The sequence below is a fragment of the Acetobacterium sp. UBA5834 genome, from assembly GCF_002435675.1.
In the GTDB taxonomy this organism is placed as follows: Bacteria; Bacillota; Clostridia; order Eubacteriales; family Eubacteriaceae; genus Acetobacterium; species Acetobacterium wieringae.
The window spans coordinates 1-55690 of record NZ_DJGY01000036.1 but is presented as its reverse complement, the minus strand read 5'-3'; the positions used below and the strand labels follow the sequence as shown (position 1 = coordinate 55690).

Genomic DNA, 55690 nt, shown 5'->3' with positions numbered 1-55690 from the left:
ACAACATGATGTAACAATTGTCGGTACTGGGTTAGTTCTTTTAGCAATTCGGTAAAATTTTCTTGAGATACTGGCCGGTGTAGGATTGGGGCACCCGGGCGATTTCTTCGGGAGTCCCAATGGCAATGATGGTGCCGCCGCCCTCGCCCCCTTCGGGGCCAAGATCAATGATGTGATCTGCCACCTTGATCATATCCAACTGATGCTCAATGACAACTACCGTACTGCCGCTGTCAGCCAGACGCTGAATGACATTGATCAGCTGGTGGACATCGGCAATATGCAAACCGGTGGTGGGCTCGTCGAGAACGTAGAGGGTTTTGCCGGTATTGCGTTTACTTAATTCAGTGGCCAATTTAACCCGCTGAGCTTCCCCACCGGATAATTGGGTCGATGGCTGTCCCAGTTTTACATAACTGAGACCGACATCGTAGAGGGTTTGGAGCTTTTCTTTGATTTTGGGAATATTGCCAAAAAATTCTAGGGCTTCCTCCACTGTCATATCCAGTACATCGGCGATGTTTTTGCCCTTGTATTTGACTTCCAGGGTTTCCCGGTTGTAGCGCTTGCCGCCGCAGACCTCACAGGGTACATAAACATCGGGTAAAAAATGCATTTCAATTTTGATAATTCCATCACCGCTGCATTTTTCACAACGGCCACCCTTGACATTGAAGCTGAATCGGCCTTTCTGATAGCCTCTGGCCTTGGCTTCCGGGGTTTTGGCAAACAGATCCCGAACCAGGTCAAAAACCCCGGTATAGGTGGCCGGATTGGAGCGGGGGGTTCTGCCGATGGGCGACTGATCAATATCGATTACCTTATCGATGAATTCAACCCCATCGATACGGGTGTATTTCCCCGGCTTTTTCAGGCTGCGATACAGCTTCTGGGAAATCCCCTTGTATAAAATCTCATTAATCAGCGTGCTTTTCCCGGATCCGGAAACCCCGGTTACACAGATAAATTTCCCCAGCGGAAAATCGACATCCAGATTCTTTAAGTTGTTCTCCCGGGCACCGACAATCTTAATTACCTCGCCGCTGCCTTCCCGACGCTTTTGCGGAATCGGAATAAAGCGCTGGCCACTGAAATACTGGCCAGTGATCGACTCCGGCACCGCCATTATCTCTTCAAGACTTCCCTGTGCGACAATCTGGCCACCATGAACCCCGGGCCCCGGGCCAATATCAACAATGTGGTCAGCAGCTTGCATGGTTTCCTCGTCGTGCTCCACCACAATCAGTGAATTACCCAAGTCGGTTAAGCGCCGCAGGGTTTCCAGCAGTTTCTGATTATCCCGTTGATGGAGGCCAATACTGGGCTCATCCAGAACATATAATACCCCCACCAGACCCGAGCCAATCTGGGTGGCCAACCGAATCCGCTGGGATTCTCCCCCCGAAAGGGTTCCGGCATTCCGGGACAGGGTCAGGTATTCCAGTCCGACATTTTTCAAGAAATTAAGCCGGGCTTCAATTTCTTTAAAGATCGATTCGCCAATCATCATTTCCCGGTCGGTCATAGTCTGAGCTTTGAAAAATTCAAGCAAGTTCCCAATGGCCATATCGGTAATTTCGATGATATTTCGATCATGAATTGTCACTGCCAGACTGGTGGGATTGAGCCGTTTACCGTGACAGGTGGGACAGGGGGTTTCGGACATATACCGTTCAATTAAGGACCGCATCCGCTCCGAGGTCGTTTCCAGATAACGCCGCTCCATGTTTTTAATCAGCCCTTCAAAGGTGGAGCTGTAGGTTCCTGAAAACTTGCCTTCGTAGGCGATTTCCAGAACCTCGTCACTGCCATATAGAAGGGCCTGTAAAAATGCCTCGCTGGCATCTTCCAGGGGTAACTCAATATCAAACTGGTGTTTTTTTGCCAGCGCCTTGATCAGGTTGTAATAATACTTGGAATCACTTTTTAAACCAAAAAATTTGATGGCGCCGTTGGCAATCGATAAACTTTTATCGGGGATCAGTAAATCCGGATCCACTTCCTGATGAAAGCCCAAGCCATGACAATCCGGGCACATTCCAAAGGGATTATTAAACGAAAACGTCCGGGGCTCCAATTTATCCATGGCAATGCCGCAGTCGGCACAGGCCAGTTTTTCACTAAAAAGTTGGGACTCGCCGCCAATCACGTCACAGATCACCAGGCCACCGGATAGTTTCAGGGCAATTTCCAGTGAATCGGACAACCGTTTACCAAGGTTATCCTTGGCTACCAGACGATCCACTACCACTTCAATGGTATGTTTTTTATTTTTATCGAGATTGATTTCATCGGTGACTTCCATCGCCTCCCCATCGACAATGATCCGGACAAAGCCTTCTTTTTTGATGTGATCGATGATCTTTTTATGTTGTCCCTTTTCCTTCCGGATTACCGGGGCCAGAATCTGAAATTTTGTTTTTTCCGGCAGCGCCATGATGCTGTCGACAATCTGATCCACCGATTGGGATTGTACCACCTTGCCGCACTTGGGGCAATGGGGAATCCCAATCCGGGCGTAAAGCAACCGCAGATAATCATAAATCTCGGTGACTGTCCCCACTGTCGAGCGGGGGTTGCGATTGGTGGTTTTCTGGTCAATGGAAATTGCCGGGGATAGGCCGTCAATACTTTCCACATTGGGCTTCTGGGACTGGCCCAGAAACTGCCGGGCGTAGGAAGAAAGCGACTCCATATAGCGGCGCTGTCCTTCAGCATAAATGGTGTCAAAAGCCAATGATGACTTCCCCGAGCCACTCAGCCCGGTAAAAACCACCAGCTGATCCCGGGGTATTTTTAAGTTAATGTTTTTTAAATTGTGCTCCTTGGCACCTTTTATTTCGATATATTTCATATTTATGTTTATTCTCTCCTTAATTATGCCGCATGAATTATTAAATGAAAAAACACCATTAAGTCATGGTCTGGTACATTCGTTGGCGGGTACTAGCCGATTCTGTAAATTAAAAAACAACTAAAATTTAGTTTCAGCCATCCCGCTATAACATCAGCTTAAGCTATCTTCGGTAATTTTTGAGATGATGAATTTCGTCCCGCAAATTGGCAGCCCGTTCAAATTCCAGGGCCTCGGCCGCCGTCAGCATTTCGACTTCGAGTTCTTTAATCTTCACATCAATATCCAGCGCTTCATCACCAATTGCATAGGTTGCCGGTTCCTCGGCCACCTTGGTCGCCTCGATAACAGCATGGATATCTTTTTTGACCGAACTGGGGGTAATACCATGGGCCTCATTGTAGGCGCTTTGGATACCCCGGCGGCGATTAGTTTCGCTGATAGCCCGATCCATCGAGGGTGTCATCTTGTCCGCATACATAATGACATGACCTTCCAGATTACGGGCCGCCCGGCCAACCGTTTGGATCAGCGACGTTTCTGAACGGAGGAATCCTTCTTTGTCAGCATCCAGAATCGCCACCAGACCAACTTCCGGCAAATCAAGACCCTCCCGCAGCAGGTTGATGCCCACCAGCACCTCAAAGGTACCCAGCCGTAAATCCCTTAGAATCTTCATCCGCTCGATGGTATCCACATCCGAATGCAGATAGTTCACCAGGACACCATTTTCTTTTAGGTAGTCGGTTAGATCTTCAGCCATTTTCTTTGTTAACGTGGTGACCAATACCCGATTGCCCCGACCGGTGGTTAGTTTGATTTCACCGAGCAGGTCATCGATCTGACCAGCAACCGGGCGAACCGTAATTTCCGGATCGATCAGACCGGTCGGTCGAATAATCAGCTCAACGGTATTCTGGCTGTGTTCTTTTTCGTATTTGCTGGGGGTTGCCGTAGTAAAGACAATCTGATTGATCTTGCTTTCGAATTCGGAAAAATTCAGCGGCCGGTTATCATAGGCTGAGGGTAGCCGGAAGCCATAGTCCACCAGGTTACTCTTACGGGCTTTATCCCCGGCATACATCCCGCCAATCTGGGGAATCGAGACATGGGACTCATCGGCAATCATCAGAAAATCTTTGGGAAAATAATCAATCAGGGTATAGGGTGGTGATCCTGGGGGCAGCCCGTTGATGTAGCGGGTATAATTCTCAATGCCGTTACAATAGCCCATTTCCCGGAGCATTTCAATGTCATAGTTGGTCCGTTGCAGAATCCGCTGGGCTTCCACCAGACGGTTGTTTTGGGTATATTCGTCATAGCGTTGGCGCAGTTCCTGTTGAATTCCAGCAATCGCCCGTTCCAGATTTTCCGGGGTGGTGGTGTGGTGAGACGCCGGGAAAATCGAGACATGGTTCAGCTCCCCATAAATCTCCCCGGTCAGGGTATCAATCTCAGTAATCCGTTCAATTTCATCCCCGAAAAATTCCAGCCGGATCGCCTTGTTTGACGAAGCCGAGGGAAATATTTCCAGAATATCGCCGCGCACCCGGAAATTGTTCCGCTCAAAAGCAATGTCGTTTCGGGTGAACTGAATATCCACCAGCTTACGGATAATCGTATCCCGATCTTTTTCCATCCCCGGACGGAGTGACAGCATCAAATTTTCATAATCAAAAGGACTTCCCAGTCCATAAATGCAGGACACACTGGCCACCACAATTACATCCCGACGTTCAAATAAAGCTGCCGTAGCAGAGTGACGTAATTTATCAATCTCGTCGTTGATGGACGAGTCTTTTTCGATAAACAGATCCGAATGCGGTACATAAGCTTCCGGTTGATAATAATCATAATAGCTGACAAAATACTCCACCGCATTATCCGGAAAAAAACTCCGAAACTCATTGGTCAGCTGGGCCGCCAGGGTTTTATTATGAGCAATCACCAGGGTTGGCTTCTGAACCGCTTCAATTACCTTAGCCATAGTATAGGTTTTTCCGGAGCCAGTCACGCCCAGTAAGGTTTGATACTTTAACCCCGCCTTAATTCCGTTGGCAATTTTTTCGATGGCCGGTCCCTGATCACCCTTAGGTTCGTATTCCGAGACAACCTTAAATGCGTGCTTCATATCTTTCATCAGCACCCTCCAATCAGTTTGATGAACATTCGTTCCATTATTCTATCACAGCTTTTTTTTAATGGCAAACAATAATCCTTATCATTTAATAAAATCTTAATTATTCCTCACCAATAGAAAAAGCATGCCGTTATGGCATGCTCATAGATTCTAATTGGTTCCACTAAGAACTTGTAAGGCTTTTTGTAGTTGAACATCTTCTTCGTCGGTGAAAAAGTTATTCTTCATAAAGTCAGTCGCTTCAATCACGATATTTGGCTCGAGACCTTTTTCGTGAATGTTGTTGCCGTTAGGGGTGAAATATTCGGAATTGGTCACCTTAAAGCCACCGCCATCAGTGAGACTGATGATTTCCTGAACAATCCCTTTTCCAAAGGTCTTGGTGCCGACCAGCTGGGCAGCGCCTGTATCCTGAAGAGCCCCAGCCAATATTTCAGCGGAACTGGCCGAGCCGCCATCAACCAGGGCAACCATTGGCAGACTAAGCTGTTCTTCGCCATCTGAGGTATATTCGGTTTTATTGCCGTTTTTATCAACCGTATAAACGACCATGGTTTCGCCCAGAATCCGATCAGCGATTTCCACCGCTTCCTTTACGCCGCCGCCGGGGTTACTACGCAAATCAATCACCAAACCGGTAATATTTTGAGCCAACAGTTCACTTAGCTGGGCTTCAAAATCATCAGCGGTTTTATCCGTAAATTCACTGATCTGGATATAGCCTTTATCGCCGATCACCCGGGATTCCACTGTTTTTGCTTCAATGGTTTTGCGTACCAATTGCATATCAATGACTTCTTCACCACGTAAGAGGGTGATATTAACGGTGGTATCAGCTGGCCCCTTTACCTTAGCCACTACCGCATCCGAACCGATCGTACTGACATCTTCACCATCCACCTTGATAATTTTATCGCCCGTTTTGATCCCGGCCTGATCAGCCGGTGTGCCTTTTTGCGGGGCAATTACATAGGTCACGCCCTGATCATCCTCTGTCACGACGACCCCAATGCCTTCATAGACGCCAGTGGCTGACTCCATATATTTCTTAAATTCTTCGGAGGTAAAATAACTGCTATAGGGATCACCCAGACTGTCAAACATGCCCTTGATGGCCCCATCAATTAAAGTGGTGTTATCAACATCCTTATAATACTCCAGACCAATCTGTTCTTTTAGCGCTAATAGTTTTTTTATCCCGGCGGCTGTTTCACTGCTGTCAACCGTCACAATCAACTTGTTGCCGATCAGATAATTGCCAGTTGTGGCCACTGTGAAGGTGATGATATTTGTGATGATCAGCACCACAATTACCACGATGAGTTTGGTTTTTTTTGACTTATTTTCCATTTTTTCACCTTATCCTAAATTTTATTATTATACAAATAAAACAGGAGAAAAGAATCATGATTCTTTTCTCCTGTTCTTTCGTTATAGTCTACAATGTTTCGCTTAAAAATATCCTAAAGGATCAACAAATGATCCGCCGGAAAGTACGCCGAAATGGAGATGGGCCCCGGTGGAATCCCCGGTGGAGCCGACGTAACCAACCACATCGCCTTTGTTGACAGTTTGGCCTGCTGATACTGCAAAACCACTCATATGCGCATACATGGCCTGGAGGCCGTTACCTAAATCAACAATAACACAATTTCCATAACCACCGTTCCAGCCGGCTGATAACACCGCACCGTTGCCCATAGCAAGGATCGGTGTTCCGGATGGGGCACCCATATCGACGCCATAGTGGGTCCGGTAATCACCCCAGATCGGGTGCAACCGGGTACCAAAGAAATCATCATCCGCGGATGGATAATAGCCCGGACACGGCCATTGATAGGTTCCGTTTGATGGGACAAAGGTCGTGCTGCCACCAGTGGTTGACCCGCCAGAAGCGGCTGCCTGGGCTGCCATCATTTCCCGAACCTGAGCTTCAATGCTCGCTGCGTTGGCTGCTTCAGCCGCCACAATTGCCTGATACTCAGCGACGATCGCCTGGTTTTGGGCCAAGAGACTGTCTTTCTGAGCTTTAATTTCCTGCTGCTGGGCTAAGGCCGTTTCCTGCTCAGTTTTTTTAGAAACTGTCTGCAGCCGGTCGGCCTCAATTTTAGCTTTCTTTTCATCGATTATTTTCTTTGTTTCAGCTAAAGCGTCCAATGATGCCTTATCCGATTCAATGATATAGCGGGACATGTCAACCTTGGTAACAAAGTCGGCAAAATCGGATGAAGTAAATAAAAACTCCAACATACTACCATTTCCGTACATGTACATAGTACGGACACGTTCGTTCATGGCTTCTTCCTGTTCTTTCCGTTTGGCTTCGGCAATATTGAGTTCTTCCTGAGTTTTGGCAATGTTCGCTTCCAATACGGCTATCTCAGAATTAATTTTATCAATGACGCCCGTGATTCGGCTCATTTCTTCGTTGGCCTTGCCGATTTCGGCCTCGATACCAGCAATCGTATTCTGGGTCATGTCAATCTGGTATTGTGCAGCCGCCTGTTTTTGATTACTTTCTGCCAGCTGTTCGGTCAGGGATGCAGCATTAACCGGAGATATCAGTATCCCCAATGTCACCATCATACCCACTATGCCTGAAATAATATGTTTTTTTGTCATCCAACAATCCTCCTGTGTTTGACTAAGTCTAATCATTTATACATCCAAGAATTTGCGAATCGCAAATACGCTACCAACGGCACCGATAAACCCTCCGTAAATCAGGAAGAAGAAAATCAATTGTCCCATCACTGCATCGGGAGAAGCCAAACTGGCATCCACTGGCAAAAATAAATTTCCGCCAACTAATCCCAAAATATAATAATAGGTGATCCGAATAATCAGGAAAGCAACAATGGCTCCCATCAACCCCAACAGCGTCCCTTCCAGAATGAACGGCGCCCGGATATAGGCGTTGGTTGCACCCACATATTTCATAATGCCAATTTCCCGTCGTCTTGCAAAAACGGTTAATTTAATCGTATTGTAAATAATAAAGATGGAAATCATTGATAACACCACCAATACCACTATACTTAAAGTATTGGTAAATTTATTGAAACTCACCAGTGCTTCCACATATTCCTGACCATATCGGACGTACTCAACCCCTTGGCCTTCAAACGACATGGCCAGGGTTTGAACTTCATCCATATCATCCGGATCAGTCACCCGGACAACAAAGGATGCTGGCATTGGGTTGTTTTCTGAATTATAACCACTGAGCAGCGGCGCATAATCTTCCAGACTGACGGTGAACTTTTCCAAAGCTTCTTCGGCACTTTCAAAGGTAACTTCTTCAATCAGGTCACTTTTCTCCAAAGCCTGTTCTATGGTTGCTTTTTGAGTGTCGGTAAAATCGGACTGGAGAAAGATTTTCAGTTCCAGTTTCGATTCCACATCTTTGGTCACTTCCTGAACATTGATGGTTAAGATCAGAAAAATCCCCAGGATAATCAACGCAGCAATTACCGACAGCACCGAAGCCGCACTCATCAGGTTATTTCGTTCAATGCTTTTTAAGGTATCCCGGACAACATTTTTGGGCATTGTTTTAATGGAACTAAACTTCATATCCGTACCTACCTGTCGCGTCATCTACTTTGAGAACACCGTCTTCCAATGTCAAAACCCGTTTTTTCATGGTATCAACGATTTCCCGGTCATGGGTAACCACCACCACAGTTGTTCCTCTACGGTTGATTTCTTCCAGAATACTGATAATCTCATAGGATGTTTCGGGATCAAGGTTTCCGGTCGGCTCATCACAAATCAAAATAGAGGGGTTGTTAATAATCGCCCGGGCAATAACCACCCGCTGTTGCTCACCACCAGATAACTCATGGGGATAGTGGTTCATCCGATGGGATAAGCCAACCATATCCAGAGCCAACGGCACCCGTTTCTGGATCTGCTTTTCAGATTTTCCGATTATTTCCATGGCATAGGCCACATTTTCATAGACGCTTTTGTTTTCCAGCAGCCGAAAATCCTGAAAGACAATCCCCATTTTTCGTCTTAAGAAAGGGATTTCTTTTTTTGACAATTTTGAGACATTAAAATTATTAATGTATACTGAACCTTCTGTCGCTTCAATCTCTCTTAAAAGAAGCTTAATAAATGTTGATTTTCCGGCCCCGCTTCGGCCCACCAGAAAAACAAACTCACCCTTATCAATAAAGAGACTGACGTTTTTAAGCGCATCGCTCTTGTTTTTATCGTAACCCTTGGTTACATTTTTAAATTCGATCATATCTTAGCCACTCCTAATTTACTTATCATTCGCTTGCTTTGACAGGGCATTTTAACACGCGCTATCCTATTTTCTGCTTAAATGTTTTTTGACAAGTTAAGATTATTTTAATCAAAAGAATGTTAATTGAAAAAGACTTCCGGGTATTGGTCCGTTTTTTGGCCTTCAAATCATTCCTCATTTGAAACTGTATTCATTTTAGCATACTTTTTGAATAATTTCATTAAAAAAATAAATATTTTGTAACAAATGTATCGAAATTCGTCCGAATTCCTGTTTTTCTATTGATTTAAGAAATTCAATTGGCAAAATAAAAAGAGAAAAGACGTTGTTCATCTTTTCTCATCATATATACCGTGTAACGGTTGGAAAAATTAATTCTAAATATAGGGACTAATTGGCGATCCATACAAACGCACTTCATAATGAAGATGAGCACCTGTTGAGTCGCCAGTGCTGCCAACCGCTCCAACGGTCTGACCGGCCGCAACAGTTTCACCTGATGATACATTAATTGCACTTAAATGGGCATATACTGCCGACAAACCATTGCCGATATCAACAATGACACAGTTTCCATAACCGCCATTCCAACCGGCTGAAATCACAGTTCCGTTTCCGGCACAGGCCACCGGTGTCCCGGTTGATGCGCCAATATCGACGCCAGCATGGAAGCGGGAATCACCCCAGATGGGATGGATTCGCCAGCCAAATTCACTGGTAATATTGCCATCGCACGGCCAGACATACGAACTGGAATATACCGGAGGAGCCGTTGATCCGCCACCGGAGCTGTCGCCACCGCCAGTATTGGTCGTATCCCCGCCTGTCGAGCCATCCGTCGTACCGGTGCTGCCGTTATTTTGAGCTGCCTGCTCGGCGGCGGCCCGCTGTTGTTCGTAATAGGCCTGTAACTGGCCTTCAATATCTGCCGATGTGGCTGCTTCAGCTTCTTCAATGGCCTTGTATTCTTCTAAGGCTGCCTGGTTTTGGGCCAATAGCTGATCCTTTTGAGCCAAAACTTCTTCCTGTTGAGTTAGTACAACTTCCTGTTCGGTTTTTTTCGCTACTGTTTTTAATCGATCTGCCTCAATGCTCAGCTTCTTTTCATCGATCACTTTTTTCGTTTCTTCCAGAGCATTCAGGGAGTCCTTGTCTGCCGTCATAATGTAACGAGACATATCTAATTTTGTAATAAAATCCGAGAAATCTGAAGCTGAGAAAATAAATTCCATGATACTGCCGTTGCCGTACATATACATCGCCCGAACCCGATCGCTCATGGCTGCTTCCTGTTCTTGCTTCTTGGCCTCAGCAATTTTCAGCTCTTCCTGTTTTTTTGCAATATTTGCTTCGATGGAAGATATATCGGCATTGATTGCACCGATTATTCCATTGATCCGGTTTACTTCTTCATTGACTTTGCCGATTTCGTCCTCAATCCCATTGATGGTATTCTGAGTCATGTCGACTTGATACTTTGCTGCAGCCTGTCGAGCATTACTTTGAGCTAACTGCTCGGTTAACGAAGCTGCATTGACGGGTGCTGTTAAAAATGCCAAAACCAGGGAACCAGTAACGATACCTGATACAACTCGATGTTTTTTCATTTTTCCCCTTTCCCACAATTAATAATTGTGACCCTGTCTATTTGTTACTTTTACAGTAATTTTATTATTTTTGTAACGGTTGTATTATACCATAAACCTGTCGTAATTAAAACAAAAACAATAAAATAACTTGAAAATATTTTGTATAAAATGTTTAATAATACGATGTTTTTTAATTTTTTCATAATAAAAAAGACACTCTAGTAATTCAGAATGTCTTTTTATATTTGTAAAAAAATGCTTAACTTAAAAAGCTGCTTTGTAGATCGCAATCACGTCTTCTTTAGTTGGACATTTGGGGTTACCACCGGTACAAATATCGGCCAGTGCCAGATCAGCCAATTCACTGAAATCTTCTTCTTTGACTCCGATTTCTTTTAGTCCGGCCGGAATCCCCACATCTTTGGAGAGTTTTTTTATGGCATCAATGGCCATAATATTGATTTCTTTCGGTTCACGGCGACTGGTGTCCACGCCCATCGCCTGAGCAACGTCTTTTAGTCGATCACCAACAACGTCAGCATTAAACGCCGTAACATAAGGCAATAGAATGGCATTGCAAACCCCATGCGGCAAATCATAGAATCCGCCTAACTGGTGCGCCATAGAATGGACGATTCCCAATCCGCCATTCGAGAATCCCATCCCGGTGACAAACTGACCATAAGCCATGGCATCCCGGGCATCCAAATCATCACCATCTTCAACGGCCTGTCTTAGGCTACCAGAAATGGCTTTGATGGCTTCGAGATTAAAAAGATCGGTGAATCGTGAAGCACCGGCGGTGGTATAACCTTCAATGGCATGCGTTAACGCATCCATACCGGTGGCAGCCGTTAATGATTTTGGCATTTTGAGCATTAAAACCGGATCATTGACCGCTACGGTTGCCAGACAGTTGGGATCAACAATAACCATTTTGAGTTTACGCTCTTCATCAGTGATAACATAATTGATGGTCGCTTCACTGGCGGTTCCGGCGGTGGTATTAATCGCCACAATTGGCAGGGATTTATTGGCAGTTTTGCCAACGCCTTCGTAATCCCGTAAATCACCGGGATTGGTAGCCAGAATGGCAATTCCTTTGGCGGTATCCTGGGGCGATCCCCCGCCGATACTGACGACAAAATCGCATTCATTTTCCTGTAAAGCCTGAAGACCAGTATTTACATTGGTAACAGTAGGGTTGGGTTTAACATCTGAAAATAAGGCATACGGAACTTTTGCTCCATCTAATACATTGAGTACATCTTGAACAATACCTGCTTCAACAAGTACCTTATCGGTTACAACTAAGGCTTTTTTCACGTTCATACGTTTGATCTCTGGCGCAATCAGTTCAATTGCTCCCGGTTCCATAATGACTACTGGTGGAAAATAATAGGTTCTTGCCATAAGAACACCTCCAAAATTATTCGTTTACATGATTATATGCCATCGAAATGGCTGAATAAATGGAAATTTTTTCTTGTTTGAGATACATTATTGAAATGATTGATCAATAACATGGAATAAACCGAACACAATAAATAATAAACGGCTTTTCTTATGATTTATCTCTTATTTTTAAGAATACTATTATATGATTTTAAAAAAATTGATAGAATTACGTTTTTAAAGAGGAAAGTCTGAAACATCCTAAGTATCAGGTAAGTCTGATTTAGTGCATAGCAAACAAACCATCAAGAGATGGTGTAAAAAAGTATAGTGATGGAAAGATCAGGCGTCGGAGAGGATCTGATAACCTTGAGATTTTGCTAAGGCAATCGCCTGGTCAACCGTGATTTCACGGCTTACTGGAAGAACATCCGAATTTTTATATAACTCAGCATTGTAAGGTTCTTTCTTTTTTAGAATCATATAAACAGCGGTCAAAAGCATGCGGGCAATGGCGATAATCGCCCTTTTATGGCCACGACGTTTTTTAATCTTTAAGTAGCGGTTACGGATTTCAGGATGTTTTTCGCTTTTAACAACAGCGATTGCGCATTGAACCAGAAGCGGTTTTAAATAGCAACCGGCTCTTGAAATCCGGACAGACTTTTTCTTTCCGGCACTTTCGTTATTCGTGGGTGTCAACCCTGCCCAGGAGCATAAATGTTTGGCTGTCGGAAACACGTCCATATCAGCACCTATTTCAGAGATAATGGTAATGGCTGAAAAGATGTTTTTAAAGGACGGAACAGTCAGGATCAGATTTATTTCTTCTGTGTAGGGCAGGGAAAGACAAAGGATCAGATCTTCAAGATCGGACTTTCGATTGTTGAGATCCTCAAAGTGTTGTCTGATAATCTGGAGTTTAGCGGCTTGTTCGTGGGTGATAAAGCCATCAACAGCCATCTCCAGTTCCGGAATTTTTTTCTTCATGGTGCCGTGAATCAGGGATGGAATATCCAGAGGTTGATCGGAAGCAGGATTGAGCAGTTGCTCAATGATGGCCATGGAACTTTTGCCGAAGGTATCGGAAACAACATTGCCAAGCTGTATATTTGATACCGTCAATGAATTCTGGAATCGGTTTTTCTCGCTGGATTTGAAGTTAGTGAGCTTAAACCGATACCGCATCAGATCGCGAAGCTGACGAATCGCTTGCGGAGGCATAAAGCTGCCGACTACCAGATCATGTTTAAAGAGATCTGCAATCCATTTTGCGTCCTTTTTATCAGTTTTTTTACCCCGGATGGCCTTTACATATTTGGGGTGGGCCAGGGTGATTTTGCAGGTTGTTTCAAGGATATTGAAAACCGGAATCCAGTATTTTCCGGTTGATTCCATGCAAACGTCTCTGCATTTGTTTTCACAAAGCCATTGTGACAGCTCTTTGAGACCTTTGGTATAGGTTGAAAAGCGATGGCGTTTGTAAGTGGTGACATTGTTGTTGGTTGAAGCAATGCAGGCGACAACAAAAGTTTTATGAACATCAATGCCACAACAGATTTGATAAACGATTTTTAAAGCCATAGAAAAACTCCCTTCAATGATTTTAAAGGGAAGTACAGCATTGACTGATTGCCCAGCGATAAAACAGGTTATGTTAATACAAAGATAAGTCTGCGTGATCTAAGTCACACTTATTTGTGCTTGGAAAGGCAATCTACACATATAAATATGCAGTCACTCCAGAATGGAGCGGTCTACTCCTCCTCACGTGATTTGTAGTTTACTGTTATCCCTATGGCTATAGAATAAAAACAATAACGCTCGAACGCAAGATGTTTCAGGACGTTTTGTGCCTTGAGTGAAACGAAAGGAATGGTTATAAATATGAAAAACATCAGTATTCTCGGGTCAACTGGTTCGATTGGAACCCAGGCCCTGGAAGTGGTTTCAGAAAACAGCAACGTTTTAAATATTGTCGGCTTAACCACCAATACCAGCATTGATCTGCTGGAAAAACAGATTGACACCTATTCACCCCGGATTGTCTGTGTGATGGATGGCGATACTGCACTGGTACTGGAAAAGCGCCTCAAAAAAAGGGGTTTAGCGGTGGACGTGGTAACTGGTTTAGAGGGCCTGATTGCCGTTGCCACGGCATCGGAAAATGATTTGCTGCTCACGGCGGTATCCGGAATGATTGGTCTGCAACCGACTCTTGCCGCCATTAATGCAGGGATTGACATTGCTCTGGCCAACAAGGAAACACTGGTAGCCGGTGGCCAGCTTGTAATGGATGCAGCAGCCGCCAGCGGGGTTTCGTTGCTTCCGGTTGACAGTGAACACTGTGCCATTTTTCAATGTCTGATGGGCAATAAACATGAAGAAATTGATCGGATCATTATTACCGCTTCCGGCGGGCCTTTCCGGGGATACAGCCACAAACAGCTGGAGTCGGTTACACTGGCCCAGGCCTTGAAGCATCCCAACTGGTCGATGGGAAAAAAAATCACGATTGATTCAGCCACCCTGATGAACAAGGGGCTTGAAGTCATCGAAGCTAAATGGCTTTTTAATCTGCGCAATAATCAGATTGACGTGGTGGTTCATCCTCAAAGCATTGTCCACTCAATGGTGGAATTTATCGACCATTCCACCATCGCTCAATTGGGGCTGCCGGATATGGCCCTACCGATTCAAATCGCTTTTTTTTATCCCGAACGGGTCGCCAACAATCGACCCGCTCTGGATTTTAGCCAGATTCGTGAGCTGACCTTTTCCGAACCTGATCGGATCGCCTTTCCCTGCTTACAGTTAGCCTATGATGCCCTGGAAATTGGTGGCACCATGGCTGGTGTCCTTAATGCCGCCAACGAGATTGCTGTGTCTCGATTTTTAAATCAGGAAATCAGTTTTCTCGACATTCCCCGAATCAACCGGCAGGTGATGGAACAACATCAGGTGATTGTCCATCCCAATCTTGATGATGTACTGGCGGCAGATGCTTGGGCCCGGGAAATTTCAAACGCTTATAACTAAGCACTTACGATCCAGAAATGGTACTTCTTTTAAGCGACATCTCCTGCAACTAAAAAGACAGCAGTAACTATTTACTACTGTCTCTTTTTTATTCGTCTTTATTTGCCACTAATCCCGCATTAAACCGTTTGCTTGATCTCAACGCTATTTTTAATTTTTATTGCTACCAATACCATTGAAATAATGCTACCAAGTATTAGTGTAAGTGCTGCAATTTGCCAGTCTGCCCGTGCCGATGTTAAATTAAATGTCTCACGTAAAAATTTCAGAGCATAAGGTGACAAAAACTGTCCAATCCCGGTTCCACTGACATAAATTGAAATGGCCACCGCCGCATATTTCGAGCTTGTTGCACTGGCAGCTACAGCCATCACAATCGCAGGGTTAAAAATTCCAAATCCAATTCCAAAAATAATGGCGCCCAGAATGAGCAATGTCAGGCTGTTCGCTGAGAGCAAAATCACAAAGGACAACCCCACACACAAAATACCAAATGAAGCACTATACTGTTTTAATCGTTTAGCAATGTTTCCATAGAGTAACCCCACCACAAATGCTGAAGCCGTAAAAATACTCAGAACTGTGGCGGATTGCGTAGCATTACCAATTCCATCCGCTTTCATAACCATGGCCACATTTGTCATAAAACTGAATTGGACCATATTAACCAACCCACAAGCAACTGCTAGAATGTAGGTCATCGTTGTTACTTTCTTTTCTTTTATCGCCGAATCGTCGACTTTTTCCGGTTTTTTAACCCCGGTATCCGGGAGTTTAAACCAGATAATCAGCGCAATTGGAATCACCAGTAAAAAACCAAGAAATGAAAAACGCCAATTATATGCGGCCAACATGCCACCCATCATCTGGAAAACCATTCCTGCCGCTGCACCAACCGCACTCTTGAAGCCCATCAGCTTGTTCGCCTGTTGGCCAGAGTAGAGGTCTGTAATGACCGCCGATGCCATTGGGAAAACCAAGCCGTATCCAGCACCGAAGACAAACCTCATAAATATCATAAATTGAAGATTTCCAATGAATGCTGATGGAATACCACCGATAAAAATTAAAACCATCGCAATGGAAATAATTTTCTTAATACTTATGTATTGGGTCAACTTACCGGAAATCAGGGCAAAGAACACCATCATCAGCGAAGGAATGGTTGACAATAATTTAATTGTCTCCGGCGCCGCATCAGGAAATGCTTTTGCAATTTCGGCTAATGCCGGTGTCGTCATGCTGGTTGTATACATCAGTAATGCAACCGACAATGCAGCGATCTGAACCCATAGACTACTGTTATTACTTTTTTCCATTTTGTTTTCCTTTCGAGTGTAAAATATAAACGTGGTTAATTTATTAAACAATAACATCTTTTGCTGTTTTTGTCACCTCTTTTTTTGTTAATTATTGATTTTATACTGTTATATGCTTGTAGTAATCGTTTTTACATCGCTTCTTTTTCGTAATTTTTATTATTTCAATCGTATCATCACCATATCATTTTTTTAATATTTACCTTTATTTGTAATATTAGTTTGTATATTTCACACGTTTAATCTTTTGGAGTCGTTCCTGCTTCGTAAATTTGCGCAAAAAAAATACCATCGCTCGCTGATCTCAAACCAGCAACAATGGTATTTTTTTGCATCGTTAAGCAGTTGCTAAATGCTTAACCCGCTATGACCATAAAATTTTTCTCAACTTTAAGTTGGATGGCATCAATCATCCCCCGAGACTCTTCGATGCACTGGTCAATAAAGCTATTTTCAAATCGCAGGCTCTGAAAGAGCAAACGAATTTCGAGTTCGGCCAGATACTCGCTGCTGCAGTCCAGATAACCATCATCCCGGGAGACATGGAGTCCATGAACAACAGCCAGATTTGCCAATGCCAACGCCTTTACTTCCAATCGGTCAAGTCCAAGCTTGTAAGACCGGTTGATGTTTTCGACAAACCCTACCGACGCACTTTCCGTTTTCATCAATGTATTGGTGTCACACAACTCATGATAAAACTGGTTCAAATGACGATTCAACCGACAATTACGATTTTGTATCCGAAACTCGATTGCGGTTCTTAACATCACATTGCATCCAGGGAATTTTTCGTCGATGGCCTTCTGGGTTTTTACTTTATTCGCAACCATATACTCATTATACACTTCCAGTGCCAGGTTGTTCTTATTTTTGAAATAATATGCAACCATCGCTTTGTTTGTTCCCGAGTCTTCAGCGATTTGTGCCAGTGTTGTTTTTGTAAATCCATATTCATAGAATAACTGTTTTGCAGTTACATAAATCTTTTGCTTTGTTTCCAGACCGGTTTTATAATTAGCCAACGTTTCTTCCTCGCTCTCTGATATTGATCTTATTCTAGCATAAAACGATTTTTTTGCAAGGATCGATCATTTTACACCGCTAAAAAAAGGTAATCTGATTGGAAGCTGGTAGCTGGTTGAGACAACCCTGTTTTTCAAGCGTTTCAATCACCGACTTACTGATCTTAGTACGATTCTGCAAATCCTCCCGGGACATATAAGGGCGCAGCTGTGCTTCTTCAAAGATCCGCTGAGCCGCTTTATCACCGATTCCTTCCAGGGCATTCAGAGGCGGCAGCAGGGCATCCCCAATGATTCGGAACTGACTGAAATGAGACTGATAGACATCCACATTTTTAAAACTGTAGCCCCGACACATCATTTCATGGGCAATCTCCAGCACTGTCAACAGTGACTTTTCTTTGTTGGAAGCCTTGGTGCCCAGTTCTTTAATCTGGTTCATCCGCTGCACCACCACCCCCTTGCCCTGACTGATCAGCTGGGCATCAAACTCGCTGGCCCGAACCGAGAAATAGGTAGCATAATAGGCCAGCGGATAATAAACTTTGTACCAGGCAATCCGGAAGGCCATGGTCACGTAGGCGGCCGCATGAGCCTTGGGGAACATATACTTGATTTTTTTACAGGAATCAATATACCATTCTGGTACCTTATTCTTGCGCATATCTTCTTCCCATTCCGGCTTCAGTCCCTTGCCTTTTCGCACCGCTTCCATAATCGTAAAAGCCGTTTTTGCCTCGAGACCGGCATAGATCAGATAGATCATGATATCATCCCGGGTACAGATGGCTTCTTTGATGGTGGCTTTCTTATCGCGAATCAGATCCTGGGCATTATTGAGCCATACATCGGTGCCATGGGACAAGCCGGATATCCGGATCAGGTCCGAAAAGGCTGTCGGCTTGGTGTCCAGCAACATTTCCCGGACAAAGCTGGTGCCAAATTCAGGAATTCCGCATACCCCCAAAGGCGACTCAAAATCATTATCCTTAAAGTTCAGCGCTTTCGTGGAGGTGAACAAACTCATGGTTTTTTCATCATCCAGCGGGATCCCCACGGGATCGACGCCGGTAAAATCCTTGAGCATTTTAAGCATCGTCGGATCATCATGTCCCAGAATATCGAGTTTCAGCAGTCGCCCACTGATGGATTCATAGGCAAAATGGGTGGTGACGGTATCGCTTTCGGTGTCATCGGCCGGACGCTGAACCGGACAAAAATCATAAATATCCTTGTAGGTTGGCACCACCATAATCCCACCGGGATGCTGTCCGGTGGTTTTTTTAACCCCGGCACAGCAGGAGATCACCCGCTCCAACTCGGCCCGGGTTACTTTAAGATTTTTTTCATCATAATAATTTTTAACAAAGCCAAAGGCTGTTTTTTCAGCAATGGTGGAAATGGTACCAGCCCGGAAGACTTTGCCCTTACCAAACAACACCTCCGTATAGCGATGGGCTTCGGCCTGGTTCTCACCGGAAAAATTAAGGTCGATATCGGGTTCCTTGTCGCCTTCGAATCCTAAAAAGGTCTCAAAGGGAATGTCAAAGCCATCTTTATCAAGCTTGGCGCCGCAGTGGGGACAATCGGCGTCTTTTAAATCCGGCCCCACCCCAACCTCCGTGCTGTTGAAAAACTCGGAATGTTTACAGCTGGGACAACGATAATGTGGCGCCAGCGGATTTACCTCCGTGATCCCACAAAGTGTGGCTACAAAGGAGGATCCCACCGAACCCCGGGATCCCACCAGATAACCATCTTCCATGGAATGGTAAACCAGTTTCTGGGCAATCAGATAGAGGACCGAGTAGCCGTTGCCAATAATCGAATCGAGTTCTTTCTTAATCCGTTTTTCAACGATCTCCGGCAGCGGTTGACCGAAGAGCTCCCGGGCCCGGCCTTCGACCATTTCTCGAATCTCTTCATCCGATCCTTCAATAACTGGCGGATAGGTGCCATCAGGAATCGGCAGGATCTCGTCAATCATCGCTGCGATTTTGCGGGGATTATCAATCACCACTTCCCGGGCGGTTTCGTCATCAAGGTAGTCAAACTCATCCAGCATTTCCTGGGTGGTTCGATAATACAGCGGCGGTTGTTTGCCAGCATCCTTATAACCTTGGCCGGTAAATAAGATTTCCCGGTAAAGGGCATCATCCTGATTGACAAAATGGACATCCCCAGTGGCCACCACCGGCTTATTCAGACTTTTTCCCAATGCAATGATCCGCCGGTTCAAAGTCTTCAGGGCCTCCTGATCCGCCACACTGTTATTATCAATCAGATATTGATTATTACCCAGTGGCTGAATTTCGAGATAGTCATAAAAGCTAGCGATCTGCTGGATCTCATCCTGAGACTTATTGTGAACCATGGCAGAAAACAATTCGCCAGCTTCACAGGCCGAACCAAGCAAGAGGTTTTCCCGATTTTTTGCCAGCAGTGACTTGGGAATTCGCGGCTTTTTATAAAAATAATTGAGATGCGACTCCGAAACGATCCGATATAAATCCTTGATGCCCGCCTGATTTCTGGCATAAATAATAATATGGTTGGTGGCATTAAGACGAATACTCCGTTCCCGGCTGGACAGGGTATTGAGGGCCTGGATTGACGTACAGCCTTTTTTCTCAGCCAGATCTAAAAGTTTGACAAATACCTTGGCCGATGCCGCCGCATCATCCAGGGCCCGGTGATGATTCTGAATATCAATTTTAAAATGTGAGCAAAGCTTTTTCAGATTATGGCGGGTAATCTGGGTCAGCAGACAGCGGGACAGAGCCAGGGTATCCACTGCAGTATTTTCCCGAACAATGCCATGATCAACTAAGGCCTTATTTAAAAAACTCATATCAAAAGGGGCATTGTGGGCAACCAGGATGGTCTCACCGGCAAAATCCAGGAATTTTTCCAGTGCCGCCCGTTCTTCCATCCCATCGGCCACCATCTGATTTGTGATATTGGTCAGATTTGTGATGAATGCCGGTATTTCACAATGGGGATTGACTAGGGTTGAAAAGCTGTCGATGATTTGTTTATTTTTAATGCGAACCGCCGCAATTTCAATGATCTTATGATTACCCGGTACCAGACCGGTGGTTTCCAGGTCAAAAAAAGTAAATTCGCCACAGAAATCCTGATCCTGATTGCCATAAACCATGTTCAGTTGATCTTCAACCAGATACCCCTCCACCCCATAGAGCACCTTAATTTTTTTCTTGCGGCCCAGTTCCATCATTTCCGGATAAGCCTGCAGTACACCATGGTCGGTGATACCGATGATATCATGACCAAAATTGGCGGCCTGCTTCATGATCTGATCGACCTTGCTGACCGCATCCATGGCACTGAACTGGCTGTGCATATGAAGCTCCACCCGTTTTACTGGAGCATCATCGGTTTTGATGGTTTCTTTGGAAAGATTGATGTTGCGGGGATATAACATCATTTCCTGGGAATATTCATCATAATTGATTTTGCCTTCTACCAGATACCAGCAGCCTTCGTTGATTCCAGCGATGACCTCTTCTTTGTCGGTAAATAGTTTGCCGGTAATACTGTTGGTATTATCGGTGATATTAAAGGTCAGCAAGGTCTTATTATTTTTCAGTGGCCGGGTATTGACTCCAAACACCCAGCCCCGGATGACCACACTTTTTCCTTCCGATTCGCCGTTGATATTAAAATCGATATTCTTCAACCAATCCCAGGAATTGGTTATTTTTTTTCCAATGACCACATCGCCGGGCTTTTCAGCCTTGGGAAGTTTGGCCGGGCTTTGGGTAGCGCCTGAATTGGATGCACTGCTGCTTGAAGCAATCGGCTTAATGGCCGCCAATCGCTTTTCCAGATCCTGCTGACTTTTTTCTGCCACCGAGCCTTCATCGGTGAAACGCACCACCAATTCCCCTTCCAGACCATAATGCTCGGCAATCAGTCGTTTAAAACGACCCGTAAAAATCGCCAGCGCTTCACCATCCAGTTCTCCGGTGGATCGCCCCCGGACATAAAAGGTATTGCCTTCGGCAATCAGGGTATTAATCAGCAGAATATTGGCAATCTTCTGATTGATGCCAATCAACAACTGACTGACCCCCTGGCCATCGGTAGCCAGAAGATGCTCACCATCCTGATAGTTTAGTGGTGCCACCTCGATTTCCAGGGCCTTGGCATAATCAAATATTTCCTGCATTTCTTTTTTGATAAATTCGGTGTCCGTTTGTTTTTTCGGACTGGAAAATTTAAAAATCAATTCCTCGTTTCTGGAATTGATTTTTATACTATCGGTAATCAGATGATAATCCGCTATTATTTTTTGATATCGTTCCTGTCGTCGGGTTAAAATACTCAAAGATCTCGCCTCACATTTTTTCTATTTCATCCATTAACACCGAGATAATTTCATCCTCGGCAATGCTTTTTATTATTTCACCCTTTTTAAATAATACTGCTTTATTTTTTCCGCCAGCAATGCCAATATCCGCGGCCTTGCCTTCCCCGGGGCCATTGACAATACAACCCATCACCGCAACCTTGATGTTTTTTTCAACGGTTCGCAGCTGCTTATTAATTTCTTCGGCGATACCGATCAGATCAATTTCAGTGCGGCCACAGGTGGGGCAGGAGATCACTTCAACCCGGGGTCGACGGCCAGTGTATAAGCCAATGTCGCTGAGAATATCCCGGGCAACCTCGATTTCTTCCCGGGGATCACCAGTGATTGACACCCGCAGGGTATCCCCCAATCCATTGAGAAGCAGATAGCCGATGCCCAGAGCGGATTTAACCGCCGAACTACGCAGGATTCCGGCCTCAGTGATCCCCAGATGGAGTGGATAATCATAACTTTTAGAAAATTGTTCATAGGATTCGATGGTGAAGCGCACATCCGAAGCCTTCATCGAAACCACCATATTATCAAAGCCAGCATCTTCCAGAATCTGGATGTGGCGTTGGGCTGACGCGACCATCCCGGCCGGGGTGGCCTGACCCCCGTTTTTTATCAGGATTTCTTTTTCCAGGGAACCGGCATTGACGCCAATCCGGATCGGGATGTCCCGTTCAGTGGCCATGGCAACAATTTCCCGGATGCCCTGTTCCGAACCGATATTCCCTGGATTGATGCGCAACTTATCAACCCCATTTTCCATGGCACTTAAAGCCAGTCGATAATCAAAGTGAATATCCGCCACCAGGGGAATACCGATGCCCTTTTTAATCCCGGTAATCGCTCTGGCCGCCGCTTCATCAGGTACAGCCACCCGGACAATCTCACAGCCAACAGCTTCCAGACTATTAATCTGGGCAATCGTCGCTTCGATATTTCTGGTATCGGTATTGGTCATTGACTGGATGGCGATAGGGTTTTCACCACCAATGGCTACCCCGCCGATGTTGACCACCCGGGTCTTTTTTCGTATTTTCATATCCCTCTCCTATGCCGCCAAACGCATGACATCATTCACAGCAATCAGAATTGCCAGGGCAATCAAGGCGATAAAACCAAAATAATTGATCTTCATTTCCAGTTCGGGACTGAGTTTCCGGCGCACCACCATTTCAATCAAAATAATAAAGATCCGTCCGCCATCCAGCGCTGGCAATGGAAACAGGTTGATGATCCCCAGATTGACACTGAGCATGGCAGTAAAGGCCAGTAAAATAATCAGTCCGCTCTGTAAAAAGGTATCCACCATCGATACCATGCCAATCGGACCAGCCAGTTGATCCAGACCCACCTGGCCGGTAAACAACATCCCAAAGCTCTGAAAAATCAGACCGGAAAACCGCCAGGTGTTTAAAAAGGCCGTGCCGATGGCATCAAAGACATTGGTATGACCGGTAAACAGGGCCACCACAACCAGGCAAACCACTGCAAAAATGATGTTCATCGCCGAACCGGCCACCAGTACCAGCAGCTTTTGGCCCCGGCTTTTGGCTTCATAACTGCGGGGATCAATAGGGATATTGGGATCTCTGGGAATCAGGTTGCCGTCTGTATCAAATTCCGGTTCTTCGCCCCGCATTTTACAAAAGCCACCCACCGGAAAGGCCCGAATTGTGAACAGGGTTTCTTTGCCCTGTCGGCCAAACAGTTTTGGCCCCATGCCAATGGCAAACTCTTCGACAAAGATGCCGGTTTTTTTGGCCACCATAAAATGTCCCAGTTCATGTACAATCACCAGGACACATAAAATCAGTAGTGTAATCAGGATGGTATAGAGATTCAAATTTTCACCTACGCAATGCCAATGGTTAGTTTGGCAAAAATATAAATTAGCGGAATGATAAATAGGATACTGTCAAAGCGATCCAAAATTCCGCCATGACCGGGCAGGATGGTGCCAAAATCTTTAATTTTGGCTTTTCGCTTGATCATTGAGGCGGTTAAATCGCCACACTGTCCGGCGATGCTACCAAAAACCCCAACGACCAGATATAAATACCAGGGCAACACAAAACTGAAATAGGAACTCAGAATGGTGCCGTAAAGAATGGTACACAAGGCCGCAACGACAACACCACCGACTGAACCGGCGATGGTTTTTTTTGGGCTGATCAAAGGAGCGATCTTGCGGTTGCCGATTGATTTACCAATAAAATATGCCGCTGTATCAGTTGTGAACGCAATCACGAAAATCAGCCACATATAGTAAGGCCCTTTGTTAACCGTTTCAAACAAAAACAGGTGACCAAACATAATCGGCACATAAATAAGTCCCATCAGGGTAGCGCTACCACGCTCAATTCCCGCATTTCCTGATAAGATTTCATAACAGAAAATAATGATAAAGGCCACCAGCAGAACCGGCATCAGAAAGTAATAATCCAGTTTGATGGTCACCATTAGCATAACCATCAGGATAATCATTAAAACCACATTCATTTTAGGCCGAATCATTTTATTGATGGCTCGGGTATACTCCATTGTTCCGACAAATGCCAGGATTGACACGCCGACAACCAGGATAAATCCCCCGGTGTAGAGTATAAAAATAAGCAACGGCAGACCAATGACCCCAGTCCAGATTCGGGTTTTCATAGAGCTCTTTTCAGCCCGTCGATTTTCAGCCAGTGCCCGTTCTGCCCGACGACTCTCAAGACTGCTACTCGGCCGATCCATAGCGCCGATTCCTTTTCTGATAATTTTTAATCATTTCATAATAGACGTCGACTTCAAAATCAGGCCAATAAACGTCTGTAAACATAAATTCGGAGTAGGCCATCTGCCACAGCATAAAATTGCTAAGCCGGCTTTCCCCACCGGTCCGAATCAACAGATCTGGATCTGGTTGACCTTTGGTGTAAAGTTGATCACTGATGTGCTGTTCTGTCACGGCTTCCGGATCAATCCCCTGAGCGATCAGTGCTTTGACGGCATGAAGAATTTCATCTCTGCCACCATAATTCAGGGCAATATTTAACACCAGCCCAGTATTTTCTGCGGTGGTGCTCATAGCCTTTACAGCGGCTTCTCTGACTTTTTTTGCCAGTCCATTTACGTTGCCGATGACATTAATTTTAACATTGTTTTGATGGAGTTCGCCAACTTCTTTATGAAAATACTCAACCGCAATATTCATCAGTCCATCAACTTCTTCGGGACTCCTTTTCCAATTCTCAGTTGAAAAAGCATACATAGTAATTATTTTTATTCCAGCATCAGAGGATGCCCGGACAATTTTCTTTAATGTCTTCATGCCAGCATTGTGGCCAAATAACCGGGGCCGATTTTTCGCCTTCGCCCAACGGCCATTACCGTCCATGATTATGGCTATATGTTCCGGCAGATTATCGCTATTTAACTGACTCGTCATATTGCACCTCTATTTCTCTTATATTTAGGCAATTGTTTTCTTGTTTGTAATATCAATATTATATGCTATTTTAAAAGATTTGTAAATTCTCTCACCTGGAGCTCAATTGAAACAAGATTTCCTTAAGACTCAATTCTCCATCTTCATAACAGCTTTTTCTCCGTCAAAAAAGGAAAAACCTCAGGCTAAGCCTGAGGTCTTCCTGGAAATTATTGTGAAAATGAGAATTATTGATATCAATATAACATCTTTCAGGCAAAAAGTAAACGATTAAATAAAAATAATTTTATTTTTATTCTGATTAAGAATAACCTTAACCATTTTAACGTTGCGTTTATCATTTTAACCGTTACCCATATAATTAAAATCGTCGCTGCTTACTACAATCATTTTTTTGTTGCTGAAAGATAACGATACAGAGTCGGCACCGATACCCCCATACACTTGGCCAAATACCAGACCGTGCCCTTAACCGAAAAAGTACCCATCTCATTGAGTTTTCCGACCAGTTCAATTTTTTCATCCTTGGATAAAGACTTCAGTTTTTTCAACAGATCCCGGGAGATGTGATTTAAATTATTGTCGACCAATTCTTTGACATCAATGTTTATTTTATCCGGGCCTTTTTCTTGTTCAGCGGTCTCTACGAGCGGTGGCCGGATCATCTTATCCAAGAGTTCTCTGGCGGCAATTAAGTCCTGGCAATCCGAGTTGATACAGATCATCCCGATTAAAACGTCATTTTCATCCTTAATAAACCATGATGCCGATTTAATTGATTCTTTCTTCTTGAATTTTTTGGGATCATTGTTCATATAGGGTACTTTTTTGTGCACTTCACTTCTGAGAATTCTCAGATTCGTTTCAGTAATCGGATCACCAACCTTCCGACCGCTGATATGGCCATTGCGAATCGCAATCACGGAATGATGCCAGTCCGTCAGATCATGAAGTACCACTTCCGTATTATCGCCCATAAAATCGGCTAAAAAATCTACCAGTGACACATAGTTCTGCAATTTTTTGTTCAAACTTCCCCTCGCTTTTTTCATCGTCACATTCAGTCAATAAGATACCCATGATCATTTGCCGAAACGGCATGACCATGGGCGTTTAAATTATTCGATCTGTTTTTTTGCATTAGTAATCTTATTTTACAGCAATGGCTTCAATTTCGAAAAGTGCTGCCTTGGGCAAAGCCGCTACCTGCATACAGGAACGGGCAGGATACTCTGCCTGGCCTTCAAAGAATTCGGCATAAATGTCATTGACCACCCCAAAATCAGCCATATTTGCCAGAAACACCGTGGTTTTAACAATATCGCTCCGACTGAATCCAGCCTCTTCCAAAACAGCATTCAAATTGTCCAAACCTCGTTTAGCCTGCTCCGCTACGCCTTCTGCCAATTCACCGGTTTCCGGAATCAGACCCAACTGACCCGACGTGTATAAGGTATCCCCCACTAAATAAGCGTGTGAATATGGCCCTACTGCCGCCGGGGCTTTCTTCGCAATTATTGCTTTTTTATTCATATTGACTTCTCCTTAAATTAGTTTTTTGCCTATCGATTCAGTTTAACATACGACTTAACAATTTTCACCAGGTAACTCCATTCAATTTAAATATTTTGATTACAATCAAACCCGGATTTCTCTGCTGAGCAGCTGAACCGGTTTGTCAGAAAAGGTCAACACTTCCTGAGCCAAGCGACTGATTTCATCTTCATTGTGACTGACAAAAATCACCGTCCGTTTGTCCTGGGCCCAGATCTTTGAAAAATCGTCGATCAGACGATTTTTAAGCGCACAATCCAGACTGCTAAAGGGTTCATCCATCAACAACAATTCAGAAGGGTATAGAAATGCCCGGGCAATCGAAACCCGCTGGCGCATCCCCCCACTGAGTTCCGAAGGATAATGGTCTCCCACCGTTGCCAGACCTACCAATTCCAGCATCGCATCGATGTCGGCATCATGAGGACCCGGCATCTTAATTGATTTTTCTTTAAAGACAAAACGGAGATTTTCCCGGACGGTGCGCCAGGGCAGCAAGCGGGGCTCCTGAAAAATATATGAGATCGACTGGAAGTTAATTCCTGCTATGGTTCCACAATCAGGCTGTTCCAGACCACTACAAAGATTGAGCAGGGTGGTTTTGCCAGCCCCGGAGGGACCAAGAATGCCAGTTATTTTATTTTTTTTAATCACCAAATTGAAGTTCTCAAAAATCGTCTCTGCCCCATATTTTTTACTGAGGTTTTTTATGACAATGGACATTGTCCCTCCCCCTTTCGATTATTTCCAATCACATGGAGGGTGATCTTTTCAATGGCAAGGCTGCAAATCACAATGACGAGCGTCCAGGAAAACAGCAAATCGGTTTCCAGATATATTTTGGCATAATACAAATTCATCCCGATTGATGGCAAGGCATTGGCCAGCACTTCGGCGGTAACGGTAACCTTCCAGCCCAGACCGATGGCATTCATCAGTGCTGAAACCGCAAACGGTTTAACCGATGGTACATAAATATCCCGGATTATTTTAGTTTGATCAACGTTATAAATTTTAGCCATCTCCAACAGCTTTTTATCGGTGGTTCTCACCCCCTGTACGACATTTGTCCAGGTGACTGGAAAACAGATCAGAAAGGTGACTACTAGGGGTACCAACCCCGAGGCAATCCACAGATTAATCAGAATGATCACCGAAACCACGGGCAACGATTTAATGGTACTGACAAACGGATTCATGATCTCATAAAAAGGTTTGTTAAGTCCGCCAGCCAGACCTAGCACCAGACCCAGCGCCACTGAAATAAAAACCCCTCCGAAAACCCGTAGCAGAGTTGCCCCGATACTCACAAAAAACTCAAAATCCCCTGCCAGGATAATCACACCTTCAAGGGTTTTAAGCGGCGATGGCAGCACCAGTGGGCTATCGACCCACCAGGCTGCCAGGGCCCAAAGAAGCACCCAAAAAATGGCGACTCCTATTTTTTTTATGATCGTATTGAACGGTCTTTTATTTTCCAAGAACGTAGAACTCTTCACCAGGAACTTTTCCTCCAACAGCTTTTGGTTCAAAACCAGCTAATATGGTGTAGTATTCATTTAAAGACTGCTGCGCCTCTTTAACTGGAATAAAGACAATATTACAATTGGGAATCGCTTTTTCAGCCAGGGTCGCATCGGTCATGATCCCGGCTGCCACAATATTTTTCGCCCCTTCGGCCGGGTTCTCATTGACTGAATCAATGGAGGCTTCGTAGGCTTCCATAAATTTTTTCAGCACCTCAGGGTTCGCTTCAGCCCACTCTTTATTAACAACCAATGTTGTCATCTGCAGTTGCGAACCGTTGCTGGCCGCTTCCCAGGCTTCTGACATATCCACAGCGATTTTGATATTCGGTTTTTTTGTTGTAATCGTCGTCACAAACGGTTCCGGAATCATCGCAATGGTGGCCTGTCCAGCCGCCAATTGTGTGACTGCTTCACTGTGTTCCGCCACATAATTAATGGTGACATCAACACCTGGTGTCAAGCCATTTTTTTTCAGTAAGTAATTCAGCACATATTCCGGGGTTGAGCCCTGTCCGCTGGCAACAATGGTTTTTCCTTTTAAATCAGCGATACTGGCTACCCCAGCGGTTTCATCAGCAACGATATAAAGCACGCCCAAGGTGTTGACCGATCCCAGAACAACCTGTCCCTCCGTTTTATTAAACAACACTGCGCCCAGGTTGCTGGGCAGGGCGGCCAGCTGAAATTCTCCGCTGATCACACTGGCCGTCAGTTGATCCGGTGCACCGGCCACAGTAAATTCGGTGGTCACATTTTCTCCCAGATCGACGCCGTTAACAATCATTTCGGCCATTCCCATTCCAGTTGGTCCTGCCAGGGTTCCAACCTTAACAGTTTGTGGTTCTGCCGGCTTTGCCTGACAAGCAGTAAAAGCCAGGATCATCCCCATCATCAAGCCAACCAGAACAATCATTTTCTTTGCGTTCATTTTTTTAATCATTTTCTTCTTCATCCTTTTCTAAAACTCTTTTTTTGAAACAGTTAATTTTGAATGTACTTCTTTTAATTTACCCAACTGACCGTTTAAAGAATTTATCTCGTCCATATTACCGCATAAGGTGACGCAAACAATGGAGATGCCCTTATCCGAAAGTGGTAAGCCCATCCGACCAATGACCAGCGATTGATAGGATGCAATAATCCGATTAAACGCTTCCTGCACTTCCTGTGGATTTTCTAAAATTGCAGTTAGCACCGCGACACGTTCGATGTTCGATCACTCCTTTCAAATTACTCAAAAAAAACTTCCTGTTAAACAGGAAGGCAGCAATAAAACAACCTGCTGACGCAGATTTAATTTCAAACCAATTCCTTCCAAATCAGAATTTCTTTTCTGTCAGGTAAACACATTCAATTGTAATCATTTTAACATTTATATAGTTTATTTAAAAGAAAAAGAAGCTGTAAAAATTCGATTTTCGATTCATATTTCGAAAAATACCGGCTTGCGTATTGATGCTTCTTTTCTTTTGATGAAACGACAGTTCGTCTTAATAAACCAATTCGCAAGCCAGGCTTATAAATTTCAAAATCATCCCTCATTTCGACTTCATTACCCAGTAAAAATAAGGTAATCACGGGATAATTGTGCTACAATAATTTTATAAGTATTTTGAGTTGTTACTCTGTGTTCGCGTTGCAGCAACTACATAAAGATCCAAGGAGAGTTCCATGAAACCAAAAACGAAACACCTACTGTGTTTGTTTAGCATTGTGCTGTCAATGTTTTTTCTGCCAGCCCCAATCCTAGCCAATGAATCAACTAAAACAGTTGCTATAAACAATCCCAGTGAAGTGAGTGGGGAAGCGCAAATGACTATCAATACCCTGTCCGAAATTCCTGATGTGGACAGCACCGGAAACATCGATTCGCAGGTCGTAATCATTTACAAAAATACCAGTCCCTTAAATGTTCAAAGTCTGTCTTTATCGACCAATGAGGTTGTCTCCGGCGAAACGATCTCAGATCGAGTTGATGTTTTAGAAGTAAAAAGCGATGTCGACATCGATGCCTTTATTAAAACCATCAATGAAAACCCCAATGTTCTGGTGGCCGATCGCAATTGTATCTTAAGAACCTATGACCTGCCAAACGATCCGTATGTAACCGATGGGAGCGCCTGGCAGTTTGTAAGCATTGGCGCTGATCAAACCTGGGATCAGGTAGCCAATTCTGAAACCGTTGGTATCGCTGTTTTAGACACCGGTTTAAATACCAGCCATCCCGATCTGGTTGGCCGAATCATTGCCGGTTATGACTATGTCAACAAGAGCGATGCGGTAACGGATCAAGATGGTCACGGTACCCTGGTCAGCGGTTTTATTGCCGCTACTGCCAATAACGGCATCGGTCTTTCTGGTGTCGCTGGCACCGCCAATATAAAGATTGCCCCCTACCGGGTCGGAACCAAGGGTCTCTCGGTGGCTAATATCTGCGCTGCTCTGATGGATGCTGCTGATCGCTCTGATATTAAAGTCATTAATATGAGTTATGGCGGTTATGAATACAATAACAGCGAGGCTGCCGCTATTGCATACGCCAAAGACCGGGGCAAGGTTCTGGTTGCAGCAGCCGGAAATGAGGGAGAACCAACAGATCCGGAGGCCGGACTCCCTTCTTATCCAGCTTCCTACGATGGCGTTATTTCGGTGGCCGCTACCACCCGTTCCAATGAGCGGGCTACCTTCTCCCAGTATAACAGCATGGTCGATCTGGCTGCTCCTGGTGAAAATGTCTATACGACCTCAATTTCTAATGGTTACAAAAGCGACAGTGGCACCTCTTTCTCTGCTCCGATTGTTGCCGGTGCCTGCGGCGTGTTGCTGGCTGCCAACGGTGATTTAAGTGCCCGCGATGTCGAAACGGCTCTGACAAGCACTGCGCTTGATCTGGGTGATCCTGGCAAAGATGATGCCTTCGGTTATGGTTTAATCCAGTTGGATCAGGCCTTACAAAAGGTTGTCACGGATAAACCTTTATCGGTCTTATATAAAACCCATATTCAAAATCTTGGCTGGGAACCGCTCTTTAAACGAAATGGCGAGCTCAGCGGCACTTCCGGTTTAGGTTACCGCCTGGAAGCCATTCAAATTCTCTTGGATAATCCTGGCTACGACCTGGGTATTGCCTATCACACCCATATCCAGGACATCGGCTGGCAGGATTGGCGTTATGACGGCGAGCTCAGCGGTACTTCCGGAGCAGGATTACGGCTGGAAGCCATTCAGATTAAACTCACCGGCGCCGATGCCAATCAATTTGACCTCTACTACCGTACCCATGTTCAAAATTTGGGCTGGCTGAGTTGGGCAGCTAACGGCGAACAATCCGGCTCCTCCGGCTACGGCTACCGCCTGGAAAGCATTGAGGTAAAAGTTGTTCCCAAAGGAACCCCCTTTGATACCTCCGGCGATTCGTTTATCACTAATCCGGTATAAAACACCCCCACAGATTGACAACAAATTTAAAGCCGACTGAAAATTTAAAACTTTCAGTCGGCTTTTTTGTCCAAATTATTCAATTGATTTGAGTGATTCCACCATGCTGATTCGCTTGATCAGTGGGGTCATTAGAATATTAACTATAAAGGTAAAAGCCAGTGTAAAGACCACCGAGTAAATAAAACTGGTTGGCTCAATTTCCCGGGCAAACATGGCAATATCGGTTTCCACGGTGTTGATGATAAACCCATCCAGCAGAACGCCTAAGAATAAACCAACCACGATCCCAATCGCCGAAAGGACAATGTTCTCCCGAAAAATATATTTGTATACTTCCATGTCATAGAAACCCAAGACCCGGATGGTCGCAATTTCCCGGACCCGTTCCGAAATATTTATGTTGGTGAGATTATAAAGCACCACCGCTGCCAACGCCCCCGCCGAAATAAGCATCACAACGACTACAATACTCAAACTGCTGAGGCTGTCTGATGATGATTTAACAATGTTTCCGGTAAAGTTCACTGCCACCACCCCATCTTTGGCCAGCCACTCATTGGCAATGGCATTTTCCAGGTCGGTATTGGTATCGGGAATATTAACGTAGGCCATATTCACCATCAATGGTTTTCCAAAGGCTTTTTCATAAACGGCTGGCGATAAGTAAAGATAATTTTCCAGATAATTTTCGGTGATGGCACCTAAAACCACCTCGTGACTTTCGTCATCATTGTAAATCCGGATCGTGTCCCCGACCTTAAGTCCCAGACTATTGGCAACTTTTTCCGATAAAACAGCACCAGCCGCTTCCAGATTAATGGCTTCTCCAGAACTTCTGTCCTGCAGGTGAATAAAATGATCAATCTTCGCCGCTGTTTCCGGTACAAACAGATAGGCAGCTTTACCACTCTCCGTTCCCGCTTTTTCAATGGTCATCTTGGACTGATGGGCCAGCATATTTTCACCAAAACGGCTATCACTATCCAGCATTTTTTTGAAATCTGCTTTTTCGGCCAGAGTTCCTTCATTTTTTAAAGCCATGTAGCCATCAAAAACGGTAATGTTCTCAAACTGCCGTGGGATCATCGAGAAGATTGCATCCTGAAGCCCGAACCCGGCTAGAATCAGGGCCGTGCACCCGGCGATCCCAATCACGGTCATAAAAAATCGACCCTTGTAACGCAGCAGATTACGGGCAGTCACTTTTTCAATAAAACCCAATCGTTTCCAGATAAACGGAATGCTTTCCAGAAAAATTCGTTTTCCGATTTTAGGAGCCTTGGGGCGCATCAACTCCGAAGGGTGTTCTTTGAGCTCATAATGGGTAACAATCACCGCCGCCGCCACCGTACAGGAAATCGCAATTAAACAGGAAACGATAATCGGCAACCAGGGCGGTGCAATGACTAAATCGGGCACCTGATAAAGCAGACCATAGGCACTGGAAATTAGATACGGCAGCGTATTGATGCCGATAATTAAACCAATTGCAGAACCAATGCTACCTGCTAATAAGGCATAGATAAAAAACTTCGAGCCGATCTGATAATGCCGGTAACCCAGCGCTTTCAAAGTTCCAATCTGGGTTCGCTGTTCTTCTACCATCCGGGTCATGGTGGTAAAAGACACCAGCGCTGCTACCAGTAGAAAAATAAGGGGAAAGACCCCGGAAATATTATCAATCCGCTGGGCATCCTCACCATAGCTGGTATAGCCGGGGTTATCATCACGGTTGAACAGATACCATTTTCCAAATTCCAGATCGCCGATTTTCGCCTCTGCTTTGGCCAGCTCATTGGCTGCATTGGCCAGTTCGGCCTCACCCTCGGCCCGTTTCTGAACCAGCTGGGCTTCGCCATCAGCTAGCTCCCCCCAGCCAGCCTCTAATTTGGCCTGAGAAGCAATCAGGGTTCCCAGTCCCTCTTCCTTGCCCGCCTCGAAGGCAGCAATCCCGGCATTGAGCTGTTTCTTACTGTCGGCCAGTTTTGTCCATCCGGCCGACAACTGATTCTCACCATCGATTTTGGCCTGGGCCAGAGCAGCTTCTGCCTGGGGTAGCGTCGCTTCCAACTCGGCCAGCTGGATTCGCATCCCGTTTAGCTGGGCCTGAAAAACATAAATATCATCGATCCCCTGCTGGATCTGATCTCTTCCAGCGTAAGCCTGAGATAAGCCCGCTTCGACTCCGGCAATCTGGCTGTTGATCTCAGCCAGTTGGGCTTCTAACGCAGCCAGCCGTTCCTGATAATCTGGAGCAGTCGGATCCAGGCTCTGAATCTGGCCTTCAACTCCGACCTGCAGCGCTTTAAGGTTTGCCAAGGCACTTTCACCCTGGGTAATCTGGTTTTCCAGCTCAGCCAGCTGAGCTTCCAAGTCCGGCAGTTGACCTGAAGGATCCTGCGCTTCCATTTGAGCAATACCGCTTTTTAACTCACTGATACCCTGGCGCAAGGTTTCCAGTTGGGCTTCCCCTGCCGCCAGTTCCTGTTTTAAGGTCGCGGCGCCATTAATCAGCTGAGCTTCACCCTGAACGATCTGATTCCGGGCATCATCAAGCTGAGCCTGAGTCTGAGCGATGGTGAAGTAATACTCATCCCAGCCAGCACTGAGGGCTGCCTCGCCATCAACCAACTGGTTTCTGGCATCAGCCAAGCTAGCCTCACCATGGGCGATCCCCGCATTAAATTGGGCTACCCCATCGTTGTACTTGACCCGGCCCTTATCCAGTTCAGCCTGAGCCTTGTCCATAATATCGCTGTAATTGATTTCCAGTTGTTCGATTCCCAACGCTTCCAGCTTATTTTCCAGGCTAACGATGGCTGACGCATATTCATCAGAATAGGGCTTAACCCCATCGACACTGGCCTGAGACAGGAGATAAACTTCAGTAAAACGTTCAAAGGCGAAATTTTCAACCGGAATGAACCCATAATAATCAACCTCCCCTCGACCAACCGAGGTACTGCCCCGCTCGATGGAAACAAACTGGGGTGATCGGACAAAACCGACGATGGTGAATTGATCCCGTTTGATCGACTCGGAGAGGGCTTTATCGCCGACCTCCGGGAATAACTTAATGACTTCGCCCAGTTGATAAATATGGCTGGAAACCCCCATGCCTTTATCTTCCTGGGGCTGTTCCATCAGTATTTCTCCGGCGTTTTCCGGCAACCGCCCAGCCACCAGGACTGGCTGATTAAGGGTCTGATCCCTTTGGAAAGCCATCATTTTAATGACCGGTCGCTTGTCGCCCCGCTCAATGATTACATCTGCCGAATAGCTGGGCATTACGGTTGCCACCCCCGGGGTGTTCTTGATGGCCTCCACATCGGCTGGCAAAAAGCCATAGGTGGAAACCAGCCGCATGTCCATCAGTTGCTGGTTCTGATAGTACTCACTGACTGTGTGTTTCATACTGGGGCCGGTTGTTTTAACCCCCACAAAAAAACAGATCCCCAGAGCAATAATGGCAACGATCGATAGAAAACGGTTCCTGGATTTTTTTATTTCTCTGAGTGTATCTTTTTGCAATGCTTTCATTGGACTGTCCTTTGTTATCATTATTTTATGTCCAACTCTGCCACCAATCGTACGTTAATATAATCTAGCTAAGTTAACTGCTAAGGCAAAGTAGAACCTGTTTATTTTTAATATTTTACCATGTTTTGATTAAGAAAACACCCAATTACGGGTAAAATAATTCGACCGCTCAGGGAATGCTGAGCGCTTCGTTCATCGTAATCAACGCGATTATTTTTTCCCCCACCGGAATTCCGGTTAATTCTGCCAGGGCTTGGGCATACAGATTGATCTGCGTTTCATAGCCATTAATGATCTCCTGGCGGGTATCTTTTAAATAATCTGTTTTATAATCGATGATCACCCATTGATTGGCTTCAATAAAGGCACAGTCAATAATTCCCTGAACAATGATCTTTTCAGAAATTCCCGCCCACTCTGCTCGTATTGCTGCCGGTGGGTAAGCAAAGTTAAACGGTATTTCCCGCCTGATTGTTTCAGCTGACAATAACCGGAGCCCCAGAGCTGAGGTATAAAACCGAACCAGGTTATCAATGCAGATGGTTCGGGCCAAAGCTTCTGGCAGAAATTCTTTTTGAATCAGGATTTCAATCTGGTTTGCCAGATATTTTTTTAGAAAGACCGACAGGGTCAGCTGGCCATTATTTAGCAATTCATCCCGAATCGGTTTTAAATCGACCACTTCCATCAACAGATGGAGGGCCGATCCCCGTTGCGCAGCGGTGAAATCCGTCTGTTTTTGTTCCAGAAATTTTGGTTTCTCCTGTTTTGGAGTAATCGTTCCAAGTCGTTTAGTCGGATCTGTCAAATCGCTTTTCTGATACGTTTTAACTTCGGTCACACTCATCTTACTGGGTAGTTCGTTCTCCGCTTTGGCCGGATAGCTAAAATCCAGGCGCTGGTAAATAGCCTCCCGGTCGGCCTGTGAAATGAAACGTGTTGCCTTATCTACTACTGCTTTCGGATCATCCCTCCCCGAATCATTCACTAGTGACCGATCAGCTGAATTCTGCTTGATTTCCGTGTTTTCGGTAAACCGATCAGCCTGATGATATACAATGCTAAAATCATCCAGCTCCCGATTGGACAGCGCCGGATCCCGGCCCGCCAATACGCCCATCATCACCCAATCCAGCAAACTAGCGGCATTGAGAAGGTGGTATTCGTCCGGCTCGCTGTACCATTTTTGCCAGGCTTTTTCACAGTTCTTCACTGTTCCAACGATCACCAGCTTTTCTTCAGCTCGTGTCATCCCCACATACAGCAGCCGCATTTCTTCAGAAAGCATTTCGATGTTACTTTGGGACTTGCAGACCTCCTTGGCCAGCGAATTATGTTTGTAGCGTTTTTCCAAATTGACATAGTCCGGGCAGATCCCCAGCTCTTTATGGAATAACACCTGGGCATAATTACTGCGCTTATTAAAGCCTTTTCCGATTCCGGTAAGAAAAACAATCGGAAATTCAAGCCCCTTACTTTTATGAATCGTCATCAGCCGAACCACCGCCTGATCATTACCAACCAGGGCTGGCGGCGAAATATCCTGTTTGTATTTCTTCATATTTTCAACAAAGCGGATGAATTGATACAAACCCTTGAGGGTCGATTTTTTATAATCGCCAGCCCGCTTCAACAAAATCCGTAAATTGCACTGCCGCTGTTCACCACCGGGCAAGGCCCCGACAAAAGCATAATAACCGGATTCCAGATAAATTTTCCAGAGAAAATCTTCCACTGGCATCAGCTTGGATTGATCGCGCCATTTTGTCAGTTTTTGATAAAAGGCAGCCAGTTTTTGCGCCAGCTCGTCAGCTTCAGTCTGAGCATAGGCTTCCGCAGCCTGATAAAAAAATCCCTGAGGATGGGTAATCCGCAGCCGGGTACATTCGGTGGTGGTAAAATTGCCGATCGGTGAGGTCATAATACTCAGTAGCGGCAAATCCTGATGCTGATTGTCCATCAGGTTCAGCAAGTTTAGAATCATCGTGATTTCCAGCGACTCGTAATAATTGGTACCGCCGTCGAAATAGGTGGGAATCCCCATTTCGCTGAAAACTTTGAGATAGACATCTCCTCTTCCGACAACACTGCGCATCAGCACTCCAAAATCACCATAACCGATGACCCGTTCTTGATTATGGCGAGTATCAAAAAAGGTTGTGCCAACCAACGCTTGAATTTGCCTGGCCACAAAACGGGCCTCCACTTCGACAGCCGTCAGATTTTCCTGTTCCACTTGATCAAAAGCCTCACGATCACCATCCTCGGTTTCCTGCTGCTGCTCTTCAATGATATGGATCTCGGTTTTTTGATAGGGCCCTTCATGGGGCAGACCCTTGTTAAGCCGAGCCTGTTCATCATAATTGACTTCCCCCAGTCCGGCACTCATGACTTTCTCAAAAACAGCATTGACGCTGTTGATCACCCCCTGGGCTGATCGGAAATTCTGATTAAGGGTCACCAGACGATTATTGGGGTCTTCATCCCGACCAAAACGTTCATACTTGCCGATAAAAATAGTTGGATCAGCCAAACGAAAGCGGTAGATGCTTTGTTTAACATCCCCGACCATAAAATAATTATTATCCCGAACAATTTGCTGGAGGATGGTTTCCTGCATTTCATTGGTGTCCTGATATTCATCCAGAAAAATATAGCGATAGCGGGAGCGAACCTCTGCCGCCACATCCGGATCCATCAGAATCTTAAGGGTCAGCTGCTCCAGGTCATTGTAATCGACGAGGTTTTTCCGGGCTTTCTGGGCCTGAAAGGCCGCCCAAAATTTTTCGGTCAGTGCCACCAGATCGGCCATCGGTTTTTTCAGATCATTAAGCTCCTGAACCATCTCCTCCAGATTGATGGCAAAACGTTTCTGCAGTTTTGCGATACAGCTCTTGGCTTCATCCCGATATTTTTTGATTTGCTCATTATGTTCCTTATTCTCTTTGGCCGACCCTTTAAAGCGTTCATAGCTAAGATTTTTTAACGCTTCCAGCCCCGCAACCAGATCGTCTTGTAGCGCTTTTTTTAGGGAATTTAGCATCGCCTCTTCACTTATCATCTGCTCATGGGTTTTCTCAAAACCGGCAGCAGCGCTGAGGTCTCTGGCTTTAATGGCGGCATCCATGGCCCCCTGAAGCTCGGTTTTAATTATTTTTTTCAAGGCCTTACCCCACACCGATGTTTTCAGGCTTTTCTGATCGCAATCAAACAATGTCAAGGCCTGACGACTCCAGATCCCGGGATTTGGCTGGGTGGCCAGAAAACGGTAGAGGGTTTCCACTGTGTCTTTTAATGCCTGATCATTTTTATTGCCACTGTATTTTTCGATCAGATCCAAAAAATCGATATCCCGATCATTTTGTTTCTGATTTATTTCCTGGCTCTGCTCGGACGCTTCTGAATCTCTCCGGGCGATGGCTTGCTGGTATTCTTCTTCAAAGACCTCTTCCAGAGCCTCTTTTTGCATCAATGCCATTTCCGTATCATTGCCAATGGCAAAACCCGGGTCAATGTCACCCTTATGAAAATATTGGCGTAAAACGCTAAGACAAAAAGAATGCAGGGTGGAAATGGAAGCCCCCCCTAAACTATTTATTTGCTTCATTAAAAAGCTGCGGTCATTTTTGGGGTTTTCCAGTTCCCGGGCCAAAGCCTGACTCAGACGATTTTTCATTTCGCCAGCAGCCCCCCGGGTAAAGGTCAGAATGAGCAGCTCATCAACACCAACCTTTTCTTCCAGAATAATGCGTATAATCCGCTGGATCAGCAGTGCTGTTTTACCTGATCCGGCGGCAGCAGAAACCAACATGTTGCTTTCCCGGTTTTCGATTGCTTCTAACTGATCACTGGTCCACTTCATTGCCTTCTCCTTCCCGGATTAGTGTAAAGAACTGTTCTTTTTTCATCGCTGATTTCAGCACCTCATACCCGCCCTGGCTGATCGCCTCGTCAAACTGGCAGATGCCTTTGTAATCGCAATACTGACAGGCATAGTCTGCACCTTTTTTATAGGGCCGGATCTTTATATCACCCTGATAAATATTTTTAATTTGACGGATTACGGTTTTTCGGACGTAGTCGATAATGTCCGTAAATTCGTCCTGTTTAAGTTTGAATTCCGACCGGTATACTGGCAAAATGTCCGATGTTTTAGCATCAGCATCATGATCCATGGCGGCAATGACCAGATCATCATCCAACAGCAGCCCATTAAGCTTAAAGGACTTGTTAATGGCTGCCTGAACATTCTCGCCAAAATCTAGCCGAGGCATCGGATCATCCACATAAAAGTAGAAGGTTCCACCAGGCAGGATCTCCTCAGCCGGGATAACGGTCATCGCCCCGTCGAGATAGACCAGCAGTTGGAGCGAAAGACCATAATAAATGTCATCGTAACCCAGTTTCTTACTGCCAGTTTTATAATCAATCACCTTGACCCAGGTGTGGCCGTCTTTTTGATAGAGGTCCAACCGGTCAATTTTGCCGTAAATTTTGACCTCACCCAGTTTGGCATCCGGTAGGCTTAACTCCTGTTCAAAGCAGAACTCAGTAGCCTGGGGTTCAAAATCCCCGGCACACAGTTGTTGCACCAGAATGTCAATCGACTTTTTACCCACCCGTTCCAGTTTTTTGCCTAAATACTGGTTTTGGCCAGTGCTGTTAAAAACATTGGTTTTGATCTGCGGCAGGCAGCTTTCCAGCACCTCTTCCAGCAGGGTATCCCGTTTGATTTTTGGCAGGGTACGCAGATCAAGTTGCTGCTCCCGTACAGCCCTAAAAAAACCGTCAATCAGTTCATGAAGCAGGGTACCAATTTCTGGCGCTGCAATCGTATAAATAGGCCGCCCCTCCGGTTTTAAACCATATCGGACATAATGGGAAAAGGGGCATTGACGGTGGGTTTCCAATCGGGTAATACTGGTTCGCAGATTTTTACCGTAAAGCGCAGCAGCCTCTGTTCCGGTCATGGCCTGAGAAACTCCGGCATAGTTCAGGGCCTGCATCAGATTGTCAATGTTTTTTCGGTAGGCCGGATTGTTTTGATACCAGTCTAGTACTTCTGCCCACAGTACCCTTTCCTGCTGGGTCGCACTAGACTCGGTCTGGCTTTTACGGAGGTAATTGACCAGGTGCCACAGGGTCGCATCGGGAGTACTGAGGCTGTTCCAGAACGCTGCTACCCCATCAGTAAGGGTTGAGATGATCTCAATTGTCGGAAAGATTCCCAGAATCTGGCTGACCAGAATACTGGGCTGCTGACTGTTGCCTTCCAGATCGGCTAAAGCCCAATGGAGGACCAACCGGGACTGTGGTTTTGTCAACAGATCATAAACCAGAAACCGTTCCTGATCCATCTGAAAACTGCGATTGTTTTGCAGCCAGATCTGGTTCGCCCCAAGAATCTGCCGTTCCAGATCTGAAAAAAGATTGGGCTCGCTCCCAGCGCCGGGAATTTTACCTTCGTTCAGACCAAAAACAATCAGAACCTCAAAAGCCGAGCTACGACTCCGGCGTAGATCAGTGATGCTGACATAGTCCCGATAGGGTGGAATAATCCCCAACTGATAGCCCTGAAATCCGCTTTTTAAGATCCGCAAATATTCTTCACCAGTCACTTCATCACTTCCCATGGTTTCGACAATCTGATCAAAGACTTCCATTAGAATATTCCAAATCTGGTGATAAATCTCCATCGCTTCATAATTTTGTTCCTGTAAAAGTTGTTCCACCAGGGCCTCAATTTTTTCCGGGGTTTTGATTGTGACCAGAAATTCATAGAGGGTTCGGGTATAATCCTGGCAGGTTTGTCCAGCCTTGAGCGCTGCTTTGAGCTGAGCCAGGGGAGTAATTAGTTTAACCCGCAACGCATTCAGACTTACAAGTTCCAGAGCCGAATTCTGGCTGATTTTGGAAAATTCCTGCTCCCATTGTTTGCCCCGGATGCCAAACTCCAAAGCATAGTTTTCCAGATCTTCACATTCAGACAGGGAAATCGGTGAAAACCCGGTTTTAACAAAACCAATAACATCATCAAGCCGGTAGTTACTCTGGATCGCCTCCAACGCTGTCACCACTGCTTCGACCAGATGATTATCGCCAATGGCCCGGAGATCATCCATGAAAAAGGGAATCTGATATTGCGCAAAAATGCGCTTAATAATGCTGCCGTATTCGTCCAGATCACCGGCCAGAACCACTATATCACGAAAGGACAGCCCCTCTTCCCGGATCAACTCAAGAATCGTGTGGGCACCCATTTCCACCTCTTCCCAGGTATTCTGGCATTGGATCAAGCTGATTTGATGGACTGCTTCCGGGTATTTCAGCTTGGGATAGGCAAAAAGATTGGCTTCCAGGTGAGCAAGCTCCGGTTTTTTTTGATGCACACTAGAAATCTTTTCCACCTTAAATGAAACCTGGGCCCGAGCCCCGATTGCTTTGATGGCGTCCATGGTAGTGGCTGTTAAGTGAAACACTTCTAGATCCCTGGCAACGGGATTGGGATCCCAGGGCAAGGCAATATGGATTTCTGTGGCTGTTTCCAGCAGATTTCCAATCATCCGGTAATCCTGGGCTGAGAAATTCTGAAAACCATCAATCCAGATTTCACTATCTTTAAGAAATTCTGCCGTTGGTATTTTTCCGCAAACAAAATTACGTAAGTCTTCTTCGTCTTTACGATCATTTCCCAATAATTCCTGAAAATGGCGATAGATTTTAATCACATCTCCCAATTTTTGAGGCATGATCCCCTGATTCAGGCGCTTTCTCGTTTCTTCCAGATTTTCCGGTGAGATCTCATTCTGCTTAAGTTCACCAATCAGATCTGCTATGTTTAGCAGAAAACCGGGTTTCTTCACGCTCGATCGATAAATGGTTAATTGTTCCTGAATGTCTCCCAGGGTTTTTTGCAGCAGCATATTTTTACCGTGGCTGTCCATATAGGTCTTGGTCAGTCCACCGGTTTCCTGAAGCACCCGATTTTCCAGCCGTTTGGGACTCAGCACTTCGACATCAAGCAACCCGGACAACCGATTGGCCTTGATCAGGGCTTCTTCGGCACCCAGCGTAAACTGCTCCGGTACCACTAAATATAGCTTTTCTTTACCTGCATCCAGGGCTGCACCAATCTGGCGATAGACTTCCTGACTCAAACGCTGAGATTGCCGGCCGACGATCATTGTAATTCCCATCCGTTTTTCCTTTCTGAATTTCTCCCTCTTAATTATCCGCTATTTTAAAAAATCACCATCCCTTTTTGGAAGATGGTGATCAAAACTGTCCTGAATATTATACGGTCACAAAACCTACTTTTTTGCGCACCTTTGACAGGGTTCGCCAGGCAATCTGGGAGGCCTTTTCGGCATGAACATGCATAATCTGTTCCAGATAAGCCTTTTCACCGAGTAACCGGTGATACTCGTTTTGAACTGGCAAAAGGGTATCGGCGACCGTTTCGCCGACGGCCAGCTTGAAATCTCCATAGCCCTTGCCATCAAATTCCCGGGTGACTTCTTCCAGACTTTTTCCGGTGGCACAGGAATAAATTTCCATTAAATTAGAAACCCCAGCTTTTTCTTCACGATTATGATAGACAGCCATATCCGAATCGGTAACGGCTCGTTTAAACTTCTTGATAATCGTTTTAGAGTCATCCAACAACGAAATAAAGGCATTGGCATTTTCATCCGATTTGGACATTTTTCGATTTGGTTCCTGAAGACTCATAATCCGAGCTCCCGACTCGCCAAAATACGCTTCCGGCACCTTAAAGACGTTACCAAAATTCTGATTGAAACGAATGGCAATGTCCCGGGCCAGTTCCACATGCTGACGCTGGTCGTTGCCCACCGGCACCAGATCGGTTTGATAAAGTAAAATATCTGCAGCCATCAGCACCGGATAGTCAAACAAGCCAACCCGGATGTTTTCCCCCTGCTTTTGGGATTTGTCTTTAAATTGCGTCATGCGGCTCAGTTCGCCCATATAGGTTGAACAATTTAGAATCCAGGCCAGCTCTGAATGCTCCGGTACCATTGATTGCACATAAAGGATCGATTTTTCCGGGTCAATCCCCAGGGCTAACAGCAGCGCAATCGATTCATAAGTCCGTCTGCGTAAATCGGCCGGATTCTGGGGCATGGTGATGGCATGCAGATCGACCACACAGAAAAGGCTACGATAGTCTTCCTGCATCTTTACCCAGTTTTTCATGGCGCCAAAATAATTGCCAATGGTAAAGGTTCCCGATGGTTGGATGCCGCTATATACTATTTTTTTTACTGGTGCTTCTGTTGTCATAGTTACTCCTTATTTTAATAGCAGTTCATTCTTAGTGTCTTCCAACTGCCATAATCTCTTTAAAATTCTGTGATCAACTGAATTATGGTAGTTTCAGTTCTGTCAGTTCCAGTGAATCACAATCAAGTTCCAATTCTTTGATCATTCGCTCAAAAATGTCGTAATCGGCTGTTGTCAGAATTTGGGTACTGCCAACTTCGTCCTGGGTGTTAAAATAATTAAACTCGGCCAGGTGCTTGTTTAACTGCCGAACCAGGCCATTGGCCGGGTTGATCAGCTCTAGCTCCGGGTACATTTGTCGGATGGTAACTGCCACAATCGGAAAATGAGTACACCCCAGTAGCAGTTCCTCGATAACAATACCTTTTTTGATACCCTTTAATAAAATTGGTTCAACGGCCTCTCGGATATTGTTTTTCAGGATTTTTAAATCACCCTGACCATCATTAATGACCTTGGCCAGGGTATGGGTTCCCTGAGCAATATACTCGACCTCCCGGGTCCACAACTCCAGTTCCTTTTCGTAGCCCCGATTTTTGACGGTGGCCGTGGTGGCAATCAGTCCAACCAGACCCCGATCCCGCCAGTTGAGCGTTTCTTGAACTCCGGCTTCAATGACACTAAACAGCGGCACCCGGGCGCTCAGCTCAACAATCAGCGAAGACAGGGTGTTGCAGGCTAAGACCACAGCTTTTACCCCTCTATTTTCGAGATCACGGATTATGGTATTTGCCAGCATGATCAGTTCGTCGTTTTCCCGCTCACCATAAGGCATTCGCATTGAATCGCCAAAGTAGAGATAATTTTCATTGGGCAGTCGGTCTTGAAGTGCTTTCAGGACGGTAAAACCACCGATGCCCGAATCGATGACGCCAATGGGTCCATTGTTGTCCATCGTTTCACTTCTTTCCTGATTGATCACGGAATATAATCCCTTTTTCCTTACTCATGTCATCGATGATCGCCAGAGATTCCAGGGCGACACCCTGCTCACGGATTAACGCCCCGCCATCCTGAAAACCTTTCTCGATAGCGATTCCCACGCCCACCAGGGTGGCCCCGGCCTGATTGATTAAATCGATTAACGCTTCGACCGCTTTGCCATTGGCCAGAAAATCATCGATAATTAAAATACGATCGGTTGGATTTAGATATTTCTTTGATACCATAATTTTATAAGCCTGCTGTTTGGTATAAGAATAGACATCACTGGAATAAATTTCCTCGTCTAAATTAAGCGATACATATTTTTTTCCAAAAACCACCGGACAATAGTCAAAATACCTGGAGGTACTGGTTGCAATGGCAATTCCTGATGTCTCAATTGTCAGGATTTTATTGACTCCCTCTCCGGCAAAGCGTTTGGCAAAAACCTTTCCCATTTCTTCAAATAATTTCACATCCAACTGATGATTTAAAAAAGAATCCACTTTTAGGATTCCCTGGCCTTTGACGAGGCCTTCTTGTCTGATTTTTTCTTCTAATAATTCCATTGACTGCTCCTTCGTAACCTAATCGAATTATTATAACATACTCTTGTTGATTTGAACAACCACGATTCCACTCCGTTTCTTTGCAGAAAGAAAGGCGGGAATCTCTTCCCGCCTCAGGCTGTTAAAGTCAGCTTTATTGTTCTTTTTCTTTTTGTGCCGCAGCGATAACTTTTTCAGCAATAATCATTGGAGCTTCTTCATAACGAACGAATTCCATTGAAAACTCACCTCTCGCTTGGGTCATCGAACGTAACTCCGTGGCATACTTGAACATTTCCGCCAGCGGGGCTTCTGCTAAAATTCGTTGTCGTCCCCCCGCTGCTGATTCCATTCCCATGATACGCCCACGTTTTTTGTTTAAATCACCCATGATATCACCCATATACTCTTCCGGGACGGTAATATCAATGTGATAAATTGGTTCCAGAAGAACTGGTGCCGCTTCCTTCATGCCTTTGCGGTAAGCCAAGGTGGCCGCCATTTTAAAGGACATTTCATCGGAGTCCACAGCATGATAGGATCCATCATAGAGCGTTGCTTTGACACCAGTAACCGGATAACCAGCCAGAACACCTTCAATCATACACGCTTCCAAACCCTTTTCCACGGCCGGGATGAAGTTACGCGGAACCGCCCCACCAACAACCTTATCAACAAATTGAAATGGTGCATTGGGATCATCGCCGGGCTCAAAATCAATCCAGACATGACCAAACTGGCCGCTACCACCGGATTGTTTTTTATGTTTTCCTTCAGCCGTTGCTTTTTTCTTAATGGTTTCCCGATATGGCACTTTCATATCAACCAGATTGACATCGACACCGAATTTTTGTTTCAGTTTTTGAGAAATAATTTCCAGATGCATCTCTCCCAAACCGGAGACCAATGTTTGCTTGGTTTCCTTATTTCGGCTCACTGTCATGGTTGGATCTTCTTCCACCAGACGGTGCAGGCCAGTGGCCAATTTATCGATATCTGCTTTGGTTTTGGGTTCAATCGCCATCGATATAATTGGCTTGGGCAATTCTATTTTATCATACACGATGGGCGATTTGATGCTGGTTAAGGTATCCCCGGTAACCGTATCATTTAACTTGGAAAACGCTCCGATATCCCCAGCTTCCAGCTTTTCGACCTCGATCTGTTTATTTCCTCTTAATACGTAAATATGATTGGCTTTTTCTTTAACTTCCTGGGTTGCATTATATACTTCAACTGAATGATCCAAAACCCCTGACATCACTTTAAAAATTGATAACTTGCCAACATAGGGGTCGGCAATCGTTTTAAATACCAATGCCGAAAATGGTTCATTATTGCTACATTTGCGCTCGATTTCTTTTTTGTCCCGGGGATCTTTTCCAATTTCAAATTTCCCCTTGCCTGGCGATGGCAGGTATTCTATAATCATGTTTTCCAGGGTTTCCACCCCAATATTCAAAACGGCAGAGGTACACAATACCGGAATTATTTCACCATTATCGATCCCCTGACGAATCCCGGTATGGATTTCATTCCGGGTCAGTTCTTCACCTTCAAAGTATTTCTCCATCAGACTTTCACTGGTTTGGGCTACTGACTCCATAATCATATCCCGATAGGGTTCCAGTTCTGCTTTCATTTCATCTGTGATGGGCACATCAAAACAACGATTGTCTTTTCGCTGGCTACCAGTCAGATCAACGATGTTGACAACCCCATTCATCGCCTCTCCTTCACCCATTGGTAATTCAAAAGGCACAACCTTATTGCCAAAGGTTTCTTTTAATTCGTCCATCACCTTGGCAAAGGTGGCATTTTCACGATCCATTTTATTAACAACAATAAATGCTGGAATATTTGTTTTTTCCAAAAGTTCGATAGCTTTTTCAGTTCCGACCTGAACACCCGAAAGTGCATCAACGACGATAACAACCGCATCGGCCACTCGAAGTGCCGCATAGGCATCCCCAATAAAATCAAAATAACCTGGCACATCAATAAGATTGATCTTATGTCCACCAAATTCTAAAGGAATAATAGATGATGAAATTGAAAACTTTCGTCTTTTTTCTTCTGGATCAAAGTCCGATAGGGTATTTCCCTCGTCAATTTTTCCCATACGATCAACGGCACCTGCATTAAATGCCAATGCTTCAGTCAAGGTTGTTTTTCCGCTCCCACCGTGACCTAGTATAAGAATGTTACGGATGTTCTTTGTTGGATACGTTTTCATGCTGTTTCCCCCTCGCTTATTTTGCCAATGATTTAATTGGTTTTTTTGGTATAAAGCTATTTTATATTATTTCTAAAAAATAATCCACAAAAAGATTTATTTATAGATCTTCTTTTATTTTTTTCATAACTTTTTTTTCAATTCGCGATACCGTCATCTGGGATTTGTTAATAAACTCGGCCACTTCTTTTTGGGTTTTTCCCCGAAAAAATCGCTGTTCAACAATAATCCGTTCAACCGGATTAAGTGATTGAATTTTCTGCTTTAAAAGATCGATATTCTCGACATTTTCCATGTTGTTATCCAGGTTTCCCAATAAATCCATCAGGCTGACTTCCTGTCCATCCTGATTGCTTTCATATTCCATTGATAACGATTTCGGATAGTACGCATTGCTACTTTCCATCGCTTTTATGATACTTTCTTCTGATATCTCCAGATACACGGCAATTTCAGAGATCGTTGGCGACCGCATCAGCTTATGTTCCAGGGTCGTTCGGGTTTGGTTTATCTCCCGATTGAGATCCTGAACCTTACGAGGTATCCGGATCAGCCATTCTCGATCCCGGTAATAGCGCTTTATTTCGCCAATTATCGTTGGTGTGGCAAAAGTATCAAACTCATAGCCGCGACTGACGTCAAAGCGTTCCACCGCATACATTAAACCCAGACAGGCGACCTGAAAAATATCTTCATTATCGCCGTTCTTATGCCCATATTTCCGGGACAGAATCTTGGGAATATAAAGATAATTCTCGATAATCAGATCTCTTAGCTCCCGATCCCGTGTTTCTTCGTACTCGGCAAATAGCTTTTTGACATCTTCCTTACTGATTTTTCTTTCATATTTCATGGGTCGTCGATAGGTTCTTGATCATGGTAATTGAGGTTCCAGATCCTCTCTCACTAACTATTTCCACCCTATCCATTAGTGATTTGATGATAAATAAACCAAACCCCCCTAATTGTTGGCCATTAAGATCCGGCTTGGCCACTGTTTCTGGCTCAAAACCAATACCTCGGTCGGTTACCGTAAAAACTAATTTATTGTTCTCAACAACATAGGTCAAATCGTAGGTTGTATCGGTATTCTTACTATGGTTTAAGGCATTTGTACACGCCTCGGATACGGCAACTTTCAGATCTTCCACGTCGCCGATTGAAAATCCCATATTATTTGCCACTGATGCAATTGTTAGCCGTGCCAGGCTGACATACTCAGGTTTGGTCGGTAATGTCAGTTTTATACTATCCATTCTTCTTCCCCTTCTCAATTTGCTTAGTTTACAGGGTTGTCTACGATTTCAATGATCTTATCAACGCCTGTGAGTGACAACAATTTTTTGATGTTGGGCCGTGGATTTATCATAATAATTTTTTGTCCCATTTCTTTCGTTTTATTTCGCAATTCAATGAGAACCCCCATGCCGGTGCTATCCATATAAGATAACTCAGAACAGTCTAAAATGATTTCCGGGGCCTGTGTTCTTATTTTTTCTTCAATTATTTCCCTGAATTTTTCAATAGAATAAATGTCGATTTCGCCTTTAATACTGACCATACTTGTTTTTTCCATTTCAATTATGCTGTTACTGCTCATATAATCTCCATTTCACAATTAATCTGTAAATTCAAAACAAGGCCCAATGAGGTAACCACCGTCATTGGGCCCAGGGCTGTAATCCACGGCCTATACCTTATCTTTTCTATTTCTGGTTTGAAAAACTCCCAAGCCTCTCTTCAAAATCGATGCGGCCTTAACCACGGGGTCAATCACATCCTGTTTAATAGTATTAAACGCCAATTCAACCTCATCTACCATCAGATTTGACTTATCCACAATCTGGGCTGTCGATTTTGTGATGTCGTCGGTATTTTCCATAATGCTGTGAAGAGCCAGACGGTTTTCTTCCAAAAGCTTTGTGGTTGTGTCGAAGGTTGCTGCCAGACTTTTAAACAGCTTAACTAAATAAACGGTTCCAAATACGAAGGCAACACCCACAAGTAATAGAGCCAGTTCCCACAAGCTAAAATTTAGCGTTATCATTTATGACTTCCAACCTCTACTCTTCTTTAGCTGCAACTTCAGCCTCTTCACTTGACTCCGCTTCTTCTTTTTCAAGGGCTTCCAATTCCTCACTCAGATCAGCAATATCCTGTTCAACTTCGTCTTGAATTTCCTGAATTTTGCTTTCAATCTGATTCTTATATTCATTTACCCGTTCAGTAAATTGTTCTTGCATATCCTGGAATTGTTCTTTGAGATTTTCACCATATTCCACGGCTTGATCATAGGCATTACCCAGTGCGCCTTCAGTGCCTTCAATCAATTTCTTTCGAGTTTCATCGCCTGACGATGGCGCCAGCAACACACCCAATGTCCCGCCGATGATGGTTCCCAGAAAAAGTCCGCCAACAAAATATAATTTGTTACTGCTCATTTTAATTCCTCCATTATTCATTGTGATATTTATCTCATTTTACCTCATAATCTCCTCAATTAACAGTTATTTCTTAATTTTTTTATTTCAAAGAAACTATTCGCCAAACTTATCATTAATTAATTGCACCAGTGCATCCACTGCTTCAGTTTCGTCATCGCCTTCGGCCTGAATCTCAATGGTTGTTCCCTGAGAAATCCCGCCAGCCATAATGCCCATAATGCTCTTGGCATTAATTGAATTTCCTTCTTTGATTACAAATATTTTTGATTTGAACTTTCCGGCTGTTTGCACAAACATTGACGCAGGGCGGGCATGCAAACCTGTTGCATTTAAAACTGTTACTTCTTTTTTTATCATTGTAATCCTCCTAATGATTGTTTTTAAATATATAGATTTAATTTTTTCATTGATTCCTGCACAAAATCCATTATTTCCTCACCCGTCTCCATATTAAGAGCGGCCGTAGCGATGGCCTTTGCATCTTCATAGCGAACACTGCGAATAATCTTCTTAATCTGAGGAATTGATAACGCACTCATACTGAATTCATCAAGACCCAGACCCAATAGGAGTATTGCCGCCAGAGGATCGCCAGCCATTTCACCGCACATCCCGGTAAAGAACTGATCTTTTTTGTCCGACGTAGCCGTTACCAATTGAATCAGACGCAATATAGCTGGGTTAAACGGGTCATATAGGTATGAGACTTCCTGATTCATTCTGTCTACCGCCAGCGTATATTGACAGAGATCGTTTGTGCCAATACTGAAGAAATCAACCTCTTTTGAAATAATGTCGGCGGCAATCGCTGCCGACGGAATTTCAATCATAACTCCCACCTTTACGTCCTTGTCATAAGCAATCTGCTCATCATCCAGTTCTTTCATGCAGTCTTGCAGGATGGCTTTTGCTTGTCTCACCTCGGTAATCGAGGAGATCATCGGAAACATAATATGTGCATGACCATATACACTGGCCCGCAGGATTGCCCTGAGTTGGATTTTAAATAAGCCGACCTCTTTAAAACACAAACGAATTGCCCGTAAACCCAAAAATGGGTTCAGTTCGTCATCCATCGGCAAATAGGGGAGTTTTTTATCCCCGCCGATATCCAGGGTTCGGATAATTACCGGCCCGTCAGGAAACGCTTCTAATACTGAACGGTAGGCCGCAAACTGTTTTTCTTCGCCGGGCATTACATCGCTGTTCATGTACAGAAATTCGGTTCGGTATAGCCCAACACCGACACCTCCGTTCTTCAGAACTCCTGCCGCATCATTGGGTTCGCCGATATTTCCAACCAGCTCAACCTTTCTGCCATCCAGCGTAATCGCATCCAAATCTTTTAATTCTTCCAACTCTTTTAAATAATCCAGATATTTTTGTTTTTCTTTTTCGTAGAATTCCAACTCTTCATTGCCGGGATTAACGCAAACCCTGCCTGTCAAACCATCAACAACCATTAAGTCTCCGGTTTTAACAGTCTCCGTAATATCACACAAACCAAGAACAGCTGGAATTTCCAAACTACGGGCCATAATGGCGGTATGCGATGTTCGACTGCCAATATTGGTGGCAAAACCCTTCACCCGCTTTTTATCCATCTGTGCCGTATCCGATGGCGTCAAATCATCGGCGATAATAATCACATCTTCATCCAGTTGGGATAAATCTGCCTGGACAATTCCCAGAATATTCTGGAGCACTCGTGTTCCGACGTCTTTTATGTCGGCTGCCCGGGCGCTGAAATAGGGATCATCCATCTGATCAAAGATCTCATAAAAACGATCGGTTACAATCTTAACCGCATTGTCGGCACTGAGATGACTATCATTAATTTCTGCTTCTACCCCTTCAACAAATTCCGGATCATCCAAAACCATGGCATGGGCTTCAAAGATCGCACCTTCTTCCTCACCGAGCTCACTAATTGCTTGTATCCGGATTGTTTCCAACTGCTCATGACTTTTCTTTATGGCATTCTGGAACTTTTCGATTTCTTTGTCTGGGTTCTCTACTTTATTTTTATTGACTTCAACTATGACTTTTTCGTAAACAAGTGCCTTCGCAATGACAATACCAGGTGATGCAATGATTCCTTCTTTAACAAACATCTTAATTCTCCTTTAATTATTAGAGGTTTATATCTCACTTCTTCCTTCAAAGGCTTTAATTAATGTGATTTCATCTGTATATTCAAGATCCGCACCGATGGGAATACCCTTTGCCAACCTGGTGACTTTTACACCAAGGGGACTGATCAGATTCCCTAAATACATGGCTGTGGCCTCCCCTTCTACGGTAGCATTTGTTGCCATGATAACTTCTTTAATGTCATTTTCTCCAAGACGCAGTAATAGTTCTCTGGCTTTGATGTCCTGCGGTCCAATCCCGTCCAGCGGTGAGATGGCACCATGCAGAACATGGTACAGCCCATTATACTCCCGGGTTTTTTCAATTGCAAAAATATCCCGGCTGTTTTGTACAACGCAGATGGTTTGTTGATCCCGCTTCGGATTCTCACAAATATCGCAGATTTCTTTATCCGTGATGGTATAACACTTCTGACATAGTCCAATTTTAGCTTTAGCAGACGTTAGTGCCTCAGATAAGCTTGCAATCTCTTCATCCGAGAGGCTAAGAATATGAAAGGCTAATCGTTGTGCTGATTTTTCTCCGATCCCCGGTAGTTTACCCAACTCCAGAACCAACCGCTCAAGGGTTTTTGGATAATAACCCATCGAGCACTACATTAAACCTGGAATATTCATTCCACCGGTAATTTTGCCCATTTCAGCATTAACCATGTCTTCTGCTTTGACGATGGCCTCATTGACCGCAGCAACCACCAGGTCTTCCAGCATTTCAATATCATCTTCATCAATCACTTCCGGATCGATCTTAATTGACAGAATCGTTTTTTTTCCTGTTGCAACCACTTTAACAGCACCACCGCCTGCAGTAGCTTCTACTTCACGTTCTTCCAGTTCGGCTTGTAACTTCGCCATATCTTGTTGCATTTTCTGCACTTGTTTCATCATGTTATTCATGTTTCCGCCGCCCATTCCGACCGGCAATTTTCTTTTTGCCATTCTATCCTCCTGTGATTTTCTATTCTTAATAACTTCATTATTATAACACTAATGGTCTATGATTATCACTATCTTTTTACCCTAATTTTACAGTTCGTCATCGGCATTGATTATTTTTACTGCCTGATCATTAACGATTCTCAAGGTTTTTTCGACCAGGTCAAGTTCGTTAAAATTCTCGTCTTCCAGTTTAATTGTGATCGAAATTTCCTTGCCCAACTTTTGCAAAAGAGCCATTTCAAAACCTTTAATTAACTCTGGTTTATTGACAAACTGGTAAAAGTTTCTGTTTTCAGGCGAATAAACAATCAAAAGATGTGTCTCATCCTCCAACGTCGGTTCACCGCGCTTTAAAAACATAGCCTGACCTGAGTTTGTTTTTCCGATTTCTTCACAAAGCATTTTAAAGAATAGCATCCCATCGTGACGGCTGCTTCCACTTTTTATTTTAATATCCGATTTTGCATGAACCGGAGCCTTGTCCGATTCACCTTCCGGCCCCTCGTCTGCGCTATTAGTTGTTTCAGATTTCTCTGCTGGCACCGAAATAACATCTGCCGCCGACTTGCTTATTTCACTTTTTACTATTTCATATTCAGCTGGACGTTTTAGTGACTCTGCCTGAATTTCTGACTTTCGGCATGTTTTCTCCAGCCTATCGTGAGGTCTACTTTGCAGCAGCGGTTTTTTTTCGTTGTTTTGGAAAACTGTTTCGACCGCCGGAATCAAAGCTGTCTGTTGATCACCGAGGCATATCTTTAACAAAGCCATTTCAACGATAATTGCCTGTAGATTACTGTATTTGAGTTTATTTTTTTCTTCTATTAAAAGGCTGATCATTCGATATAGTCGGTCAAACGTTAATTCTTTTCCTAATTGTTGGTATATGATAAAGTCATCAGGACTACAGAGTAGTATTTCTTTAGCCGTGTCTTTTGCTGTTTTTGTAATCAGCACTCCCCGTAGAAATTCGATGATCTGATCCATTAACAGTATTGAATCTTTACCATTATCAACCAGGTTCCGTAAGTTACTCAAGACGCCAGCGCTGTCATGAGCAAGAATCAGTTTTACCAGGTCACCAATAGCCTGTTTTTCTGCCATACCAGTAAACGCCAGTAGGTCTTCAACCGTGACATGGCCAGCTTCATCCTTGAGATCAATAATCTGATCCAATAAGCTGAGAGAATCACGCATTGAGTTCTCCCCCCGGCTTGCAATAAAATCAAAACTCTCATCGGACATGGTCACCTGAATATCCTGACAGATTTTTTTCATCTGTTCGATGATTAACGCTTTCGGTATCGGACGGATTTCATAGCGTTGACAACGGGATAAAATTGTCACCGGACATTTATTCGGTTCTGTTGTCGCCAATATAAATACGGCATGTTCCGGTGGTTCTTCCAGCGTTTTTAATAGCGCATTAAAAGCCTCTTTTGTGAGCATGTGTACTTCATCGATAATGTATACCTTGTACTTGCCAACAGTCGGCGGATATTTTATGCGCTCACGAATTTCGCGAATTTCATCGACGCCGCGATTGGAAGCACCATCGATTTCGATGATATCCATTACTCCCGGACGATCGATTTTCAAACAAACATCACAGCGATTGCATGGGTTTCCATCAATTCCATTGGGACAATTGATTGCTTTTGCAAATATCTTTGCCAACGATGTTTTTCCGGTTCCTCTAATTCCGGAGAAAAGGTAAGCGTGTCCAACTCGGTTAAACTTAATCTGATTTCTTAGTATTTTCGTAATACTATCCTGTCCCACAACCTCATCGAAAGTTTGTGGCCGATATTTTCGATAGAGCGCTAAGTATGACATTGTTCCCTCATTTTCCTGTACTTAATTTTACTTTATTCTACTTTATTATATTACAATCGTAATTAATTGTATAGTCAAATGCATGCATACCCCATGACAGTCATTTATCAAAAAAGAAGTTCCTTTTGAGATATCAAAAGGAACTTCCTAAATTTTTATAGAAGATGAAACGGCAGTTCTTTTTCTTTTTTAGCTTTTTTTGCCTGTTCTTTTTCAGCTTGAGCTTTTTTTCTTTTTTCGGCAATTTCTGCGCGAACGTTTTTTTCTTTTGCAATTGCACGTTCAATCGCACTTGCAGTTAATTCTTGCAGTTCTTTTGCTTTATTCCTGATTTCTTTACGTAGCCGATCCTCAAGTTCGATTTTGTTTTTTTCCTTTTCTTCGGCTTCTTTTTGACGAGCCCGCTCGATTTTTTGTGCTTCTTCTTGCTCGGCCTTTAATTCTGCCTTGGCTTCAGTTTCTTTTTTGGCTTCAAGCTCTGCTTGTTTTTTTGCTTGTTCCTGTTTTTTTGCTTCTTCCAACGCTTGTTTCTCAATCGCTGCTTTTTTAATTGCAGCTGCTTCTTCCTGAACTTTATGATGCACTTTTTCGATTAGTGCCTTGGATTTTTCTGCCACTGCCTTAGCTTTCTTCTCTGCAGCTGCTTTTGCTTCTGCTGCTTTTTGAGCAAGTTCTTCCGCCTCTGCTTTGGCTTTCGCTTCTACTTCTGCCTTGGCTTTTGCCTCTGCTTCTACTTTGGCTTTTGCCTCTGCTTCTGCTTTGGCTTCTGCTTTGGCTTTTGCCTCTGCTTCTGCTTTGGCTTTCGC

Annotated in this window: 41 protein-coding genes and 1 pseudogene; 2 read left to right on the top strand and 40 right to left on the bottom strand. The window is 44.5% G+C overall.

Features of this window, described 5'->3' with window-relative positions; all coding sequences use genetic code 11:
• Positions 1-40: 40 nt before the first annotated feature.
• The 9 genes from uvrA to B3F51_RS07880 all read right to left on the bottom strand — a co-directional run bounded on the left by uvrA (position 41) and on the right by B3F51_RS07880 (position 13820).
• Positions 41-2854, bottom strand: coding sequence for an excinuclease ABC subunit UvrA (gene uvrA, locus B3F51_RS07920; RefSeq protein WP_286946432.1), 2814 nt, complete (start codon positions 2852-2854; stop codon positions 41-43).
• A 163-nt stretch (positions 2855-3017) separates the two neighbouring features.
• Positions 3018-4994 (bottom strand): excinuclease ABC subunit UvrB, encoded by a 1977-nt coding sequence (gene uvrB / locus B3F51_RS07915; RefSeq protein WP_276495646.1) that lies wholly within the window; start codon positions 4992-4994, stop codon positions 3018-3020.
• Between the two features lie 150 nt (positions 4995-5144).
• Positions 5145-6344 (bottom strand): S41 family peptidase, encoded by a 1200-nt coding sequence (locus B3F51_RS07910; RefSeq protein WP_070371878.1) that lies wholly within the window; start codon positions 6342-6344, stop codon positions 5145-5147.
• Positions 6345-6446: 102 nt separating this feature from the next.
• The gene (locus B3F51_RS07905) at positions 6447-7616 is read right to left on the bottom strand and encodes a murein hydrolase activator EnvC family protein (RefSeq protein ID WP_228882326.1); all 1170 of its coding nucleotides are present in this window, start codon (positions 7614-7616) and stop codon (positions 6447-6449) included.
• Positions 7617-7652: 36 nt separating this feature from the next.
• On the bottom strand, positions 7653-8570 hold the full coding sequence (gene ftsX / locus B3F51_RS07900; RefSeq protein WP_084633686.1) for a permease-like cell division protein FtsX: 918 nt from the start codon (positions 8568-8570) through the stop codon (positions 7653-7655).
• Positions 8560-9249 carry a cell division ATP-binding protein FtsE gene (gene ftsE / locus B3F51_RS07895; protein ID WP_070371876.1) on the bottom strand — a complete coding sequence of 230 codons (690 nt, stop codon included), beginning with the start codon at positions 9247-9249 and terminating at the stop codon, positions 8560-8562. The genes ftsX and ftsE overlap by 11 nt, the downstream gene beginning before the upstream one ends.
• Before the next feature lie 380 nt (positions 9250-9629).
• Complete coding sequence (locus B3F51_RS07890) at positions 9630-10859, bottom strand: murein hydrolase activator EnvC family protein (protein WP_070371875.1); 1230 nt, start codon at positions 10857-10859, stop codon at positions 9630-9632.
• Between the two features lie 246 nt (positions 10860-11105).
• Positions 11106-12254 (bottom strand): iron-containing alcohol dehydrogenase, encoded by a 1149-nt coding sequence (locus B3F51_RS07885; RefSeq protein WP_286946430.1) that lies wholly within the window; start codon positions 12252-12254, stop codon positions 11106-11108.
• 324 nt (positions 12255-12578) lie between these two features.
• The gene (locus B3F51_RS07880; RefSeq protein WP_286946429.1) at positions 12579-13820 is read right to left on the bottom strand and encodes an IS110 family transposase; all 1242 of its coding nucleotides are present in this window, start codon (positions 13818-13820) and stop codon (positions 12579-12581) included.
• A 303-nt stretch (positions 13821-14123) separates the two neighbouring features.
• On the opposite strand from B3F51_RS07880, the gene B3F51_RS07875 reads away from it, so the two are divergent.
• A complete protein-coding gene (locus tag B3F51_RS07875) occupies positions 14124-15275 on the top strand; it encodes a 1-deoxy-D-xylulose-5-phosphate reductoisomerase (RefSeq protein ID WP_286946434.1) in 1152 nt (383 codons plus the stop codon).
• Between the two features lie 119 nt (positions 15276-15394).
• Here B3F51_RS07875 and B3F51_RS07870 read toward each other — a convergent pair whose 3' ends face one another.
• From B3F51_RS07870 to B3F51_RS07810, 13 genes are all read right to left on the bottom strand, one after another.
• Complete coding sequence (locus tag B3F51_RS07870) at positions 15395-16594, bottom strand: MFS transporter (protein ID WP_286946427.1); 1200 nt, start codon at positions 16592-16594, stop codon at positions 15395-15397.
• Positions 16595-16950: 356 nt separating this feature from the next.
• On the bottom strand, positions 16951-17619 hold the full coding sequence (locus B3F51_RS07865; protein ID WP_070371871.1) for a TetR/AcrR family transcriptional regulator: 669 nt from the start codon (positions 17617-17619) through the stop codon (positions 16951-16953).
• 79 nt (positions 17620-17698) lie between these two features.
• Positions 17699-21970 (bottom strand): PolC-type DNA polymerase III, encoded by a 4272-nt coding sequence (locus B3F51_RS07860; protein ID WP_148637448.1) that lies wholly within the window; start codon positions 21968-21970, stop codon positions 17699-17701.
• A 10-nt stretch (positions 21971-21980) separates the two neighbouring features.
• Entirely contained in the window at positions 21981-23045 is a 1065-nt protein-coding gene (gene ispG, locus B3F51_RS07855; protein WP_148637447.1) for a flavodoxin-dependent (E)-4-hydroxy-3-methylbut-2-enyl-diphosphate synthase, read from the bottom strand.
• A 9-nt stretch (positions 23046-23054) separates the two neighbouring features.
• Entirely contained in the window at positions 23055-23849 is a 795-nt protein-coding gene (locus tag B3F51_RS07850) for a M50 family metallopeptidase (RefSeq protein WP_070371869.1), read from the bottom strand.
• A gap of 8 nt (positions 23850-23857) precedes the next feature.
• Positions 23858-24742: a phosphatidate cytidylyltransferase gene (locus tag B3F51_RS07845; RefSeq protein ID WP_148637446.1), complete on the bottom strand. Its 885-nt coding sequence runs from the start codon at positions 24740-24742 to the stop codon at positions 23858-23860.
• Positions 24726-25436, bottom strand: a complete 711-nt coding sequence (locus tag B3F51_RS07840) for an isoprenyl transferase (RefSeq protein WP_148637445.1) — start codon at positions 25434-25436, stop codon at positions 24726-24728. The genes B3F51_RS07845 and B3F51_RS07840 overlap by 17 nt, the downstream gene beginning before the upstream one ends.
• 386 nt (positions 25437-25822) lie before the next feature.
• Positions 25823-26467: a helix-turn-helix transcriptional regulator gene (locus tag B3F51_RS07835; RefSeq protein WP_070371867.1), complete on the bottom strand. Its 645-nt coding sequence runs from the start codon at positions 26465-26467 to the stop codon at positions 25823-25825.
• Positions 26468-26585: 118 nt separating this feature from the next.
• Positions 26586-26969 carry a Rid family detoxifying hydrolase gene (locus B3F51_RS07830; protein WP_070371866.1) on the bottom strand — a complete coding sequence of 128 codons (384 nt, stop codon included), beginning with the start codon at positions 26967-26969 and terminating at the stop codon, positions 26586-26588.
• Positions 26970-27074: 105 nt separating this feature from the next.
• Positions 27075-27713 (bottom strand): ABC transporter ATP-binding protein, encoded by a 639-nt coding sequence (locus B3F51_RS07825; RefSeq protein WP_148637444.1) that lies wholly within the window; start codon positions 27711-27713, stop codon positions 27075-27077.
• Positions 27698-28471, bottom strand: coding sequence for an ABC transporter permease (locus tag B3F51_RS07820; protein WP_243134775.1), 774 nt, complete (start codon positions 28469-28471; stop codon positions 27698-27700). Before B3F51_RS07820 ends, B3F51_RS07825 begins: the two co-directional genes overlap by 16 nt.
• Positions 28461-29459 (bottom strand): ABC transporter substrate-binding protein, encoded by a 999-nt coding sequence (locus B3F51_RS07815; protein WP_286946426.1) that lies wholly within the window; start codon positions 29457-29459, stop codon positions 28461-28463. The genes B3F51_RS07820 and B3F51_RS07815 overlap by 11 nt, the downstream gene beginning before the upstream one ends.
• Before the next feature lie 18 nt (positions 29460-29477).
• Positions 29478-29714 carry a TM1266 family iron-only hydrogenase system putative regulator gene (locus B3F51_RS07810; protein WP_228882341.1) on the bottom strand — a complete coding sequence of 79 codons (237 nt, stop codon included), beginning with the start codon at positions 29712-29714 and terminating at the stop codon, positions 29478-29480.
• A 476-nt stretch (positions 29715-30190) separates the two neighbouring features.
• Here B3F51_RS07810 and B3F51_RS07805 point away from each other — a divergent pair, with 476 nt between their 5' ends.
• Positions 30191-31957, top strand: a complete 1767-nt coding sequence (locus B3F51_RS07805; protein WP_286946425.1) for a S8 family serine peptidase — start codon at positions 30191-30193, stop codon at positions 31955-31957.
• A gap of 75 nt (positions 31958-32032) precedes the next feature.
• Here B3F51_RS07805 and B3F51_RS07800 read toward each other — a convergent pair whose 3' ends face one another.
• The 18 genes and pseudogenes from B3F51_RS07800 to B3F51_RS07715 form a co-directional block, all read right to left on the bottom strand.
• Entirely contained in the window at positions 32033-35500 is a 3468-nt protein-coding gene (locus tag B3F51_RS07800) for an ABC transporter permease (protein WP_286946424.1), read from the bottom strand.
• A 169-nt stretch (positions 35501-35669) separates the two neighbouring features.
• Positions 35670-39362, bottom strand: a complete 3693-nt coding sequence (gene addA, locus B3F51_RS07795; protein WP_286946422.1) for a helicase-exonuclease AddAB subunit AddA — start codon at positions 39360-39362, stop codon at positions 35670-35672.
• On the bottom strand, positions 39346-42696 hold the full coding sequence (locus B3F51_RS07790) for a PD-(D/E)XK nuclease family protein (protein WP_286946421.1): 3351 nt from the start codon (positions 42694-42696) through the stop codon (positions 39346-39348). The genes addA and B3F51_RS07790 overlap by 17 nt, the downstream gene beginning before the upstream one ends.
• A 97-nt stretch (positions 42697-42793) precedes the next feature.
• On the bottom strand, positions 42794-43804 hold the full coding sequence (gene trpS / locus B3F51_RS07785) for a tryptophan--tRNA ligase (protein WP_286946420.1): 1011 nt from the start codon (positions 43802-43804) through the stop codon (positions 42794-42796).
• Positions 43805-43886: 82 nt separating this feature from the next.
• Entirely contained in the window at positions 43887-44699 is an 813-nt protein-coding gene (locus B3F51_RS07780; protein ID WP_228882348.1) for a glutamate racemase, read from the bottom strand.
• A 4-nt stretch (positions 44700-44703) separates the two neighbouring features.
• Complete coding sequence (locus tag B3F51_RS07775; RefSeq protein WP_070371854.1) at positions 44704-45297, bottom strand: xanthine phosphoribosyltransferase; 594 nt, start codon at positions 45295-45297, stop codon at positions 44704-44706.
• A gap of 133 nt (positions 45298-45430) precedes the next feature.
• Positions 45431-47512, bottom strand: a complete 2082-nt coding sequence (gene fusA / locus B3F51_RS07770; RefSeq protein ID WP_070371853.1) for an elongation factor G — start codon at positions 47510-47512, stop codon at positions 45431-45433.
• A gap of 100 nt (positions 47513-47612) precedes the next feature.
• Positions 47613-48365, bottom strand: coding sequence for a SigB/SigF/SigG family RNA polymerase sigma factor (locus B3F51_RS07765; RefSeq protein WP_148637435.1), 753 nt, complete (start codon positions 48363-48365; stop codon positions 47613-47615).
• Positions 48355-48768 (bottom strand): ATP-binding protein, encoded by a 414-nt coding sequence (locus B3F51_RS07760; protein ID WP_070371852.1) that lies wholly within the window; start codon positions 48766-48768, stop codon positions 48355-48357. Before B3F51_RS07760 ends, B3F51_RS07765 begins: the two co-directional genes overlap by 11 nt.
• 23 nt (positions 48769-48791) lie before the next feature.
• Positions 48792-49088, bottom strand: a complete 297-nt coding sequence (locus B3F51_RS07755; protein ID WP_242871621.1) for an STAS domain-containing protein — start codon at positions 49086-49088, stop codon at positions 48792-48794.
• Positions 49089-49202: 114 nt separating this feature from the next.
• Complete coding sequence (locus tag B3F51_RS07750; protein WP_070371850.1) at positions 49203-49559, bottom strand: DUF948 domain-containing protein; 357 nt, start codon at positions 49557-49559, stop codon at positions 49203-49205.
• A gap of 16 nt (positions 49560-49575) precedes the next feature.
• Positions 49576-49953 (bottom strand): YtxH domain-containing protein, encoded by a 378-nt coding sequence (locus B3F51_RS07745; RefSeq protein ID WP_070371849.1) that lies wholly within the window; start codon positions 49951-49953, stop codon positions 49576-49578.
• A gap of 96 nt (positions 49954-50049) precedes the next feature.
• On the bottom strand, positions 50050-50313 hold the full coding sequence (locus tag B3F51_RS07740; protein ID WP_070371848.1) for an HPr family phosphocarrier protein: 264 nt from the start codon (positions 50311-50313) through the stop codon (positions 50050-50052).
• 23 nt (positions 50314-50336) lie between these two features.
• Positions 50337-52070 (bottom strand): phosphoenolpyruvate--protein phosphotransferase, encoded by a 1734-nt coding sequence (ptsP, locus tag B3F51_RS07735; RefSeq protein ID WP_286946419.1) that lies wholly within the window; start codon positions 52068-52070, stop codon positions 50337-50339.
• 27 nt (positions 52071-52097) lie between these two features.
• Positions 52098-52697: a recombination mediator RecR gene (gene recR, locus B3F51_RS07730; RefSeq protein ID WP_070371846.1), complete on the bottom strand. Its 600-nt coding sequence runs from the start codon at positions 52695-52697 to the stop codon at positions 52098-52100.
• Positions 52698-52703: 6 nt separating this feature from the next.
• A complete protein-coding gene (locus B3F51_RS07725) occupies positions 52704-53048 on the bottom strand; it encodes a YbaB/EbfC family nucleoid-associated protein (protein ID WP_070371845.1) in 345 nt (114 codons plus the stop codon).
• 87 nt (positions 53049-53135) lie between these two features.
• Complete coding sequence (gene dnaX / locus B3F51_RS07720) at positions 53136-54884, bottom strand: DNA polymerase III subunit gamma/tau (RefSeq protein WP_070371844.1); 1749 nt, start codon at positions 54882-54884, stop codon at positions 53136-53138.
• A 155-nt stretch (positions 54885-55039) separates the two neighbouring features.
• Positions 55040-55690 (bottom strand): annotated as a pseudogene (locus B3F51_RS07715) (hypothetical protein); the annotation flags it as partial.

What these genes read in the sequence shown, in the direction of transcription:
- ftsX (WP_084633686.1), bottom strand. Translation starts at nt 8,570, where the DNA reads ATGAAGTTTAGTTCCATTAAAACAATGCCCAAAAATGTTGTCCGGGAT.
- dnaX (WP_070371844.1), bottom strand. Translation starts at nt 54,884, where the DNA reads ATGTCATACTTAGCGCTCTATCGAAAATATCGGCCACAAACTTTCGAT.
- B3F51_RS07815 (WP_286946426.1), bottom strand. Translation starts at nt 29,459, where the DNA reads ATGATTAAAAAAATGAACGCAAAGAAAATGATTGTTCTGGTTGGCTTG.
- fusA (WP_070371853.1), bottom strand. Translation starts at nt 47,512, where the DNA reads ATGAAAACGTATCCAACAAAGAACATCCGTAACATTCTTATACTAGGT.
- recR (WP_070371846.1), bottom strand. Translation starts at nt 52,697, where the DNA reads ATGGGTTATTATCCAAAAACCCTTGAGCGGTTGGTTCTGGAGTTGGGT.
- B3F51_RS07825 (WP_148637444.1), bottom strand. Translation starts at nt 27,713, where the DNA reads ATGTCCATTGTCATAAAAAACCTCAGTAAAAAATATGGGGCAGAGACG.
- B3F51_RS07875 (WP_286946434.1), top strand. Translation starts at nt 14,124, where the DNA reads ATGAAAAACATCAGTATTCTCGGGTCAACTGGTTCGATTGGAACCCAG.
- B3F51_RS07780 (WP_228882348.1), bottom strand. Translation starts at nt 44,699, where the DNA reads ATGGACAACAATGGACCCATTGGCGTCATCGATTCGGGCATCGGTGGT.
- B3F51_RS07805 (WP_286946425.1), top strand. Translation starts at nt 30,191, where the DNA reads ATGAAACCAAAAACGAAACACCTACTGTGTTTGTTTAGCATTGTGCTG.
- B3F51_RS07840 (WP_148637445.1), bottom strand. Translation starts at nt 25,436, where the DNA reads ATGACGAGTCAGTTAAATAGCGATAATCTGCCGGAACATATAGCCATA.
- B3F51_RS07790 (WP_286946421.1), bottom strand. Translation starts at nt 42,696, where the DNA reads ATGGGAATTACAATGATCGTCGGCCGGCAATCTCAGCGTTTGAGTCAG.
- uvrA (WP_286946432.1), bottom strand. Translation starts at nt 2,854, where the DNA reads ATGAAATATATCGAAATAAAAGGTGCCAAGGAGCACAATTTAAAAAAC.
- ptsP (WP_286946419.1), bottom strand. Translation starts at nt 52,070, where the DNA reads ATGTTTGTTAAAGAAGGAATCATTGCATCACCTGGTATTGTCATTGCG.
- ispG (WP_148637447.1), bottom strand. Translation starts at nt 23,045, where the DNA reads ATGAAAATACGAAAAAAGACCCGGGTGGTCAACATCGGCGGGGTAGCC.
- B3F51_RS07800 (WP_286946424.1), bottom strand. Translation starts at nt 35,500, where the DNA reads ATGAAAGCATTGCAAAAAGATACACTCAGAGAAATAAAAAAATCCAGG.
- B3F51_RS07905 (WP_228882326.1), bottom strand. Translation starts at nt 7,616, where the DNA reads ATGACAAAAAAACATATTATTTCAGGCATAGTGGGTATGATGGTGACA.
- ftsE (WP_070371876.1), bottom strand. Translation starts at nt 9,249, where the DNA reads ATGATCGAATTTAAAAATGTAACCAAGGGTTACGATAAAAACAAGAGC.
- B3F51_RS07725 (WP_070371845.1), bottom strand. Translation starts at nt 53,048, where the DNA reads ATGGCAAAAAGAAAATTGCCGGTCGGAATGGGCGGCGGAAACATGAAT.
- B3F51_RS07880 (WP_286946429.1), bottom strand. Translation starts at nt 13,820, where the DNA reads ATGGCTTTAAAAATCGTTTATCAAATCTGTTGTGGCATTGATGTTCAT.
- B3F51_RS07910 (WP_070371878.1), bottom strand. Translation starts at nt 6,344, where the DNA reads ATGGAAAATAAGTCAAAAAAAACCAAACTCATCGTGGTAATTGTGGTG.
- trpS (WP_286946420.1), bottom strand. Translation starts at nt 43,804, where the DNA reads ATGACAACAGAAGCACCAGTAAAAAAAATAGTATATAGCGGCATCCAA.
- B3F51_RS07885 (WP_286946430.1), bottom strand. Translation starts at nt 12,254, where the DNA reads ATGGCAAGAACCTATTATTTTCCACCAGTAGTCATTATGGAACCGGGA.
- B3F51_RS07745 (WP_070371849.1), bottom strand. Translation starts at nt 49,953, where the DNA reads ATGAGCAGTAACAAATTATATTTTGTTGGCGGACTTTTTCTGGGAACC.
- uvrB (WP_276495646.1), bottom strand. Translation starts at nt 4,994, where the DNA reads ATGAAAGATATGAAGCACGCATTTAAGGTTGTCTCGGAATACGAACCT.
- B3F51_RS07775 (WP_070371854.1), bottom strand. Translation starts at nt 45,297, where the DNA reads ATGGAATTATTAGAAGAAAAAATCAGACAAGAAGGCCTCGTCAAAGGC.
- B3F51_RS07870 (WP_286946427.1), bottom strand. Translation starts at nt 16,594, where the DNA reads ATGGAAAAAAGTAATAACAGTAGTCTATGGGTTCAGATCGCTGCATTG.
- B3F51_RS07845 (WP_148637446.1), bottom strand. Translation starts at nt 24,742, where the DNA reads ATGGATCGGCCGAGTAGCAGTCTTGAGAGTCGTCGGGCAGAACGGGCA.
- B3F51_RS07755 (WP_242871621.1), bottom strand. Translation starts at nt 49,088, where the DNA reads ATGGAAAAAACAAGTATGGTCAGTATTAAAGGCGAAATCGACATTTAT.
- B3F51_RS07765 (WP_148637435.1), bottom strand. Translation starts at nt 48,365, where the DNA reads ATGAAATATGAAAGAAAAATCAGTAAGGAAGATGTCAAAAAGCTATTT.
- B3F51_RS07740 (WP_070371848.1), bottom strand. Translation starts at nt 50,313, where the DNA reads ATGATAAAAAAAGAAGTAACAGTTTTAAATGCAACAGGTTTGCATGCC.
- B3F51_RS07750 (WP_070371850.1), bottom strand. Translation starts at nt 49,559, where the DNA reads ATGATAACGCTAAATTTTAGCTTGTGGGAACTGGCTCTATTACTTGTG.
- B3F51_RS07830 (WP_070371866.1), bottom strand. Translation starts at nt 26,969, where the DNA reads ATGAATAAAAAAGCAATAATTGCGAAGAAAGCCCCGGCGGCAGTAGGG.
- addA (WP_286946422.1), bottom strand. Translation starts at nt 39,362, where the DNA reads ATGAAGTGGACCAGTGATCAGTTAGAAGCAATCGAAAACCGGGAAAGC.
- B3F51_RS07890 (WP_070371875.1), bottom strand. Translation starts at nt 10,859, where the DNA reads ATGAAAAAACATCGAGTTGTATCAGGTATCGTTACTGGTTCCCTGGTT.
- B3F51_RS07760 (WP_070371852.1), bottom strand. Translation starts at nt 48,768, where the DNA reads ATGGATAGTATAAAACTGACATTACCGACCAAACCTGAGTATGTCAGC.